The following is a 57,671-nucleotide window of genomic DNA, read 5'->3' as shown; positions in this document are numbered from 1 at the left end:
AGTACTTCTGAAGGGGGTATCTGAAAAGTAAAAAAAGAGTATATAAAATATTGCATTATGGATATAAAACTTGAAAAGAAACCCTGGTACATCCGTTACCGCTACTATCTGGCAGGAGGCGTTGCCTTCCTTGCCTTCCTGATTTATGTAGTCACTCTTTCGCTGGGTCCCAGCAAACTGCGTATCGAGCAAGACAACATACAGATAGCCGAAGTCAAGAACGGCAAATTTATGGAATATGTAGATGTGGAGGGAGTGATTCAGCCCATCCTTACCATCAAGGTCAATGCACGTGAAGCCGGAAGCGTGGAACGCATCATAGGAGAGGAGGGGAACCTGCTCCGGCAAGGAGATACCATCCTCGTCATGGAAAACCCCGACCTGCTGCGCAGTATCGAAGACCAGCGCGACGACTGGGAAAAGCAGCTTATCACCTACCGCGAAAAAGAAATTGAAATGGAGCAGAAAAGCCTGAACCTGCAACAACAAGCCCTGCAGACCGATTATGACCTCAACCGCCTGCGCAAGAGTTTTGCCCTTGACAAGGAGGAGTACCGCATGGGCATCAAGAGCAAGGCGCAGCTCGAAGTTTCCGAGGACGAATACAACTATAAAGTGAAAAATGCCCATCTTCAAAGGGAAAGCCTCCGTCATGACTCTGCCGTCACCGTCATCCGCAAAGACCTCATCAGGAACGACCGTGAACGGGAACGGAAGAAGTATGAACGCGCCTGCGAACGGCTCGGCAACCTGGTGGTGAAAGCTCCCGTCGCCGGCCAGCTCAGTTTTGTCAAGGTGACTCCGGGACAGCAGGTCGCTTCCGGTGAAAGCATTGCGGAAATCAAGGTGCTGGACCAATATAAAGTGCATACTTCCCTGAGCGAATACTACATCGACCGCATTATCACCGGATTGCCTGCCACCATCAATTATCAGGGAAGAAAATACCCGTTGCGCATCACGAAAGTGGTTCCCGAAGTCAAAGACCGCACGTTCGACGTAGACCTCGTCTTCACCGGTGACATGCCCGACAACGTACGTGTAGGCAAAAGCTTCCGGGTACAGATAGAACTCGGCCAGCCGGAGGAGGCGCTCGTCATTCCGCGCGGCAACTTCTACCAGAGTACCGGAGGACAATGGATTTACAAACTGAACGCCGCAAAGACAAAAGCCGTGCGCGTGCCGCTTGGCATCGGTCGCCAAAATCCGCAACAATACGAGATTACGGAAGGTTTGCAGCCCGGAGATTGGGTAATTACAACGGGATATGATACCTTTGGCGAGGCGGAAGAATTGATAATGAAATAAAACGACGCACTATGAGACAAATAATCTTAGCCGTCATTTCTTTGTTCGGCATCTTCTCCATATCTTCTTCCACCATCCGGCAAAGAAGGAAGGAGATAGCAGTACGCAAGATTATGGGAGCTAATGTCAATAAAATAATCGGCATGTTCTTCCGCGAATATTTATGGATGGCCTACATCGCAGCGATTGTGGCCTTTCCTTGCACATACGCGGTGATGCATCATTGGCTGGAACAATATGCCTACCACATATCTATTGGCATGGATTTATTCATTGTTTGGTTGGGAATTGTTATAATCATGGTGCTCTTCACGATATTGCAGCAAGTCGTTCAGGCAGCACGGCAGAATCCGGCGGAAGTAATCAAAAGCGAATAATACAATAATAAATACTATTATGATAAGACATTATATTAAAACAGCATTCAGAAACCTATTAAAGTACAAGGCACAGAATATCATCTCTATCATCGGACTGTCGGTAGGCATACTTTGTTTTAGTATCTGCCTATATTGCAGCCGCTATATAAATTCTACCAACAAGTGCTTTACCCACTGGGAACGCATTGCAGACATAAACCTATACACTCCAGCAGAAGAACCTTATTTCGGAACTCCCGCTACGTTGTTTGAGAGTCTGCGCCAATTGCAATTCCAAGAAGTAGAAGCATTTACTTTTGTTGCCTATCCCCACCCACGTAGCTACAATGTGGAAACTATCGACAAGGAAGAACTGCCTTACGAAGATTTATATGCTATGGAAGTAGATACAACCTACCATAGCGTGTTCACCCCGGAAGTATTACAAGGTTCATGGACTGTAGCATCGCAAACTCCCAATGCCGTGATACTGACCCGCTCTCTGGCACACAAAATATTTGGTCTCGGAGAGAATCCGATAGGAAAGCGAATGACCTTAGCACAACGGCTTTTCTCTTCACCTGACACCACACCACGAACAGGAGGTACCATCTATACCATACAAGCGATAATAGAAGATATTCCATTGAATACCAGCCTTAGCTTTCTCCAAAAGATTGATATGTTAATCTTGAACGACAGCGAAGGACTTATACAATTCGACGGACGAGACAGTATGACCGGTGGACTTACTTTTGCTCTTCTTCGTCCGGGCAAAACATCCGCGCAACTTGAAGCAAGTTTCCGTGCAATGGACTTGAAGCACACAATATTCAATGAGAAAAATACCGTATCAGCCTCGAATTTCGGAAAACTTTTTCGGGAGAAATCCGTTGCCCCTTACTTTGCCGGAATCACATTCATTGTCGGCCTTTTGATTCTACTGACTGGTCTACTCAACTTTTTTCATTTTTTGACGGGGAGTTATCTGAACCGTTCGCACGAGTTCGGCATTCGTAAAGTGAATGGAAGTAATGGCAACCAACTATTTTGGTTACTTTTTACCCAAGCCATTATCATTTCGTTCATAACCTTCTTATTGACTTTCTGTCTGATAGAAATATTTAACCCCTACCTTTCATTCTCTTTATTTGATTTCACATTAGTCATTGAACGGGACCTATTATTGATACAGACAACAGAATATATGGCAGGCATTATTTTACTATGCTTATTACTCTGCTTGTTTACCGTATGGAGGATGAAGCATGCCTCCATCCAGTCAAGTATTTACAAAAACAAATCCAAACGCCACAAACAGAAGATACGAAATTGTCTTTTGGGTATCCAGTTTTTCATCTGTTGGTTATTCATAGTCTTTACAGTCGCTTTATATTTGCAGGCTGACAAGACCGGTTCCACACTGTTCAACACACTGACAGAAAAAGAAAAGTCCGAAATCATCAGTATTCCTATGGATTACCGTTTTCTAAAAAATGACGAAAAGCTTGCTCTCATAGAGCGCATCAGTCAACATCCGGATATAAAAGATAAAATACTGACAGAAATTAATTATCTGAAAGGTATTTCGGGAACAAGCATGCAGACAGAAAAAGATAACCGGGAAAGTAGCCTTGAAGTCAATATAATGAATGTTCCTAATAACTTTTTCGAATTTATGAATATCCCTATTCTCTCCGGGCATGCCCTGAAGACAAATAGTGACATGGTAGCAGACCGTAAATTGGCAAAACGTATGAAGAAGGATTTACTGGGAACCACCTTGTACAATTATCAAGACAGCTACACGGTATGCGGCATTTGCTCCGATTTTGTAGCCGACACTTACAATCAGAGCCAGGGCTTCGTCTTTCTGCCTTGTGATTTCAAATATTATGTAGGTCATTGCTATTTGAAGTGTGTACCCGGAAAAGCAGAAGAAATAAAGACTTACGTTAAGAAAATGCTGGAAGAGAATCTTCCACCGAGTATACAATTACACATTTCGACCTTACTGGAAGACATTCACCAAGCACAAGCCATCGAGAACAACATGAAAGGGATAATCTTATTCTTCTCATTTGTCAGCCTTATAATCACTTTATTAGGTGTTTATTCGGCAATCACACTGGATACGGAACGCAGACAAAAGGAAGTGGCAATCCGTAAAGTAAATGGTGCGGGATTGAAACAGATTATCATATTGTTTGCCCGTACGTATATTTATCAGCTTGTACTCTCGGCAGCGCTAGCATTTCCTTTATGTTATGCCATACTGCAGTTATGGAAAAACATGTATATCGTATTCTTTAATGACGGCCCGCTATTTTGGATTTCAATCTTCATAATCGTAGCTGTCATTACTACTCTGACTATTATTTTCCGCATTCTGAAAATAGCAAGGACAAATCCGGCAGAAGTCATTAAAAACGAATAAGAAATGAAATATTTATAAACCATAAAAACCAAGCATTATGATTAAGACAGTAAATCTACAAAAGATTTTCAAGACCGAGGAAGTACAGACTCTGGCTTTGAACGACGTAAACATGGAAGTGAAAGAAGGGGAGTTTGTCGCTATCATGGGACCTTCGGGCTGCGGAAAATCCACCTTACTAAATATCCTCGGTCTGTTGGACAATCCTACATCCGGAGAATATTATTTGAATGGGACGGAAGTATCCAAATATACAGAAGCCCAACGTACCAACTTGCGCAAAGGAGTCATCGGCTTTGTATTCCAAAGCTTCAACCTGATTGATGAGCTGAATGTATACGAGAACATCGAACTGCCGCTACTCTACATGGGCATTCCTGCCGCCGAACGCAAGCGCCGGGTAGAAACCGCCATGGAACGTATGGCAATCATGCACCGCAGTAAGCATTTTCCGCAACAGTTGTCCGGCGGACAACAACAGCGTGTCGCTATCGCACGTGCAGTTGTATCAAATCCTAAGCTGATACTTGCCGATGAGCCTACCGGTAACCTCGATTCAAAGAATGGAAAAGAAGTGATGGAACTGCTGAGTGAGCTGAATAAAGAAGGTACCACAATTGTTATGGTGACACACTCACAGCATGATGCCGGTTTTGCCAAACGCATCATCAATCTGTTTGACGGACAAGTGGTGACAGAAGCCAATTTGTGATAACCCCTGTTTCATTTATGAGTTGACAATGTACGATTGATGCCACTTTTGAATTTACTAAGTGCCTGTCAGCAAAAGTGGGCGTTTGGCAATACAAATTTCGGTCGTACAACGTCAACCTATAGATTTCCCGAACCTTTTATATACATGATATGAATTCTTACCTTTCCTTAAAATTAGTCATAAGAAGCTGGAAACGCAATAAACTGTTTGTTGCCATTTCCCTTGTCAGTCTGGTCGTCGGTATTGCCTGCACCACTTTGTTGATGGCATTTGTGATACACGAATATAACGTTGAGAACAATAATCCCAACAAAAATCGTATTCTGCGTTTAGTCCAGACTCTACCTTTTGCCCAACAGGCAGTGGAAGGTACATTCATATACGGTGGAACTGTTCCTCAAATAGTATCTCAGTTTCCGGAAATAGAGTCTTACTTACGTACGCAAACATTCAAGAATGTAAGGGTAAAGATTGAAGGACAAGAATTTCAAAGCTGGAGCTTGGTAGCAGCAGATTCAACATTAACGGCTTTTTTCCCTTTCCATAATATAGTAGGGGATGTTCAAGACGCATTACTGAAACCAGGAGACATAGCTATAAGTGAACTGTTTGCCAAGAAATGTTTCGGTACAACAGATTGTATAGGAAAAAATGTAGATATACTATTGAGCGAAATAGGTATCAGACGCATCGTTGCCGTATTCAGCCAACCGGAGCAAAGCATGATGCAGACAGACATACTCCTACCATTGGAAGCTACCGAAAGCTCTGATTGTATGCTATTGCTGAAAGAAGGTACGGATATAAAGAAATTCCGCCAACGTTTCGGAGAAACAGAACTGCCCACTTTGTTGGGAAACGGACATCTTCGTACCCAAACATTGCAAGAATCTTATTTCGACGCTACGGTAAAAGACAGTAATCAAGTTATCAAACATCAGCAGAGCACCTTATTGGGTGTAGGGCTGTTGTCCGCATTACTGATTCTATTCATCGGTTGTTTCAACTTTATAAATCTGAGTTTCTCCCGTTTGTTGCGTCAAGTGCACATGCTTCACATTGAATCCATAATGGGAGCCACAAGATCACAAATGCGCCAACAACTGTTCTTGGATACTTTTCTGATGGTTCTTGTCGCTTTCCTTTTATCTTTATTGTTGATGAATGACTTATTGCCTGCATTTAATCATATGGTTTCTGCCAAACTGACAATGGAATATTTGTTCTCATGGCAAGTGTTCCCTCTTATCTTGTTGTTTATCATAATATTGTCTGTCATACCGGCAAGTTATATGGGTCATAGGTTGCATTCCATATCCGAAACTAATTACCGTCATTTCTTTACCGGACGCAAAAAACGTTTCATTGTGGCCTTATTGGTAACCATACAATTCATCATCTCCATTGGCTTGATGAGTACATTCATGATTATCCGTTCACAGATGTATCTGATTAAGCAGGAAGAAAAGCACTATGAGAATATTATTAATGTATATACAGATGCCAATGCACAACCGACGCTAAAGACCCGGATAGATGAGGTGAAGAATATAGAAGGGGTAGAAGCGGTAATAACCTCCAATACCGGAATATATCCGATGAGTTTAGGAATCCCGGGCAAGGATGATTCCGGTGACAATCTGCTCATGTTGGAATTATACGAGGATTGTCCGGAATTCCTAACAATGCATCATATTGAACTGCAAGACTCCCTGCAAATATTCCATCTAATGTCCCGTACTCCACAACCTGCACTAATCAATGAAACATTCGTGGATTTATTGGTGCCCGAAGGAGAAAATCCTATCGGACAGCCCATTTCCAAGTATGTACACGAAAGAGAAGAACTTACAAAAGGTACAATTATCGGTATAGTAAAGGATTTCAAAAAGTACTCCATGACAGACCAAGTGGCTCCCTTACGAATACTCCTTTATGATACTCCACAAGATAATTTCTCAACTCTAGTTATAAAGGTAAAAGCCGGATATAAAGATAAAGTCATTAATTGCCTAAGAGAATCATACGAAAAGAAAAATCCAGGCATTCCTTTGAAATATGATGATATGTATCAGAAATTTATGTCCTACAATCAGGACATAACACACTTCTCGCATATCTTATTCATGTACGCCTGTGTCAGTATATTCCTTACTCTTTTCGGATTATTTGGCATCACACATTATGCCGTCTCACAGCGTAAACGTGAAATAAGCATCCGTAAAATTCACGGTGCATCCGCCCGTCAGATTCTATGGCTTATCAATTATCCGTTCCTTAGCTATGTAGGCATCGCATTCGTCGTAGCCGTCCCTGTCATTTATCTCTTTATGACATATTGGCTACAGCAATTTGCATACCATGCCACTCCAAACGCCTTTCACTTTCTGCTACCCTTGCTTTTTACTATAGGCATCACCTGCTTTACGATATGCCTGAATGGATATCGGGTAGCTGTCACCTCATTTCATCCGCGCCGCAATAGCCAGTAATACCCCAAGCACCACACCCAATATCGCAGCAAACAGCACCCGCATTTCTCCTGGCAGGAGGAATGTAATGGTGTGTGCCGGATACCAGAAAAAGGGAATTGTTTTCTTGAAGACAAAATTCCATTGTGCATCCCAATTCAGATGCGTAATGATGCGGGTCATCGGGATAGGGGTGAGGAGGCTGCGAAGAGAGCCGCCCCAATCCAGAATATGTGTATCCGTAATCTTATGGAATGTCATGAATACCGGAGCAAATATAGTGTTCATGGCAACTGAAATAGCAAAAGCTATCCATAATTTATCAAAGCAAAACTCCCCGTTTATGATAGCAGCGGCATTTGCCATTCCCATATATTCCATAAATTGCGGTACACCTTTGGAGAAGATAATCATGGCCGCGTTGATTCCCATTCCCAACAGTCCCCACACTACGGCACGCGGCAGTACACCAAATCCTTTTCGGTTATAGACTCCGGCACTGATACGAAGCCCCAGCATCTCACCCAGTGTAGCAAGAATTCCGAATTTAATGAAACTCATTACCATTCCATGTGCAGCGTTGAAAGACTTATACCAATCGTAAACGGGTTCACTCACAAAGAATGGCAGGAATATTATCACCAGAACAAAAATAAAGAGGAAGTCTTGCTTTTTCATACAAAAGTCATGTTTTTCATAAATAATGTGGCAAACATACTAAAATTATTCTGATTTAAAAGCAAATAAGCAAATAAAAGGTGTTTTGCCAAACAGAACAAAGTGTTTCCCTTAACCGAACAGTCTGTTTCATTAAAGGGAACACTTTGTTTCCCTTAAAAGAACATTTCGTTTCATCATATAAAAACACTTTGTTTTCTGTAGCTAAAACAAAGTGTTCAGCACTGTGAACTAACGAATTATCCCTATCAGCTTCCCCAGAAGCCTATATCATAGTCTCGGCACAAAAAAAGTGGGATTCAGAGAAACCTCTGATCCCACTTCATCATAGTAAGCAACGGATAGTTATTTCTTATCTTTCATATATTCATCCGCTTTCTCCTTGGCACGTGCCACGCGCTTGGCTGTATCCGGATGAGAAGAGAACATCTTCTGGAACTTAGATTCCTTCGGTGCTTCCGCTGAAAGTTCAAGCAATTTGTTCAAAGCATTGTACATGGCATACGGATCGAGATTATTCTTGATGCAGAATTCAAAGCCATAATCATCCGCTTCTGTCTCCTGCTTCTGGGAGTATTGAGCACCTGCCAATGCCTCGGCCATGGCACCCAGTTCAGAATCACTCAATTTGGATACTGTAGAACTTGCCGCACCGGCAGCATTCTTCACAGCCGAACGGAGGTAAGCATTCTTCATCGCATCTTTGGAATCCGTATGGATGACGTGACCTATCTCATGACCGACAACTGCCATCACTTCATCATCCGTCATGATGTCCATCAGTCCGGCGCAGATGCGTACACTGCCATCACCACACGCAAAGGCATTCACATCTATTACCTCGTAAACACCGAAGTTCACCTTCAAGCCGTCCACTTCCTTGATATTTCCAGTCAGCTTCTCCAGACGCTTGCCGTAATCCGTATCGGGCTTTGTCAGCGGATTGTGTGTATCCATCCATTCCATATATTCCTTGCTCATCGCTGCAATGTCAGCATCGGACAATGAAATGGCCTTGACGGCATCTGTACCGGCTTGGACAACTTTGGTCACATTGATTTTCTTTCCACCAATTTTGAACTGCGCATAGGCAGTGGTGGTACAACTCATTCCGCATACTACAGCAGCAATGATGAAGAAGTTCTTTTTCATATACTTTACGATTTAATCTTAGCCCTATTCCGTTTCGTATTAAACAAAAAGCCGCCTAATCATTATTAAACGGCTTTCCTAATATCTGTTTGAATCAGTTTACTTGATAATATCCAGTGCCTTGAAGCATTTGGTCAACTTCTCTACAGCGTAATCCACTTGTTCTACGGTGTGGGTAGCCATCAACGCTACGCGCACCAGCGTATCTTGTGGGGCACACGCGGGCGGAATAACCGGGTTGATGAAGATACCTTCGTCAAAAGCCAGCTTCGTTACTATAAATGTCTTCTCTGTATCACGCACATAGAGAGGAATGATAGGAGATTCTGTCTCACCGATTTCGAAGCCTGCATCGCGGAACTTCTTCAAGGCATAGTTAGTGATGTCCCACAGACGTTGGATGCGTTCAGGTTCGGACTTGATGATGTGAAGCGCCTCGCGAGCTGCAGCCGTAGCAGCAGGTGTGCTACTTGCCTGGAATATATAGGAACGGGCATTGTGGCGCAGCCAATTGATTACCGCCTTGTCTCCGGCCACAAAACCGCCGATAGAAGCCAACGACTTGCTGAATGTACCCATAATCAGGTCTACATCTTCGGTAACACCGAAATGATCGCAAACGCCACGGCCTTGTTTTCCGAATACTCCCAAGCCGTGAGCTTCGTCCACGTAAATGCTGGCATTGTATTTCTTCTTCAGGCGGACAATCTCAGGCAGATTGGCCAAGTCACCTTCCATGGAAAATACTCCATCCACAACAATCAGCTTCACAGCATCCGGTTCGCATTTCTGGAGTTCTTTTTCCAAAGCCTCCATATCGTTATGCTTGTACTTCAACTGAGTGGCAAATGCAAGACGACGGCCATCTACAATGGAAGCGTGGTCACGGTCATCACAAATAATATAATCCCCACGGCCTACAACGGCAGGAATAATACCTTCGTTTACAGTAAATCCGGTAGAAAAACAGAGTGCTTCATCTTTTCCTACGAATTCAGCCAATTCCTTCTCTAGTTCAACATGTATATCGAGTGTTCCGTTCAGAAAGCGGGAACCTGCACAACCGGTGCCATATTTTTCTGTGGCAGCTATCGAGGCATCAATGATACGCTTGTCATATGTCAGTCCCATATATGCATTAGAGCCGAACATCAGAACCTTTTTACCATCCATCATTACCTCTGTATCCTGATGGCTGTTAATTGTGCGGAAATAAGGATATACGCCTTTTGCCATGAACTGTTGCGGCAGGTCGTATTTCGCAAATTTGTCTTGTAGTAAACCCATGAAATATCTTTTATATAATGAATATTTAATTCTATTAAATGCAAGTCTTAAAAAAACAGGGGGCAAAGATAGCAAAATATGTCGGTATATGTTCTATTTACATTAAAAAAACTACTTATACTTATTTTAAAAAGAATTATGTGGTTAATTTTTCAGATATTTATATTACTTTTGCCAGTTGGAAAACCTGCATAGCAACAACCTTTGCATGAACGAAAACAAGAAGAAAATAGCATTTATCATAAACCCCATATCCGGCACTCAAAGTAAGGAGCAGATACTGAAATGGCTCGATGAAAAGCTGGATAAGGAAAGGTATGCACAAGAAGTGATTTATACCGAACGGGCAGGCCATGCCGTAGAGATAGCGGCACAGAAAGCACAAGAAAACGCACATGCCGTCATCGCTATAGGAGGAGACGGTACCATCAATGAGATAGCCCGCTCACTGGTACATACAAAAACCGCTTTGGGCATCATTCCCTGCGGTTCCGGCAACGGACTTGCCCGCCACCTGCAGATTCCGATGGAGCCGAAAAAGGCCATCGACATCATCAATGACGGACTGATAGACATCATTGACTACGGAAAAATCAACGATGTGCCCTTCTTCTGTACCTGCGGCGTGGGATTCGACGCATTTGTAAGCCTGCAATTCTCCAAGGCGGGAAGGAGAGGGCCGCTCACTTATCTGGAAAAGACCCTGCTCGAAAGCCTAAAGTACCGTCCGGAAACCTATGAACTGGAAATGGACGGCAGTACCCTGCGATACAAAGCGTTCCTGATAGCCTGCGGAAACGCATCGCAGTATGGGAACAATGCGTATATTGCCCCACAAGCCACATTGAACGACGGACTGCTGGACGTCACCATACTTGAACCGTTCACCGTACTCGATGTACCGTCCCTCTCTTTCCAGCTCTTCAACAAGACCATCGACCAGAACAGCCGGATTAAGACGTTCCGCTGCCAAGCACTCCGCATTCACCGTTCTAAACCGGGAGTAGTCCACTTTGACGGCGACCCGATGATGATGGGAGAGAATGTAGATGTAAAGATTATGAAGAAAGGACTGCAGGTCATTGTCCCCCGGGATGCGGAAAAAGACACTTCGAACGTCTTGCAGCGAGCACAAGACTACATCAACGGACTGAAACAGATTAATGATGCTTTTGTGGAAGACATCGCCCATAAAAACAAAATGATACTGGATAAAGGCAAAAGGCAATTCAAGAAACTGACGAAAATGTGATGTTGTAAAAAGGCTGTATAAGGAGTTTCTGAAAATAACTTTCCCCTTTTGATGTGCCATATAATATGTTTTATGTATTTTTGCATGTTCAAAATAGTAAATAAGTAAAATCGTCAAACAGTAAATAAAAAGATGTATAGATCACACACCTGCGGAGAACTCCGTATCTCCGATGTTAACAAGCAAGTGACGCTGGCAGGTTGGGTACAGCGCAGCCGTAAGATGGGAGGCATGACTTTCATTGACCTCCGCGACCGTTACGGAATTACCCAATTAGTGTTCAACGAAGAGGTGAATGCCGAACTTTGCGAGCGTGCCAACCGCTTGGGCCGTGAATTCGTAATCCAGGTTAAAGGTACCGTCAACGAACGTTTCAGCAAAAACCAACATATCCCGACGGGAGATATTGAAATCATCGTATCGGAACTGGATGTTCTGAACTCATCGCTGACCCCTCCCTTCACCATCGAGGAAAATACGGACGGTGGCGACGATATCCGCATGAAGTACCGTTATCTGGACCTGCGCCGTGCCAACGTACGCAGCAATCTGGAGCTTCGTCATAAAATGACAATTGAAGTACGCAAATACCTGGACAGCCAGGGATTCATCGAAGTGGAAACTCCGATTCTGGTAGGCTCCACACCCGAAGGTGCACGCGATTTCGTCGTTCCTTCACGCATGAACCCGGGACAATTCTATGCCTTGCCTCAAAGCCCGCAGACACTGAAACAGTTGTTGATGGTTTCCGGTTTCGACCGTTACTTCCAGATAGCCAAATGCTTCCGTGACGAAGACCTGCGTGCCGACCGCCAGCCGGAATTCACACAGATTGACTGCGAAATGTCTTTTGTGGAGCAGGATGACGTCATCAACCTCTTCGAAGGCATGGCTAAATATCTGTTCAAGGAAATCCGTGGCGTAGAAATGAACGAGCCGTTCATGCGCATGCCATGGGCAGACGCCATGAAGTACTACGGCAGTGACAAGCCCGACCTCCGTTTCGGCATGAAGTTCGTGGAACTGATGGACATCATGAAGGGACACGGATTCCCGGTATTCGACAATGCAGCTTACATCGGCGGTATCTGCGCAGAAGGCGCTGCACACTATACACGCAAACAGCTGGATGCACTGACCGAATTCGTGAAAAGACCGCAAATCGGTGCCAAAGGTATGGTATACGCGCGTGTGGAGGCAGATGGTAACGTAAAATCAAGTGTCGACAAGTTCTATACGCAGGAAGTATTGCAGGAAATGAAGGCTGCTTTCAACGCCAAGCCGGGTGACCTGATTCTGATTCTGAGCGGTGACGATGCCATGAAGACCCGCAAGCAACTGAACGAGTTGCGCCTTGAAATGGGTAACCAACTGGGATTACGCGACAAGAACAAGTTCGTCTGCCTTTGGGTGGTTGACTTCCCGATGTTTGAGTGGAGCGATGAAGAAGGCCGCCTGATGGCTATGCACCACCCGTTCACTCATCCGAAAGACGAAGATATTCCTTTGCTGGATACAGACCCGGCAGCTGTCCGTGCAGATGCATACGATATGGTGTGCAACGGTATTGAAGTGGGTGGAGGTTCCATCCGTATCCACGATGCACAGTTGCAGGCCAAAATGTTCGAGATTCTCGGATTCACTCCGGAGAAGGCTCAGGAGCAGTTCGGCTTCCTGATGAATGCCTTCAAATACGGTGCACCTCCTCACGGTGGTCTGGCATACGGTCTGGACCGTTGGGTCAGCATCTTCGCAGGTCTCGACAGTATCCGCGACTGCATTGCATTCCCCAAAAACAACAGTGGACGCGATGTAATGCTGGATGCACCTTCAGTTATTGACCAGAAGCAGCTGGACGAACTGAATCTGATTGTTGAAGTGAAAGAGTAAAAGCAGGTACAGAGTAGGAGAGTGAAAGAGTCTGCACGCATTTTTCGTTTTGCGGTAATCGGCACGCTGAATGCCTTGATTATGGCTGTTACCGTTTGGGTAATGATGGACGAACTGGACATCAACTATATGCTCTCCAATGTAACCGCATATATACTTGCACAGATACACAACTTCATCTGGTGCAAGTACTGGATATTCCCTACAGAAAAAAAGAGCAACACTTGGCGACAAGTGCTGCTCTTTTCCATAGCTTTCGGAATGGCTTATGGAGCACAATTCCTTTTCCTCATCGGATTGGTAGAAGGACTGGACTGCAACGAGTACCTTGCCCAGTTCCTGGGATTATTCATCTACGGAAGTGTCAATTTCCTGATGAACAAACGGGTGACATTCCGTTAGTTCTCCCCCAGAAATCCCCGTCGTTATCAGTCAAGAAATCGTTTTGTCAATCCGGCATAGGCATCAATTCTGCGGTCGCGCAGGAAAGGCCACCAACGGCGTACATTCTCCGAACGTTCCAAGTCCACCTCTACAACAATATTTTCCGGTCGTTCGTTCCCTGCTTGGGCCAAGAATTCACCTTGCGGTCCGGCCACAAAACTATTTCCCCAAAACAAGATACCATTGGTCTGCATGGAAGGGTCCGGCTCGTGTCCCACGCGGTTCACTGAAACCACCGGCAAACCGTTGGCTACAGCATGTCCACGCTGGGAGATAATCCAAGCATTGAGCTGACGCGCCTTTTCATCATCCGTATCACTGCTTTCCCAACCGATAGCCGTAGGATATATCAGTATTTCAGCTCCCTTCAGTGCCATCAGACGTGCTGCTTCCGGATACCACTGGTCCCAGCATACCAATACCCCCAACTTACCCAAAGATGTCTGAATAGGTTCGAAGCCTATATCACCGGGAGTAAAATAGAATTTCTCATAATAGGCGGGATCATCAGGAATATGCATCTTCCGGTATTTCCCGGCAATGCTGCCGTCACGTTCAAAAACAACCGCTGTGTTATGATACAATCCGGGAGCGCGTTTCTCGAACAGAGAAGTGACCAGTACAATATCGTTGGCAGCAGCCAATTCGGAATAGAACCCCGTAGAAGGACCGGGAATCGGTTCTGCCAAGTCGAACAACTGCGTGTTTTCCGTCTGACAGAAATACAGAGAGTTATGCAGTTCCTGCAAAACGACCAATTGGGCTCCATGCGCCGCACATGCCTCTATGCTTTTGGCCAAATTCATTAAATTAGTCCTGAGGTCCTTCGTATTGGCCTGCTGGATAATACCTACTTTTATTTTCTTTGTCATCTTATTCTATAATTTATTGTTTTACTATGTAATCAACATTACTTCAACACCCCTACTGGATATTGCATGGTAACACAATGCAAAGAACCGTGTTGCTTAATCAAAGCACAGCAATCTATCCCGATAATTTCATAACCGGGAAAAGCCTCCTGCAACACTTTCCCCGCACGGGCATCATTCTCCGGCTGGCGATAGGTGGGGTAAAGCACTGCATCATTCAGAATCAAGAAATTAGCGTAAGTGGCAGGAAGCCGTTCCCCTTCCTCTTCTATCTTATCGGCCATGGGCAGAGCCAGCAAACGGTAAGGTTCCCCCTTTAACGTACGGAAAGTCTTTAGTTGCTCCTCCATGCGATGCAGTTCTTCGTAATGCTCATCATCCGCATCCTTGCATTGCACATAGGCTATTGTGTCGGCAGGGCAGAAACGGGCCAGCGTGTCTATATGGCTGTCTGTATCGTCACCTGCCAAATAACCGTGATCCAGCCAAAGGACACGTTGCAAGTGAAAGACGGAACGAAGATATTCCTCAATTTCCACTCGGTTCATCTGCCCGTTACGGTTAGGAGAAAGCAGGCATTCAGAAGTGGTAAGCAGCGTACCCATACCGTCACTTTCGATAGAACCGCCTTCAAGGACAAACCCCAAGCGATTTACATACTTTCCTTTCATCACTTCCGCCTCCACAGCACGACGCGTAATCAAATTATCCTTATCGGATGCAAACTTCAATCCCCATCCGTTGAACTTAAAGTCGAGCAGAGATACACCGTCAGCATCCAATAGGGTGATGGCTCCATGGTCGCGTGCCCAAGTATCATTCGTTTCGCACTTCAGGAAACGGACATTTTCCATATTCACCCTGCCGAAAATCTGTTTCTTCACCTCATCCGGTTCCGGAGTTACAATCAGCAATGACTCCCTCGCGGCTATTTCGCGGGCAATGGCTACAAAACATTCCTGCACTTCGTCCAACATATAGGCCCAGTCTGTATCTGCATGGGGCCATGTAAGCTGTATGCCGCTTTGCAAAGCCCATTCGGCAGGCAAGTGGGGAGCACGTGTCTCTACCTGAAAAATCATATTCTTGCCAAAACGCACCTGACAGTCCTTCTCTGCGGCACCCCCCAACGGAAGTCCTACAAAATATCCCATATTATTTATCTTTTCTAATTCGTTACTTTTTAAGTTAGCAGAGAGAGGGAGAATAAACCTTAGGTTTAGAATTGCCAAACCTCTACTTCAGACTTCTAAACCTCTACTCTATGATTACAAACCTCTACTCGTCAATTATCACTTATCTTCCTTCGGTTTCCGGTCGAAGAACGGATTCTTGGAGGATGCACTCACCGGAATGGCAAAAACAGTCTTGCATCCTTTCAGCCAATCCAAACGCTGGGCGGCAAGTCCGGCAGAAAACATGACACGGGTATCCACCCTCAAATCGGCAGCCATGGCACAAGCCGAGCCTATGGCTATCCCTACATCCACCGTATTCAAGGCACAAGGCACTCCCTCCGGACGGCCGGCACAAGTGGGAAAACCGCAGTGTCCGCAATTCAAACCTTGCGCCTGCTCGCGCGTACCTATTATAATTACACATTCAGCCTGCAAAATGTTGTCCGCATCACGGAGAAAGAACTTCATACCATGCTCTTCAACCATAGCGACCATCTTTTCAGACAGCTTCTTAATGTCTTCACCCGTAACCAGCGCAGCTTCAATCACATCAATACCTTTTCCTTTCGGTGCCGTGCGCGCAGCAGTCAGCATTTGCCTTGCCACATCAAGCACATGTTCGTGGCGGCAATCCCGTTCATTCTGTATCATAGTCTTTCTTTCCTGAATTAATTAGTGCGTCAAAGATAGCACAAATATTTTTTTGCACTATCTTTGCGATACAGAAAGATTAAAGGAACACCATGCTGCAAATAGAAAATGCCAGTATCGCCTACGGCAACGATATACTTTTCTCGGGTTTCAACCTGCAATTGGAAAGGGGAGAGATAGCCAGTATCTCCGGCCCTTCGGGATGCGGAAAGTCGTCACTGCTGAATGCCATACTCGGGTTTATCCCGTTAAAAGAAGGACGTATCGTATTAGACGGCATTCCGCTGGATAAAGGAAACGTCGACGTTGTCCGTAAGCAGACTGCATGGATTCCACAAGAACTGGCATTGCCGCTGGAGTGGGTAAAGGACATGGTACAGTTGCCCTTCGGTCTAAAGGCAAACCGGGGCACGCCTTTTTCTGAAACCCGCTTATTTGCATGTTTCGAGGATTTGGGTCTGGAGCGGGAGTTATATTACAAACGGGTAAACGAAATATCCGGAGGCCAACGCCAACGGATGATGATAGCCGTAGCCTCAATGATTGGCAAGCCACTGACCATTGTCGATGAGCCGACTTCCGCTCTCGACTCCGGTTCCGCGGAAAAAGTACTTTCTTTCTTCCGCAGGCAGACAGAAAAGGGAAATACCATACTGACCGTATCCCATGACAAAAGATTTGCCGACGGATGCGACCGACATATAATCATGAAATAACATACACACTATTGGGAACCATAGATATATCATACCTCAGCCTGGGCATCGGATTATTGCTATTATTAATACCGTTGTTTTACATATGGAAGTTCAAGACCGGACTGTTGCGCGCTACTGTGATAGGTACGGCACGCATGATTGTCCAGTTGTTCTTCATCGGCATATACTTGAACTACCTCTTCTTATGGGATAACCCGTGGATAAACTTTCTATGGGTAATTGTCATGATATTCGTAGCATCGCAGACGGCATTGGCACGAACGCAATTGAAGAGGAAGATTCTGTTCCTGCCCATATCCGCAGGTTTCTTATGCAGTGTAGTATGTGTAGGCTTGTACTTTATCGGAATAGTACTGAGAGTGGAAAACGTATTCAGCGCCCGGTATTTCATCCCTATTTTCGGCATACTGATGGGCAACATGCTATCCAGTAACGTCATAGCCCTCAATACCTATTATAGCGGATTGAAACGAGAACAACAGCTTTACCGATATCTTCTCGGCAATGGTGCTACAAGAGCAGAAGCACAGGCACCTTTCATCCGCCAAGCCATCATCAAATCCTTCAGTCCGCTGATTGCCAATATATCCGTGATGGGGCTGGTTGCTTTTCCGGGAACCATGATTGGCCAGATATTGGGTGGCAGCAGCCCGAATGTAGCCATCAAATATCAGATGATGATTATGGTCATCACCTTTACCGCCTCCATGCTGTCACTGATGATTACAATCTCTCTGGCTTCCTGCAAGTCGTTCGACGCCTACGGCAAGCTACTGCCGGTGATGGTGGAGAAGAAGGGAAAAAAGGAGCAAAAATAACCACATCATACCCGCAAAGAGTTCAATTGCATATAAATATACAGTCTACAAGACTTTTTTAAACTGGAATTCTTTTTAATCCACTGCTTTTTACTATATTTGCAACCAAATTTTCTGTTCACAATGAAAATTAAGGAATTAGTAAGCGCCCTTGAACGGTTCGCGCCTCTGCCATTGCAAGACGGATTTGATAATGCCGGCCTGCAAATCGGATTGACAGATGCGGAAGCAACAGGGGCTTTGTTGTGTCTTGACGTTACTGAAGCCGTACTGGATGAAGCCATTGCATTGGGATATAATGTGGTTATATCACATCACCCTCTCATTTTCAAAGGGTATAAGTCCATCACGGGCAGGGATTATGTGGAACGTTGTATCTTGAAAGCCATCAAGAATGACATCGTTGTTTATGCTGCGCACACTAACCTTGATAATGCGCCGGGAGGAGTGAACTTCAAGATTGCCGAGAAAATCGGTTTGAAGAATGTCCGTATTCTGGAAGCCAAAGAAAATGCGCTGGTGAAGCTGACCGCATTTGTACCGACCGCCCAAGCGGAAGACGTGAGAAAAGCCTTGTTCGACGCCGGATGCGGCAATATCGGCAACTATGATTCGTGCAGTTATAATCTGGAAGGCGAGGGGACATTCCGAGCCCGAAAAGGCGCCAATCCATACTGTGGAGCGATAGGGGAGCTGCATACCGAGCGTGAAGTACGTATTGAGACAATCATACCCGCCTACAAAAAAGCGGAGGCTGTCAAGGCACTGCTTGCGGCACACCCGTATGAAGAACCGGCCTATGATATTTATCCCTTGCAAAACTCATGGGTACAAGCCGGAGCTGGTGTCATTGGCGAACTGGAAGTACCGGAGACAGAACTTGAATTCCTGAAACGGATAAAGAAAACCTTCGAAGTAGGGTGTCTCAGACATAACAAACTCCTCGGACGGGAAATACAGACTGTTGCATTATGTGGCGGCGCCGGCGCTTTCCTAATGCCGCTTGCCATCCGCAACCGTGCAGATGTCTTTATCACCGGCGAGATAAAATACCATGACTATTTCGGACATGATACCGATATATTATTGGCTGAAATAGGGCATTATGAAAGTGAGCAATATACGAAAGAAATATTTTATACAATAATCCGGGATTTGTTTCCTCATTTTGAGGTCCAGATGACCAAGGTGAATACAAACCCCATAAAATACATGTAAGTAAAATGGCTAAAGAAGCAAAAAAAGATCCTCAGGAATTAACCGTAGAACAGAAGTTGAAAGCTTTGTTCCAATTGCAGACAATGCTGTCCAAAATCGATGAAATCAAGACGTTGAGAGGTGAACTTCCACTGGAAGTACAAGACTTGGAAGACGAAATAGCCGGTCTGAGTACCCGTATAGACAGAATCAAGGCAGAAGTATCCGAGTTGAAATCCTCCATCGCAGGAAAGAAAGTTGAAATTGAAACCGCAAAGGCTTCTGTAGCTAAATATAAAGACCAGCAGGACAACGTACGCAACAACCGCGAATATGACTTCTTGAGCAAGGAAATCGAATTCCAGACATTGGAAATCGAACTCTGCGAAAAGCGTATCAAGGAATTTGCCGCACAAGAGGAAGAAAAATCTCAGGAAGTAGCAGAAAGCACTGCTGCGCTGGAAGAAAGACAAAAAGACCTCGACGTAAAGAAGAGCGAACTGGACGAAATCATCTCCGAGACTAAGCAAGAGGAAGAGAAGCTGAGAGACAAGGCCAAAGAACTGGAAACAAAGATTGAACCCCGTCTGCTTCAGTCCTTCAAACGTATCCGTAAGAATTCACGCAATGGACTGGGTATCGTATACGTACAGCGTGATGCTTGCGGTGGTTGCTTCAACAAGATTCCGCCTCAGAGACAATTGGACATCCGCTCACGCAAGAAAATCATCGTTTGCGAATATTGTGGCCGTATCATGATTGACCCGGAACTGGCAGGTATAACTCCCGAACAGAAAGTGGAAGTTGTAAAGGAAAAGCCAGTAAGAGCCAAAAGAAAAATCGTACATATCGGCTCAGATAATTAAAAATAGAACATTTTTATATATAAAACGGCAATAGTCAAGACCTCTATTGCCGTTTTTTTGTTAAATAAGCTCATAAAGCTCTATAGTTAAAGAAAAAAGGTGTAGTTTTGTCAGATAGAAACAACAAATTTAAATTTAAAGACATGAAGCTAAACAAGTTATTCATACTTTATTCATTGCTGGGAATATTAATGACATCTTGCATACAAGATGAAGCACTCAATGCCGAAGCTGATATAGAGACATGCACAGTTCCCGGTGATATCTTAAATAGAGAACCGATCATTGAAAACGACAAAATTACCTTGATTGTAAAAAAGGGAACCGATGTCACAGCACTTGCTCCTAAATTTACCTTGACACCGGGTGCTACTATCACACCGGAAAGTGGAAGCACGCTCGACTTCTCGCAACCGCAATATTACGAGGTCACTTCCGAGGATCGCAAATGGAAAAAGCAATATAAGGTAGAGGTTTCTTTTTCCGGAGTCACCAATAGTACATATAGTTTTGAAAATGTGAAATTTAATAGTGGGGGAAAATATCAAATTTTTTATGAGACAGACCAACAAGGCGTCGAAACTATGACTTGGGCAAGCGGTAACCCTGGATTTGCATTGACTGGTGTACAAGGTGACCATAATATATATCCTACCTACCAGTATGCCCAAGGATACAAAGGTAAATGTCTAGGCCTGACTACTCGCAAAACGGGCTTTTTGGGCAACAGTGTCAATATGCCTATTGCCGCCGGTAATTTGTTCATCGGCACATTTGATGTGCTCAATGCATTACAAGATGCATTAAAAGCCACAAAATTCGGTTCCCAATTCGAGTATATCCCTACTCATTTACAAGGATATTATAAATACAAGTCCGGAGAGACATTCTATATACTTGATAAAAATTCTCCGGATAAGCTAAAACCCATACCCGGTAAAAAAGATATTTGTGACATTTATGCCGTATTTTATGAAAGTACGGATGATTTAAAGATTCTTGACGGAACCAATATTCTGGCAGATGATAACCCTAATATAATAGCTGTTGCCCGTATAGACAATGCTAAAGAAACTGACCAATGGTTAGAATTCTATCTACCATTTACCTTCCGCCCCGGGAAGTTTGTTGATCAAGGAAAACTGGAGGCAGGAAAGTACAATCTTGCAATCGTATTTTCTTCCAGTATCCGGGGAGATCATTTTGAAGGTGCTCCAGGTAGTACATTATATATAGATGAAGTTAAATTAGGCTACGATAAACCACAAGAAGAATGAAAAAGAACATATTAGCCATTGGTATATTTATACTGGCAAGTGTAACAACCGCGTTGTATGCTCAAGAAGATAGAAACCACGGGATTATCTGGTCATCTTTACGAGGACTAGAATATGAAATTAAAGCGGGATTCAATATAGGCGGCACTGCTCCTTTACCGCTTCCTGAAGAAATTCGCTCCATAAATGGTTACTCACCTAATGCCAATCTCTCTATAGAGGGAAATATCATCAAATGGCTGGGAAAAGACAATAAATGGGGAATTATTCTTGGTCTTCGGATGGAGAACAAAGGAATGGAAACCAAAGCACGTACTAAAAATTATAGTATGGAGATCATAGGTGACGGAGGCGAGAAACTGAAAGGAAACTGGACAGGTATGGTAAAAACCAAATTCCGCGGTTCCTATTTTTCCATTCCGTTGCTGGGAGCTTATAAATTAAGTCCGCGTGTGCGTTTAAGCGCAGGTCCTTACATTTCATTCATGACCAGTGGTGACTTCTCCGGTCATGTAAACGACGGTTATTTAAGAAAAGATAATCCTACCGGAGACAAAGTAAAATTTGAAGGTGAACAAATTGCTCCTTACGATTTTTCGGATGATTTACGCAAAATCCAATGGGGCGTGCAAGCCGGTGTAGACTGGCGTGCCTTCAAGCATCTGAATGTATTTGCCGACCTTACATGGGGATTGAATGATATTTTTAAGAAAGATTTCAATACCATTACCTTTGCCATGTATCCCATCTACTTGAATGTAGGATTCGGGTATGCTTTCTGATAATACTCAGTACACCTGATAAGATACTCATAAACAAATAAAGGTTTAGGTTGTTATCAATCCCATAAAAAGATAACCACCTAAACCTTTATTTATGAATATAAAAGCTTGGAGCACTGCGTTGCTCATATTATGCCTATGTCCTGCGGCTATGGCACAGAAAGCCAACCGCTATCTTGAGAAGCCACTCCCACAAGGCTGGGGAAGGGACGTCTCCCATACCATTCCCGGAGATGACAATCTGTTCAGCGGACAGATACCACCCGTTGACGACAAGTGGTGGAAAGCATTCGATGACCCGATGCTGGATTCATTGATTACGGTAGCCTCCACTCAAAACTATTCCGTACTTTCTGCCATGGACCGTATGGATATGGCCAAAGCCAACCTGCGGATAGAACGCGGCGGCTTTTTTCCTTCCATCTCATTGGACGGAGGATGGGCACGGCAGCAAAGCAGCGGCAATGTCAACGCACTTCCGCAATCCATTACCGGTGCATACAGCGCCTCGCTCAACGCCAGTTGGGAGCTGGACGTATTCGGAAGTATCCGCCAACGGGTAAAGGCACAGCGGGAAACCTTCATGGCAAGCAAGGAGGAATATACCTCCGTCATGGTATCCCTCTGTGCCCAGATAGCTTCCGCCTACATCGGACTCCGCGAACTGCAGCAAGAACTAAGTGTAGTGACCCACAATTGCCATACCCAGGCAGCCGTACTTAACATCACCGAAGTACGCTACAAAACCGGACTGGTGTCCAAACTGGACGTTTCACAAGCCAAATCCGTATATTACAGTACCAAAGCCTCCATCCCGCAACTGGAGGCAGGCATCAACCAATACATCACGACGCTCGCAATCTTACTCGGTACTTATCCCCAACATATCCGCCCCATACTGGAAAAACCGGGTAAACTGCCCGACTACATGGAACCTATAGGCATCGGCATTCCTGCCGACCTGCTGCTCCGCCGCCCCGATATACGGCAAGCCGAACGCCAAGTCAACGCACAAGCGGCAATGCTTGGCGCATCCCAAAGAGACTGGCTGCCGCAAGTGTTCCTGAAAGGTTCCATCGGCTATTCCTCCCATGACTTGAAGGACTTGACTAAACGGAACAGTATGACATTTGAAATTGCTCCAAGCATCAGCTGGACCTTATTCAGCGGTACCAAACTGGTGAACGCCACCCGTCTGGCACGTGCCCAGCTCGATGAATCCATTCACCAGTTCAACCAGACAGTGCTTACCGCCGTGCAGGAAACAGATAATGCCATGAACTCCTACCGCAACTCCATCCAACAGATTGTTGCCATGCGCGAAGTATGCAATCAGGGAGAAGAAACGCTAAAGCTCTCCCTCGATTTGTACAAACAAGGGCTTACTCCCTTCCAGAACGTACTGGACGCACTACGCTCACTCCTGACATACGAAAATCAACTGGTGCAGGCACAAGGCAGCTCCTTGCTGCATCTGATAGCCTTATACCAGGCATTGGGAGGCGGATATGAAATGAATCAGAAATAAGAATATAAACTAAACCGAACCGTATATGAAAAATCAAATGTACATCACCCTGCTCATCCTGCCATTGCTGGCAACGGGATGCGGGGGAAGGAAAGAAACGGCACAAACGATGCCCATTCCCGAGATAAGCGTGGCCCGTCCGACAGTGCAGAACATCACGCTGACAAAAGAATATCCGGGCTACCTGACTTCTGAAAAGACCGTAGACCTGGTAGGCAGAGTCAGCGGAACCTTACAGACCATCTCTTACGCTCCCGGCAGCCGGGTACGCCAGGGACAAGTGCTTTTTGTCATCGAACCGACAGTCTATCAAGACAATGTGCGGCAGGCAGAAGCAGAACTCAACACTGCCCGCGCCAACCTGGAATACGCCCAAAACAACTACACACGTATGCAGGAGGCCGTGAAAAGCGATGCTGTAAGCCGTATACAAGTGCTGCAAGCACAATCCAACGTGGCAACCTCGCAGGCTGCAGTGAGCAATGCGGAAGCAGCCCTGAACACGGCACGCACCAATCTGAGCTACTGCACCGTCCGTGCCCCCTTCGACGGCACTGTAAGCCGTAACCTGGTGGATGCCGGAAGCTATGTAGGCGGCAGCGTGCAGCCCGTCACACTGGCAACCATCTACAAGGACGACCATCTGTACACCTACTTCAACGTGGCAGACAACCAATGGCTCTCCATGCTGATGCAGCAAGGGGACAGCATTCCCCGGCAAGTAACCGTCAGCCTGGGCAAAGACGGGCTTCTCACTTATCCTGCACAACTGGATTATCTTTCGCCCAACGTAGACTTGAACACCGGAACTCTGAACATCCGCGCCCGTCTCGACAATCCTAAAGGACTTCTGAAAAGCGGCCTCTACGTCAGCATCATCTTGCCCTACGGAGAGCAACAGCAGGCCATCCTGCTGCCGGATGCCTCCATCGGCACCGACCAGCTGGGGAAATACATATACGTAGTCAACGATTCGAATATAGTGCGCTACCGCCATATAGAAACCGGACAACTGATAGGGGACAGCCTACGCCAGATAAGGGCAGGCATCACTCCCCGGGAACGCTACGTCACCAAAGCGCTGATGAAGGTAAGGGATGGAATGAAAGTACATCCCATCGACAACTAATATGAATTGATTAATACCAAAGCCTATGTTTTCAAAATTCTTCATAGACCGTCCTATCTTTGCTACCGTATTGGCGCTGCTCATCGTCGTAGCAGGACTGGTCACACTGGGTATCCTGCCCATTGCCCAATATCCGGACATCACACCACCCACCGTGCAGGTCAGTGCCGTATATCCCGGAGCCAATGCGCAGACGGTAGCACAAACCGTCGGCATTCCCATCGAGCAGCAAGTCAACGGAGTGGACGGAATGCTTTATATGTCCTCCAACTCCAGCTCATCGGGCGCTTACTCGCTTACCATTACTTTTGCCGTAGGCACGGACATTGATATGGCTACCGTACAAGTTCAGAACCGGGTCAGCGTGGCCCAGTCGTCACTGCCTACTCCCGTTGTGGTACAAGGTGTCACGGTGCAGAAACAGTCATCGAACATCGTGATGTTCCTCACGATGACGTCGGACAGCAAAGACTACGACGGACTTTACCTCAGCAACTATGCCAAGCTGAATCTTGTGGACCAACTGACGCGTGTGCCCGGTGTGGGTGCCGTCAATGTGATGGGAGCAGGGGACTACTCCATGCGTATCTGGCTCGACCCTGCCGCCATGCGCATCCGCTATCTTTCGCCGGCCGATGTATACCAAGCCATCCAATCACAGAATGTGGAAGTCAGCGCAGGTAACGTAGGGCAACCCATCGGCACAGACAATAAAAATGCCTATCAATACAGCCTGACCGTAAAAGGGCGCCTTACCTCACCCGAAGAGTTCGGCAACATCATCCTGCGTACCGAAGCCGGAGGGAAGATACTCCGTCTGCGCGACGTGGCGCACATCGACCTAGGCTCGGCCTCTTACAGCGTAGTATCCCAACTGGACGGGAAACCCACCGCTGCCATCGCTATCTATCAGCAACCTGGCAGCAACTCGCTGGACGTTTCCAAAGGAGTAAAGGCAAAAATGCAGGAACTCTCGCAGAATTTCCCTGCAGGCATACAATACAATGTAACCCTGGACACTACGGATGTCATTCATGCCTCCATAGACGAAGTGATGGTGACGTTCCTTGAAACGACCCTGCTGGTAGTCCTCGTCATCTTCCTATTTCTGCAGAACTGGCGGGCGGTCGTCATTCCTTGTATCACTATTCCGGTATCACTCATCGGCACACTGGCCGTCATGTCCTTGTTCGGCTTCTCCATCAATACGCTGACGCTGTTCGGGCTGATACTTGCCGTGGCCATCGTGGTGGATGATGCCATTGTGGTGGTGGAGAACTCCACGCGTCTGCTGGACACGGGGCGCTACACCTCCCGCCAGGCTGTGACCGAAGCGATGGGAGAGATTACCGGACCCATTGTCGGGGTAGTGCTGGTGCTGCTTGCCGTATTTATCCCGACAACACTCGTCAGCGGCATATCAGGACAACTGTATAAACAGTTTGCCTTGACCATTGCAGCCAGCACCGTACTTAGCGGATTCAACTCACTGACCCTTACTCCGGCACTCTGTGCCTTGATGCTACAACCTACCCGGCCTTCCAAAAATCCCCTATATCGGGGGTTCAACCATCTGTACGACAAGACACAAGGAGTCTACGACCGGATAGTGGAGTACCTGCTCCAACGCCCTGTCGCTTCCATCGTTTCATATGCGGTTTTCACATTGATTGCTGTCCTGCTGTTTGTCAAATGGCCGTCCACATTTGTTCCGGAAGAAGATGACGGCTATTTCCTCGCAGTGGTACAGCTTCCCCCTGCATCGAGCCTGGAGCGCACCCAAGCCGTAGGAAAGCAGATAAATAAGATTCTCGATTCTTACCCCGAAATAAAGGACTACATCGGCATATCCGGCTTCTCCGTGATGGGAGGTGGAGAGCAAAGCAATGCGGCCACTTACTTCATCGTACTGAAAAACTGGAATGAACGCAAGGGAAAGGAACATACGGCTGAAGCCGTAGTACAGCGCTTCAATATGGAAGTATATGGCATCCAGGAAGCGGAGATATTTGCCATGGTCCCGCCTGCCATCCCCGGACTGGGAGCTACCGGAGGCCTGCAACTCCAATTGGAAGACCGCCACAACCTCGGCGCCACCGAGATGCAGCGTGCTGTAGAGACCTTGATGGAGCATTACCGCAATTATCCGGCACTGGCATCGGTCAGCAGCCAGTACCAAGCCAATGTACCGCAATATTTTTTGAATATAGACCGCGACAAGGTACAGTTGATGGGTATCCCGCTGAACAGTGTATTCACCGCCTTGGGTTACTATATGGGGGAGGCCTACGTCAACGACTATGTACAGTTCGGACACATCTACCAAGTGAAATTGGGGGCGGGCGACCGTGCCCAGCGTGTCATCGACGATGTTCTGAAATTGAGCGTTCCCAATGCATCGGGAGAAATGGTACCTTTCTCTTCCTTCACCCGGGTGGAAGAGCAGTTAGGCATGGACCAGATAAATAGATATAACATGTACTCCACAGCAGCCGTGACTTGCAATGTGGCTCCGGGCAGCAGTTCGGGAGAGGGTATCCGGCAAATGGAAAGTCTAATCAAGGAGCATCTCGGAGACGAGTTCGGATATGAATGGACTTCGGTAGCCTATCAGGAGACGCAGGCGGGAACCACTACAACCGTCGTATTCGTCATGGCACTGTTGGTTGCCTTCCTTGTGCTTGCCGCACAATACGAAAGCTGGACCAGTCCGGTAGCCGCCGTAATGGGACTTCCGGTAGCGCTGCTCGGTGCCATGCTGGGATGCTATGTCATGGGGACTCCGGTCAGCATCTACACACAAATTGGAATCATTCTGCTTGTCGCCTTGTCTGCCAAAAACGGTATTCTGATTGTGGAGTTTGCACGTGACTTTCGTGCACAAGGCAATTCAATCCGCGATGCGGCATTCCAGGCCGGACATATCCGTCTGCGGCCTATTCTGATGACATCGCTTGCATTTGTATTCGGGGTTATGCCGCTGCTTTTTGCAACCGGAGCAGGGGCGGGAAGCCGTATTGCACTGGGAGCCGCTGTAGTGTTTGGTATGGCACTGAATACCTTGCTTGCCACGGTCTATATTCCTAATTTCTACGAATTGATGCAGAAGTTGCAGGAGAAGTTCAGTAAGAAACAATAGGGAGGATGAGCTACAAGTTATGGATTATGGGTTATAAGCTATCACACTTATAACCCATAATCCATAACTCATTTTAGCAACTTGCTGCTAAAAGTTGTATCTTTGCGTGCGAATTGCCTCTTAAAGAAATTGAAGTTATGAAAGCATATTTCATCGCCATACTTACCTTATTCACTTGTATAGCTACCGTCGTCCGGGCGCAGCAAATGTCTGAACTTGAAAACCAGATTGACAGTCTGCTCAATGGCAAGAAAGCCACCGTTGGTATAGCCGTATGGACAGACAAAGGAGACATGCTCCGGTATAACGACCATGTACACTTCCCCTTGCTCAGTGTATTCAAATTCCATGTGGCACTGGCCGTACTGGACAAGATGGATAAGCAAAGCATCAGCCTGGACAGCATTGTTTCCATAAAGGCATCCCAAATGCTGCCCAATATCTACAGCCCCCTGCGGAAGAAGTTTCCCGACCAGGATTTCACGATTACGCTTAGGGAGCTGATGCAATACAGCATTTCCCAAAGCGACAACAATGCCTGCGACATCTTGATAGAATATGCAGGAGGTATCAAACATATCAATGACTATATCCGCCGGTTGGGTATCGACTCCTTCAACCTCTCGGAAACAGAAGACGACATGCACTCCAGCTTCGAGGCTGTATACCGCAACTGGAGTACTCCTTCCGCTATGGCCCGGCTACTGAGAACAGCCGATGAAAAAGAGTTGTTCTCCAACAAGGAACTGAAAGACTTCTTGTGGCAGACCATGATAGATACTGAAACCGGCGCCAACAAATTGAAAGGTATGTTGCCAGCCCAAACCGTGGTAGGACACAAGACCGGTTCTTCCGACCGCAATGCCGACGGCATGAAAACTGCAGATAATGATGCCGGGCTCGTTATTCTTCCCGACGGTCGGAAATACTACATTGCCACCTTCATCATGGACTCATACGAGACGGATGAGGACAATGCAGACATCATCGCCCGCATATCACGCATGGTATATGATGCGATGAGATGAGAAAGGCAAGAAGGCTATCGGTAGCTCCTCCTATAAATCTTGATACTCAGGTATATCCTGCAGAAAAGTATAGCTGTTATGCTCGTAATCTATGCGGCAACAATAATGCTGAAGCCCGTTGCTGACAATCAGATAATCCACTTTCAGCACCATGTTGTAGCGGGTAATCTGGTCGAAAACCTTTTGGGTGATTTCTATTTCGGGCGCCTTGTATTCCACAATCATCCGGGCGGTGAGGTCACGCCGATAAAGCACCGTATCACAGCGTTTCTTTGTACCATTCAGCTGTACCTGCACTTCATTTGCCATAAGCGCCTGAGGATACCCCTTGTGAGCAAGAAGAAAGTGGACGAAGTGCTGCCGCACCCATTCTTCGGGCGTCAAAGCAACATAACGACGACGGATTACATCGAAAATAACATTTTTTCCATTCCTTGCGGCAATTTTAGCATCGAATGCTGGTAGGTTTAACGATAACATTTACTACATTTGTAAGTTAAATAATGGTTCCCGTCTTTCGGGAACACAAATTTAATGAAATCTTATGAAAACAAAAGAAGAAATCGTAGCCAATTGGCTGCCCCGTTACACAAAGCGTAACCTGGAGGATTTTGGAGAGTACATTCTGTTGACCAACTTCAACAAGTATGTAGAGATTTTCGCAGAAAAGTTCAATGTTCCCATTCTCGGTAAAGATGCCAATATGACATCTGCCAGCGCAGAAGGAATGACCATCATTAATTTCGGTATGGGAAGCCCTAATGCCGCCATTATCATGGACTTGCTGAGCGCCATCAAGCCCAAGGCATGTCTGTTCCTAGGCAAGTGTGGCGGCATAGACAAGAAAAATAGAATAGGGGACCTCATCCTCCCTATAGCCGCCATCCGCGGCGAAGGTACTTCCAACGACTACTTCCCGCCCGAAGTCCCGTCACTCCCGGCATTTATGCTGCAACGCGCCGTTTCTTCCGCCATCCGCGACTATGCCCGCGACTACTGGACCGGTACCGTATACACCACCAACCGCCGCATTTGGGAACATGACGAGGGGTTCAAGGAATATCTGAAGAAAACCCGTGCCATGGCTGTCGATATGGAAACGGCAACCTTATTCAGTTGTGGTTTTGCCAATCATATTCCTACGGGAGCCCTTCTGCTGGTTTCGGACCAACCGATGATTCCGGAAGGTGTAAAAACCGACAAGAGCGACAACATGGTTACCCAGAACTATGTAAATGAGCATGTTGAAATCGGAATTGCATCCCTGCGCATGATTATTGATGAGAAGAAAACCGTAAAACACTTGAAGTTCGACTGGTAATCCTCTTTACGGGACATACCCTCGTAACACTTACTTTATATGGCAAAACAAGAAACGACCTGTGATGATATTCTAAAAGAGTTGAGAGCCAAACAATACCGCCCCGTCTACTATCTCATGGGCGAGGAATCGTATTACATAGACCTCATCTCCGACTATATTGTAGACAATGTTCTCACTGACACCGAAAAGGAATTTAACCTGACCGTAGTCTACGGTGCAGATGTGGATATAGCCACTGTCATCAATGCGGCCAAGCGCTATCCGATGATGTCCGAACGCCAGGTCGTAGTCGTAAAGGAAGCGCAGGCCATCCGCAACATGGAAGAGCTTTCATACTACCTGCAAAAGCCGTTGAACTCCACCATTCTTGTTCTATGCCACAAACATGGGGTGCTGGACAGAAGAAAAAAGCTGGTGGCCGAAATAGAGAAGGTGGGGGTTCTATTTGAATCCAAGAAGGTAAAGGATGCCCAGTTACCGGCATTCATCACCTCATACATGAAGCGCAAAGGTGTAGATTTGGATCCCAAAGCTACCTCCATGCTTGCCGATTTCGTAGGTACGGACCTCAGCCGCCTTACGGGAGAACTGGAAAAACTGATTATAACTCTTCCAAAAGGTCAGACACGCGTCACCCCCGAACAGATAGAACGCAACATCGGAATCAGCAAAGATTATAATAACTTTGAACTTCGCAGTGCCATCGTAGAAAAAGACATACTAAAGGCCAATAAAATAATAAAATATTTTGAAGAAAATCCGAAAACGAATCCTATCCAGATGACTTTATCTTTACTTTTCGGCTTCTTCTCCAACTTAATGTTGGCTTACTATGCGCCCGAAAAGACGGAGCAGGGTATTGCCAGTTTCATAGGATTAAAGACTCCCTGGCAGTCGCGCGAATACCTAAGTGCCATGCGTCGTTACAGCGGAGTAAAGACCATGCAGATAATCGGGGAGATTCGATATGCAGATGCCAAATCCAAAGGAGTAGGAAATTCCTCCCTAAGCGATGGAGATATCCTCCGGGAATTGGTCTTTAAGATTCTACATTAACTTCCATACAGTATACTTTTCCATAAAAGGGAAAAAGCATAAAACAGACTGATTTGATATCATTATGTCATTTTTAGGGGGATTTATCCCCCTTTTTTCTATTTTACTCCTTAGCATAGACTATAAAATAGAAGATAATACTCATATTTACAGCAAATTACGTCCATTTATAAGCTCTGAGAATCGCGTTTTTATAACGAATCGACCAATTATACAGAAATAAAGCAAGGATTTAAGTCTTGAAGACTAGAAAATAAATAAAGCATCTTATTCTCTTATTTATGTCACATTTTTTCTCCTTTAGTAAAAAAGAAGAGATGGAGCAATTCAGCTTTAAATCGTCATATAAGAAATCTGCTACACTTTTCAAGAGTACAATAGTTGTAATACACAACTAGGATAATTGACTATTGTGAATTCAACACATTACATATATATCTATATGACGAGTGTATTATAACACATGTAATATTACATCTAAAAAACAAATGTAATAAGCGACATTCAACATCGTAAACTATTAGTTTACAAAAATGATAGAGTAGGGGTTAACCCATGTAGTTACAAGCAATAAATAGATGTATATAAATTATATACAATGATTAATCAAATTATTAGATTATATTTTATATAAAATAAACGACAAACAAATGTAATATAGTATTTATTATCAGAAATCACCAATATAATACACTAATAATTAGATAAATATGCCATTTTATTAAACTTAAAATAAATATCTATTTTACCCATGATTTGTATTATAGCATTTGTAATGATGAATATTGTAATAATAACATTTCATTTGTAAATCATAAAATATCACATTTTTAATTTGCTTTTGTGATGTCATTTTTTTACTTTTGTAATCCAATAAATAGCATGTACAATTGTAATAACACATAAACCATGAGTATAAAAGATAGGTTCAAAATGGTTATGGACCGGGAGAAACTGACAGCAGGAGCTTTTGCCGAGAGTATTGGCGTGGCCCAAGCCACCATTTCCCACATCTTGGGTCCGCGTAACAAATATCCAAGTACGGAAGTTATTCTCCGATTACATCAACGCTACAATGATATAAACTTGGAGTGGCTGCTTACCGGAAAAGGTAATATGAGTAATAATCCGGATTCACCCGAAAACGATGGATTCGACTATCCTTTATTCGCTGAGAATCCGGAAAACCTGACCAAAGGGCCGGATGAAACTGAAAATCGCAAGGAAATTGCATTAGAAACATCTCTAAAAGCACCTAAAGAGATTGTAAGACAAGAGATTATCTACAAAGAAAGACCTCCCAGAAAAATCACTGAAATAAGAATTTTCTTTGATGACAATACCTACGAGACTTTCAAACCGGAAAATTAAGGAATGAGAATGGAAATAGACTAACGCCCCAGCATAAAAAAGAAACGGGTTCGTTTTATTCTGCACTCGGTTTACACTATCTTTGCACCCGAAAGAAAAACATCCCTCTTTATAGATATGAAAAAGTATATTTTAGATCTGACAGTGACAGAGAACCTCCGCTTGCATGCCAACTATGTGTTGTTGAAGCTGACTTCTCCGTCCCCACTTCCGGAAATGCTTCCGGGACAATTTGCAGAGATTCGTGTGGACGGTTCGCCTGCCACTTTTTTGCGCCGCCCCATCTCCATCAATTATGTAGATAGACAACGGAACGAAGTATGGTTCTTAATCCAACTCGTAGGTGACGGAACCAAGCGATTAGGCGAAGCAAAAGCAGGCGACATAATCAATGTAGTGCTTCCGCTGGGAAACTGCTTCACAATGCCTGAAAAGCCCTCAGACAAGCTCTTATTGGTAGGTGGAGGTGTAGGTACAGCTCCTATGTTATATTTAGGCGAACAGCTCGCCAAGAGAGGCTGCAAGCCAACCTTCCTGCTGGGTGCCAGAAGTGACAAAGATTTGCTTCAATTGGAACAGTTTGCCGCCTATGGCGAGGTGTATACCACCACCGAAGATGGCAGCCACGGAGAGAAGGGATACGTAACGCAACACTCCATATTAAATAAGGTGTGCTTTGAGCAGATATATACTTGCGGCCCCAAACCGATGATGATGGCAGTAGCAAAGTATGCCAAAAGTAAAGGCATCAGTTGCGAAGTATCTCTGGAGAATATGATGGCGTGTGGCATAGGCGCTTGTCTATGCTGTGTGGAAAATACCACGGAAGGCCATTTGTGTGTATGTAAAGAAGGTCCGGTTTTTAATATAAACAAACTATTATGGCAGATTTAAATGTAAATATCGGTGAATTACAAATGAATAATCCGGTGATGACTGCGTCCGGAACATTCGGATATGGTGAAGAATTCGCCGATTTCATCGAACTATCGCGAATAGGTGGTATAATTGTAAAGGGAACTACCCTTCACAAACGTGAAGGCAATCCATATCCGCGCATGGCAGAGACTCCTTCGGGAATGTTAAACGCTGTGGGACTGCAAAATAAGGGTGTACATTACTTTGTTGAACACATCTATCCCCGCATCAAGGACATTCAGACCAACATGATTGTAAATGTTTCGGGTTCTGCCATCGAAGACTATGCCGAAACAGCCGCAATCATTAATGAACTTGACAAAATTCCTGCCATAGAGTTGAACATCTCTTGCCCCAATGTGAAGCAAGGAGGAATGGCATTCGGTGTTACCGCCAAAGGAGCAGAAGAAGTGGTGAAAGCCGTGCGCTCAGTTTACAAAAAGACACTTATCGTAAAGCTCTCACCGAACGTTACCGACATCACCGAAATAGCCCGCGCAGCCGAAAATGGCGGTGCAGACAGCGTTTCCCTTATCAATACCCTGCTAGGAATGGCTATAGACGCGGAACGCAGGCGTCCGATACTCTCCACTGTAACCGGTGGTATGTCTGGTGCAGCTGTGAAACCCATTGCCTTACGTATGGTATGGCAAGTGGCCAAGGCGGTAAAAATCCCCGTCATAGGCTTGGGAGGTATCATGAACTGGAAAGATGCTGTGGAATTCATGCTTGCAGGTGCCTCCGCCATCCAGATTGGTACGGCAAACTTCATTGATCCGGCGGTTACGGTGAAAGTGGTAGAAGGAATAAATGACTATCTCGACAGACACGGTTATCAGTCTGTAAAGGACATTATCGGTGCACTTGAGGTATAAAGAATAACAAGAGATTGCCATTCGCAATATATATTCACAAAAAAGGACATTCATTGACGAATGTCCTTTTTCTTTTTATTTACATCAGTAAACTTACTCTCCCAACAAATCTGGGCGCAGTCTACGGGTTCTTTCTAATGACTGTTGCAGCTCCCATTCCTTAATCTTGGCCTCATGTCCAGAAAGTAAAATATCCGGAACCTTCCATCCATTGTAATCAGCGGGACGCGTATAGACCGGTGCAGCCAGCAGATTGTCCTGAAAGGAATCTGAAAGTGCAGACTGCTCATCGGAAATCACTCCCGGAATGATACGGACGATGGCATCTGCCATGACAGCAGCCGCCAGTTCTCCGCCAGTCAACACATAGTCACCGATACTGATTTCCTTGGTGATGAGATGCTCGCGAATCCGGTAATCTATCCCTTTGAAATGCCCGCAGAGAATGATGAGATTCTGGGCAAGGGAAAGAGTATTTGCCATCGGCTGATTGAACTGCTCACCATCGGGGGTGGTAAAGATAACCTCGTCGTAATCCCGCTCAGCCTTCAAAGCGTTGATACACCGCTCTATCGGCTCTATTTTCATGACCATTCCGGCAAAGCCACCAAACGGATAATCGTCTACACGACGGTACTTATCTTCCGTATAATCACGAAGATTATGGATATGTATCTCTGCAAGCCCTTTATTTTGAGCACGTTTCATGATGGAGCAGTTGAAGAATCCCTCAATCATCTCCGGTAAAACTGTGATAATGTCAATGCGCATATAACTTTATTTTAGCTATTTCAAGCTGCAAAAGTACAAATATTCGGGGAGAAACCCGTATTTTTGCGTTCAAACAATCCGAAAACCCTATGACTGTAAAAGAAAAAATAGACCAGCTCCGTGCGGAATTACACCAGCACAACTACAATTATTATGTGCTGAATGCTCCTGAAATATCCGACAAGGAGTTTGACGACCTGATGCGCGAGCTACAAGATTTAGAGAAAGAACATCCTGAATACCAAGATGATAATTCGCCCACGATGCGCGTAGGAAGTGATTTAAATAAGAACTTCACACAAGTGGCACACAAATATCCCATGCTTTCATTGGGAAACACCTATTCCGAAAACGAAGTGACCGACTTTTACGAACGGGTAAAAAAAGCGTTGAACGAGGAGTTTGAAATCTGCTGCGAGCTGAAGTATGACGGTACTTCCATCTCACTGACTTACGAGGATGGCAAACTGGTGCGTGCCGTCACCCGTGGCGACGGCGAAAAGGGCGATGATGTGACGGACAATGTAAAGACAATCCGGACGATTCCGCTGGTCCTCCATGGGAATTATCCTAAGTCATTCGAAATCAGAGGGGAAATCCTGATGCCCTGGGTGGTTTTCGAAGAACTGAACCGGGAAAAGGAAGCACGTGAGGAACCGCTTTTCGCCAATCCGCGCAACGCTGCTTCCGGTACCTTGAAATTGCAGAATTCCGCCATCGTAGCATCCAGAAAGCTGGATGCTTATCTCTACTATCTATTGGGAGAAGAATTGCCCTGCGACGGCCATTACGAGAATCTGCAAGCCGCCGCCAGCTGGGGATTTAAAACATCAGAGCACACCAGAAAAGCCCACAGCCTGGAGGAAGTCTTCGAATACATCAATTATTGGGACACGGAGCGTAAGAACCTTCCGGTGGCTACTGATGGTATTGTACTAAAAGTCAACAGCTTGAGGCAGCAGAAGAATTTAGGATTCACAGCCAAGTCTCCCCGATGGGCCATCGCATATAAATTCCAGGCAGAACGGGCACTAACACGATTGAACAAGGTTACCTACCAGGTAGGACGCACCGGTGCAGTGACTCCGGTCGCCAACCTGGACCCCGTACAACTATCCGGCACCATTGTGAAACGTGCCTCCCTGCACAATGCAGATATTATCGAGGGGTTGGATCTGCATATAGGCGACATGGTGTATGTGGAAAAAGGCGGTGAAATCATCCCCAAAATAACCGGTGTCGATAAGGATGCCCGCAGTATGCTTATCGGTGAAAAAGTGAAATTCATCACCCATTGTCCCGAATGCGGCAGCAAACTGATACGTTTTGAAGGAGAAGCAGCCCACTATTGCCCCAATGAAACCGCTTGCCCTCCGCAGATTAAAGGGAAGATAGAGCATTTCATCAGCCGCAAAGCCATGAATATAGACGGACTGGGACCTGAAACTGTAGATATGTTCTACCGATTGGGACTGATAAAAGATACTGCAGATTTATACCGGCTCAAAACCGACGACATCAAGAACCTGGAACGGATGGGCGAAAAATCGGCAGAAAACATAGTCAACGGTATTGCGGCAAGTAAAGAAGTGCCATTCGAAAGAGTGCTCTTTGCACTGGGCATACGCTTCGTGGGAGAAACGGTTGCCAAGAAAATAGCCAAGTCCTTTACGGACATCGAAGAGCTGGAAAACGCGGACCTCGAAAAGCTGAAAAACATCGATGAAATCGGTGAAAAAATAGCGCAGAGCATTATAACTTACTTCTCCAATCCTGCCAACAGAGAGCTGGTGGAACGGCTGAAATCGAACGGTCTGCAACTCCACCGGACAGAAGAAGACCTCAGCGGATACACCGACAAACTGGCGGGCCAGTCCATCGTCATCAGCGGCGTATTCACCCACCACTCACGGGACGAATACAAAGAGATGATTGAAAAGAACGGGGGGAAAAACGTCGGAAGCATCTCCTCCAAAACCAGCTTTATCCTGGCCGGAGAAAATATGGGACCTGCCAAACTGGAGAAAGCGCAGAAACTGGGAGTAAAGATTATGAGCGAAGATGAGTTTTTGGCATTGCTATCCTAACAAATTTCCACAAAAAGCTTTTTTATGGCTTATATTTGTAGGGTAAATCGAAAAAATTCGTACTTTTGCGAGTCATTTAATTAGAGATTACTTTATAATACTCATGATACAGACAAGATTGAAAGGAATGGGGGTAGCGCTGATTACTCCATTTAAAGAGGATGAAAGCGTTGATTACGATGCGTTGATGCGTTTGGTAGACTATCAACTTCAAAACAATACCGACTTTTTATGTGTGCTCGGCACCACGGCAGAAACTCCGACTCTGACTGAAGAAGAGAAAAAGAAAATCAAGAAAATGGTCATCGAGCGAGTGAACGGAAGAATTCCTATCCTGCTGGGCGTAGGTGGAAACAACACCCGGGCCATAGTGGAAACACTGAAAAATGACGATTTCACCGGAGTAGATGCCATTCTATCCGTCGTTCCATATTACAACAAGCCATCGCAAGAAGGTATATATCAGCATTATAAGGCCATTTCTGAAGCAACGGATTTACCGATTGTGCTTTATAATGTCCCCGGTCGTACCGGCGTGAACATGAAGGCGGAAACAACCCTGCGCATTGCACGTGATTTCAAGAATGTGATAGCCGTCAAAGAAGCTTCGGGCGACATCACGCAGATGGACGACATCATCAAAAACAAACCGGCCAATTTCGACGTTATTTCGGGCGATGACGGCATCACCTTCCCTCTGATTACTTTGGGGGCCGTCGGCATCATCTCGGTCATTGGAAACGCGTTCCCGCGTGAGTTCAGCCGTATGGTACGTCTGGCACTGCAAGGGGACTATGCCAATGCATTGACCATTCACCACAAATTTGCCGAATTATTCAAGCTTCTGTTTGTAGACGGCAACCCTGCCGGAGTAAAAGCCATGCTGAACGCAATGGGAATGATTGAGAACAAGCTCCGCCTGCCATTGGTACCGACCAGAATCACCACCTTCGAAGCCATGCGCAAGATTCTGGATGAATTGAACATCAAATGCTAAGGTCTTATACCGCCCCTATAGGATATTAATTTCCAGTATACAACATATTAATATCAGCTATGCAAGGAGTTAATTTTGTGGAAACACGGAATTAACTCCTTCTTTTTTTCCTATGTGACTATATTTATCAGTACAATAATCCCAAAACAGTCTACTGATTACGTTATAAAGCAAAAAGACATCTGGTTAAATCGAGAAAAAGACGTCTCTAGCTCAATCAAGACAAGACTATTATTTCAGCTAATCTATTAGTTCACAATACTGAACAGTTTGTTTTACTTAGCAAAACACGCGCCAGTGCCATACAAGGGGAGAACATCAACTATATCCCATAGCTGTAAACACAAAGGATCTCCGCAAGTTTTCTTGCGGAGATCCTTTGTGATCGCGACAGGATTCAAACCTGTAACCGGCTGATCCGTAGTCAGCTACTCTATTCAGTTGAGCTACGCGACCCTTAAAAAAAATTATGAAAACTTGTGACCGCGACAGGATTCAAACCTGTAACCGGCTGATCCGTAGTCAGCTACTCTATTCAGTTGAGCTACGCGGCCTCTTTGTTTAACGGGTGCAAAGATACGTACTTTTTCCGAATTAGCAAACAATATACAAACTTTTTTTGAAGAAATTTATTCGACAAAGCGATAATTAAACAACTGCCAGCCGATTGTCATCCCCACATTCCACTCCCTTCTCGGTGAGCTATAATGATTTACATAAGCAGAAATGGCTCCGAAGGGCAAATGACAAATAACAGAAACTTCTCCCATATACTCAAAGCGAGAGAATGCTTTTCCATAATACGCTTTATTCAATGCATTCTTTTTTATCGGAAAAATCGGCGTAAAGCCATAAAATTCTGTCCGAAACTGGAACATATCATTCAAAACATATATCGGTTTGATGCCGGCAGCCACATATTGGTTGGCACGAAAAGCTTCATTGTACATCAGTTTACTATGTGGAGTCGGTGCAAATTCTCCTGCCTGCATCATAGTTGCCGTATAATTCTCAGAAAAATTTTTCGACGAATACAGTGCTTCTGCCATCCATCCCAAGGTGAACTTCGGTCCCATTGTGTGATATGCCTCCTTCATATAAGAAATTTGCAACCATGATTGCCGTTCTTGCGGGGAAGGACTGTACCCTTCTTGCGGATTCCCAGGTTCAAATCTTTCCCTCCCGGTAAAGACCTGGGCTATCAGCTTCTCCAAATAACCTTTTGTCGCGTATTGCCGCGTATTTAGGGTACTCCCATAGAAACCGATGGAACCTCCCAAAAGTTTGTATGTACTTCTGTCCGAACGGTCCTTATCGAAATCTATTACGCTGGATTGAAAATAGTTATCTTCCAGTTGGCCATACCCCAGACTGAACTCCGCACGCTTATTGGCCAGAAACGGCAAGGCAACCATCAACTTCACAAAGCGCTCATCTTTTGAATTGAATGAAGGCTTGTCATTCTTGGAAAACAACTTATCCTTCTTGTAGTAATCGAAGGTACTGATTGAAGCAATAAAACGAAAGGATGTAGGTATGCGGGTAGGCAAATCAATCTTACCCATCAACTGTGCATTATTATAAATCTTACCCAACTGACCGTCAAAAGTTATTTCCTTGGAATAATAATTCAAGTTCTGATATCCTACTCCCAAATAGATTTGGTTTGAGCTCGTGGTAGAGACACTGCCCCCCAGACGCACGGAAAAATTATCCTCCATCTTCACCTTCAAATGCAGCTGATATAAATCGGCTTCCGAATCATACACTGCGTGAGGAACTATTTCCGAAATCATATTATCTGCCAGCAAACGGAAATACCCGCGCTTCAAGTCTTCATAAGTAAAGACTTCATGCTCCTCATCATGGAATTCTTTTTTGATGTAGGCTTGCTGTTGGGCATTCGCCCCTTCAATAATAATATCCCGGAAACGGAATTGAGGTAGGTTACTCCGGAAGACAAGGCGCCTCAAACGCACATTATCAGCATTCACCCTACGGTGAACACGGCTTTTGATGGAATCCATCATATTAAGAGTACGGTTGTAGCCTATATCGTGCAATTCCTGCAGACGGTCAAAATCCAACAGGTTGACATCATCGTACTTGAAGGTCATGACTATACCCAATGAGTCCGGAATGGAATAATCGGTCTTCTGCATAATCATATTCTCCAATTGGCTCATCAGGTCATTCTCCTTCGGCTTACCGGGATTTGCCGCCACCACACTGCCAATAATGACATCCGGATGAAAATCTTCCCGCATCACATCCGTAGGGAAATTATTATAAATACCGCCATCATAAGCAAGTGTACTGTCTATTTCTATCGGTTTAAAGACAAATGGAAAGCTCATGGAAGCACGTACCGCATCCCCCAAATCCCCTTTACCCAATACCAATGGCTTTTTATTGTACACATCGGATGCTATACAGCGAAAGGGGACAAACAGTTTGTTGAAATTACCGCCACATGCAGCCGTAGCGCGTGCAAACAATTCCACAAATACCAGATTCATCTGTATGGGGTTGACCATGCTTGTGGGAAGTATCTGAGGCTTTATATGCAGCGAGTCTCTAAAAGCGAAACGGATATTGAAAAATTCCGGTGAAGGACGATTCTTTTTAAAATAATACTCGTATTTGGGCTCCACTTTACCCGAATACCAACGCTTAAAGTCGGGAGAGCGCAAGAGCGCCTCCATATCGTCCGGAGAATACCCCATAGCATACAGCGAACCGATGATAGCTCCCATAGAGGTTCCGGTTATATAATCAATGGGGATATTATTCTCTTCCAAAGCCCGGATAATGCCAATATGAGTCATGCCTTTTGCTCCACCGCCACTCAATACAAGCCCCACTTTCTGAGCTTGTAAAACAAAGGTACATAGAAGAAACGACAAAAACAATAAAACTCTTTTCATAACTATGCGATTCCGAGTAAGATAAATGTTCATTGCCCCAAATATAAACAATAGTTTCTAAAAATGCCGTATTCAACGGAGAAAATCACTTTATAATTGGTGAAAATGAATAAAAAAGGGTATTGCGACTCTGAAGAATCACAATACCCTTGCATATATTAAATGCAAATTTAAAGGGACTTATTTTATCAGGTCAATGCTTCTCTTGACAAAGTTGTTCAAAGCTTCACCTTTCAACATACCATTCTGCAACAGTGCCAAATCTATCAGCTGACGGACAACCTTATTCTTGGCTGCATAATCGGCAAAGACACCTTCTTTCTGCGTTTTCAGTTCATTCCACTTCTTATCCAGCTCACTTACCTTATCTTTTTCGGCAGTCGGTATATCCTCATCTTTCTTTCCTTCCTGCTTCTTTTTCAACTCATTACGTTGCTTGTTCACTTCATCCATCTCTGCCTGAACTGGAGCAACGGCAGCAGCACATTCCTTGTCCTCATCTGCCAGCACTTCCTTCACCAGCTTATGGTCTGAATTCAATACTAGGTTAAACATATCCGGCATTTCGCCATAGAAGCTCATTCCAGCCTGAATATTGGCCATTTCCTTCATACGGCGCATGTACTCGCTCTGAGTTATCATGATAGGAGTGGCGTTTTCGCCCAAAGCCTGCGCCGTGATGTTAAACTCCGTCTTATCCATCTTGGGCAACTGGCTCTTGAAGATGGAAGAAAGAACTTCCTGCTTGCCGGCTTCCAACGCTTCATTCTTCTTGTCTTCCTTGACAATCAGATTATCAATAATATCGCTGTCTACACGAGTGAAGCGAACCTTTTCGAACTTCTGTTCCAACATGCTCACCACCGCAATGTCCAGCTGTCCATCCATCAACAGCACATTGTATCCTTTATTCGTAGCGGCCTCTATATAGCTGTATTGTTCATCTTTATTGTTGGCATACAGATAAATCAGATTTCCATCCTTATCCGTCTGGTTATCTTTAATCAACGTCTTATACTCTTCGAAAGTATAATATTTGCTGTCTGTATCGGTGAAAAGGGCAAAATCCTTGGCTCTATCATAGAAATCTTCCTGCGTAAGCATTCCGTAGTTGATGAAGATTTTCAAGTCATTCCACTTTTCCTCAAACTGTTTACGGTCATTCTTGAAGATAGACTGCAAACGGTCTGACACCTTCTTCGTGATATATGTAGAAATCTTCTTCACGTTGGCATCGCTCTGCAGATAAGAACGGGAAACGTTCAATGGAATGTCCGGTGAATCGAGCACACCATGCAGCAGGGTCAAGAAATCAGGAACAATACCTTCCACCGAATCCGTTACATATACCTGGTTACAGTAGAGCTGAATCTTATTCTTGTTCAACTCAATGTTGCTTTTCACTTTAGGGAAGTACAGAATACCGGTAAGGTGGAACGGATAATCCACATTCAGATGAATCCAGAATAAAGGTTCGTCGGACATAGGATAAAGGTCACGGTAGAACTTCTTATAATCTTCATCTTTCAATTCGCTGGGTTTCAGCGTCCACAACGGGTTGGAATCATTGATGATATTATCCTCGGCAGTTTCAACCTGCTTGCCGTCTTTCCATTCTTTCTTCTTGCCGAATGCAACCGGAATAGGGAGGAAACTGCAATACTTCTTCAACAAAGAGGAGATGCGTGCTTCTTCAAGGAATTCCTTGCAGTCATCGTCTATGTAAAGAACGATATCCGTACCACGTTCTGCCTTATCAGTGTCTTCAATCGTAAACTCCGGACTGCCATCGCATGTCCACTTTACAGCCTGGGTGCCTTCCCGATAGGATTTAGTGATGATTTCGACTTTCTTGGCAACCATAAAAGCCGAATAGAAACCCAATCCGAAATGGCCGATGATGGCGTTGGCATCGTTTTTATATTTCTCAAGGAAGTCATTGGCGCCAGAGAAAGCTATCTGGTTAATATACTTGTCTATTTCTTCAGCCGTAAGACCTATACCATGGTCGGACACTGTAATGGTATCTTTTCCCAGCGAAACACGTACGGTTAAATCGCCAACTTCACCCTTGAACTCACCGATAGAGGAGAGTGTTTTCAGCTTCTGTGTAGCATCAACCGCGTTAGAAACCAACTCACGGAGAAAAATTTCATGATCACTATACAAGAACTTTTTAATGACGGGGAAGATATTCTCAGTAGTTACCCCAATATTACCTTTTTGCATACTACATTTATATTTTTTAGATTTATATTTTTAATTATTCCGGCAGATATAGCACAAAAAAAATGCCAGCCCATAAGGACTGACATTTTGACGGTTTTTATAAAGAACAGCTTATGCCTTCTTGATGCTCAACTCGTCTTTTTCTTTGTCTACTGATACGTTTACCGTATCACCCGGCTGTAACTCCGCCGCCACTATCAGCTCGGAAAGTCCATCCTCCAAGTGGTTCTGAATAGCACGCTTCAATGGACGCGCACCAAACTGTACATCGTACCCTTTCGAAGCAAGGAATGTCTTTGCATCATCCTCCACAACCAGCTTGTAACCAATTGCTTCAACCCGTTCGTACAAGCCTTTCAGCTCAATGTCCACAATCTTTGTGATGGCCTCCAAGGAGAGCTGGTCGAAAGTAATGATTTCATCCAAACGATTCAAAAATTCAGGAGCAAAGGTCTTGTTCAGAGCCTTTTGTATCACGCTGCGTGAATGTTCATTGTCATCCGTGCGGTTTTGCGCCGTAAAACCTACGCCACGGCCAAATTCCTTCAACTGTCGCGTACCGATATTGGAGGTCATAATGATAACCGTATTCTTGAAATCAATGGTTCTGCCATAATTGTCAGTCAAACGACCTTCATCCAGTACCTGAAGCAAGATGTTGAACACATCCGGATGAGCTTTCTCAATCTCATCCAGCAAGACAATGGAATACGGCTTGCGACGAACCTTTTCAGTCAACTGGCCGCCTTCCTCATAGCCCACATATCCCGGAGCGGCACCAATCATACGAGATACGGTGTATTTCTCCATATACTCGCTCATATCGATACGTATCAAGGCATCGGCAGAGCCAAACATATATTTTGCCAATTGCTTTGCCAAATGCGTCTTACCCACACCAGTAGGGCCAAGGAACATAAAGGTTCCGATGGGATGGTTCGGGTCTTTCAACCCTACACGGCTACGCAAGATTGCTTTGGTAAGTTTCTCTATCGCAGCATCTTGAGCTATCACCTTCGCCTGTAGTTCTTCCTTCATTCCGGCCAGTTTAAGTCCTTCTGCCTGCGCCATGCGCTGTACGGGTACACCGGACATCATCGAAATAACATTGGCTATTTCCTCTTCGCCTACCGTTTGGCGGTCATCCTTCAAACGGGCTTCCCACTCGACCTTCATCTCCTCCAAGCGGACAGAAAGTTCCTTCTCACGGTCACGGTAGCTGGCAGCCAGCTCAAAATTCTGTGATTTTACAGCTTCAGCCTTCAAGCCACGTGCCTCTTCAATCAGCTTTTCCTGCTCCTCAATTTCTTTCGGAACATTAATATTCGTCAAATGCACACGCGAACCCGCTTCGTCCAAAGCATCAATAGCTTTATCCGGAAAGTTGCGGTCGGTTATATAGCGTGCTGACAACTTGACACATGCTTCCAGGGCTTCATCCGTGTAGCTCACGTTATGATGGTCTTCATACTTCTCCTTGATATTCTTCAATATCTGAAGCGTTTCTTCAGCTGTGGTAGGCTCTACAATTACCTTTTGGAAACGACGTTCCAAAGCACCGTCTTTCTCGATATTCTTTCTGTATTCATCGAGAGTGGTAGCTCCAATACACTGGATTTCACCACGCGCCAAAGCCGGTTTCAACATATTGGCAGCATCCATGGAACCGGCAGCAGCACCGGCACCTACAATTGTATGGATTTCATCGATGAAAAGGATGACATTCGGATTTTTCTGCAACTCGTTGATAATGGAGCGGATACGTTCCTCAAACTGACCACGGTATTTTGTTCCCGCCACCACAGAGGCCATATCAAGCATCACCACGCGCTTCTCAAACAAGATGCGCGAAACTTTCTTTTGCACAATACGCAATGCCAAACCCTCTACGATGGCAGATTTTCCTACGCCCGGTTCACCGATAAGCACCGGATTGTTCTTCTTGCGGCGGCTCAAGATTTGCGCCAGACGTTCAATCTCGCGTTCGCGACCCACAACCGGGTCCAGCTTGCCTTCTTCGGCAGCCCGGGTCATGTCTACGCCGAAATTGTCCAGCACGGGGGTATCATTGGACGGCTTTCTGGATGCAGTCTGTGCAGCCGAAGCCGAACCAGCCCCTCCAGTACGGGAGGAGCGAGACATACTCATGTCTTCTTCATCCTCTTCATCATCCTCAGCGAATCCCATTCCCGCATTCGGATTGGTCGATTTCATCGAAAGCTGTTCAAATACAGCCTGATAATCCACCCGGTGTTCTTCCAAAACAGTTGCAGCAAGATTGTCTCCGTCTTTCAAGATAGCCAGCAATACATGTTCCGTATCGGCAGTTGCACTTTTCAGCAAACGCGCTTCAAGCATACACATCTTCAATATCTTAGCCGTCATCGGGGACAAGGGCACTTCAGCGTCCGGCAAGAGAGTATCGTCCTCGGCATCTTTCAGGAAACCCTCCAGGCGACTTTTTACTCGTTTTAAATCTATATCAAGTTTCAACAATATTTCAATAGCTTTTCCTCCGCCATCACGCAACATGCCGAGCAGAAGGTGTTCCGGACCAATATAACGATTTCTCAATCGATTGGCTTCTTCCTTGCTATAAGTAATTATGTCTGAAACTCTTTGTGAAAATTGATTGTTCATATTTTATAATTCTCCTCAATTAAAAAGGTTATCCACGACAAAGATACGCATTTATTAATTCAACGTATCATATTTAACTGATTTAATAGTATACAAATCCCGTGCCACAAATTTCAAATCTGTTTTTCCATTTTATACCTTATATATTAATGGCAACTTGGGGAGGAAAGGAGGGAGTACTTCTATATTTATGCCGCAGGCAACAAAGTTTATGGAGGAAAACTTTTGTATATCGTAAAAAAGCAGTACTTTAGCGTGGTTTTTCACGAACCCGAAAATGTATAATTAATAATCTTTTTAAATGCTTGAACAAGACAGAATTATAAAGATTAACATCGAGGAGGAAATGAAGTCATCGTACATTGACTACTCTATGTCGGTCATTGTCTCACGTGCCCTTCCGGATGTTAGAGATGGTTTTAAACCCGTTCACCGAAGAATTCTTTTCGGAATGATGGGATTGGGAAATACCTCCGACAAACCTTATAAAAAATCAGCCAGAGTTGTAGGTGAAGTATTAGGTAAATATCACCCTCATGGCAACTCGTCCGTTTACGGAGCTCTTGTACGTATGGCTCAGCCTTGGGCAATGCGTTACATGTTGGTAGACGGACAAGGTAATTACGGTTCAGTAGACGGTGACAGCGCTGCTGCCATGCGTTATACCGAGTGCCGTTTGCGAAAAATTGGTGAAGACATGATGACAGACCTTGAAAAAGAGACTGTTGACATGCAGAACAATTTCGATGACTCTTTGCAAGAGCCTACCGTCATGCCGGCCCGTATTCCAAATCTTTTGGTAAATGGTGCATCTGGTATTGCTGTAGGTATGGCTACCAATATGCCGACTCATAATCTATCTGAGGTTATTGACGCTTGTATTGCATACATCGAAAATAATGACATCGATATAGAAGAGTTGATGACGTATGTTAAAGCTCCCGACTTCCCGACCGGAGGCTATATATACGGTATGAACGGTGTTCGCGAAGCCTATCTCACGGGACGCGGACGTGTCATAATGCGTGCTAGAGCCGAAATTGAGACTGGTTCGACGCACGATAAAATCGTTGTGACAGAAATTCCCTATGGCGTCAACAAAGCTGAATTGATTAAGAATATAGCCGATTTGGCCAACGAAAAGAAAATTGAAGGTATTGCCAATGCTAATGACGAATCCGACCGTGAAGGTATGCGTATCGTTATTGATGTAAAACGTGATGCAAATGCCAGCGTTGTACTCAACAAGCTCTACAAGATGACAATGCTGCAGACATCTTTTGGTGTGAACAATGTTGCATTGGTACATGGCCGTCCACGTCTGTTGAATCTAAAAGATTTGATAAAATACTTCGTTGAGCACAGACGCGACGTAGTCATCCGCCGTACTCAGTACGATTTGCGCAAGGCCAAAGAACGTGCACATATTCTGGAAGGATTAATCATTGCATCTGATAATATCGACGAAGTAATTAAGATTATCCGTGCTGCTAAAACACCGAATGATGCGATATCTGGTTTGATGGAGCGATTCCAACTCAGTGAAATTCAGTCACGTGCTATTGTTGAAATGCGTTTGCGCCAGCTCACAGGCCTGATGCAAGACCAACTGCACGCCGAATATGAGGAAATTCAGAAGCAGATTGCTTATTTGGAAGAGATCCTTGTCAATGACGAACTCTGCCGCAAAGTCATTAAAGATGAACTGATTGAAGTAAAAGAGAAGTATGGTGACGAACGTCGCTCAGAAATCGTCTACTCATCAGAAGAATTCAATCCGGAAGACTTCTATGCAGATGATGAAATGATTATCACCATCTCACACATGGGATACATCAAGCGTACACCGCTGAGCGAATTCCGTGCGCAAAACCGTGGTGGGGTAGGCTCCAAAGGTACCGAAACCCGCGATGCAGACTTTGTAGAGCATATTTATCCTGCAACCATGCATAATACCATGATGTTCTTTACACAGAAAGGTAAATGTTACTGGCTGAAGGTATACGAAATCCCTGAAGGTACTAAGAATTCGAAAGGTCGCGCCATCCAGAATTTGTTGAATATCGACTCTGACGATGCTGTAAACGCCTATTTGCGCGTGAAGAACCTGAACGACCAAGAGTTTATCAACAGCCATTATGTATTGTTCTGTACCAAAAATGGTGTCATTAAGAAAACATTGCTTGAGCAGTATTCACGCCCTCGCCAAAATGGTGTAAATGCTATCACTATCCGTGAAGACGACCGTGTAATCGAAGTGCGTATGACAAACGGCGACAATGAAATCATCATTGCCAACCGTAACGGACGTGCCATTCGTTTCCATGAAAGTGCTGTGCGTGTTATGGGACGTACTGCCACCGGTGTACGTGGCATGACATTGGATGAGGACGGTCAAGACGAAGTAGTAGGTATGATATGCATCAAAGATCCTGAGGCGGAAACAATTATGGTTGTATCGGAACAAGGATATGGCAAACGTTCGGATATTGAAGATTATCGCAAAACCAATCGTGGAGGTAAAGGTGTGAAAACAATGAATATCACCGATAAAACGGGTAAATTAGTAACGATCAAGTCTGTTACAGATGAAAATGACTTGATGATTATTAATAAATCCGGTATTACCATCCGTCTGAAAGTTGCCGATGTTCGTATCATGGGACGTGCTACACAAGGTGTACGCCTAATCAACCTTGAGAAACGTAATGACGAAATTGGCTCTGTATGTAAAGTCACTTCAGAAAATGAAGAGGAACTTATAGAGGAGGGGGAAGAAAATACCCTTGAAAGCCCTCAGAACGAGGTAAACAGTGAAAATGAAGAATAGACATAATATTAATTTAAATTTTCTACAATCATGAAAAGAGTATTATTTTCAATGGTTTTACTACTTGCCGCAAGTTTTACTTTCGCCCAAGAAAAGAACGTAAAAGAGGCTAAAAGTATTGCTAACGGAGTAAATCCTGACTTTGCCAAAGCAGAGGAACTGATAAATCAAGCTTTAACTAATCCCGAAACAAAGGACAATGCCGAAACGTGGGATGTAGCAGGTCTTATCCAAAGAAAAAGAAGTGAGAAAGAAATGGAAAATGCCTATCTGAGAAAACCTTATGACACTCTTCAGGTATATAATAGTGCATTAAACATGTGTAAATTCTACTTCAAATGTGACGAATTAGCACAAATTCCCAATGAAAAGGGCAAAATCAAGAATAAATATAGAAAATCTAATTCTGCTACAATTTTAGCAGAACGCGGTAATCTGATCAATGGCGGCATCCAATTCTTTAATTTGGCCTCACAAAAAGAAGGCGATGCAGCCAAGGAAGACAATAAAAAAGCGTTGGATTTCTTTGCAACCTACATTGATATTGCTATCAACCCGATGTTTGAAAAGGAAAATCTGTTACAAACAGATACTGTATTACCTCAAATAGCATATTATGCAAGTTTAGCAGCTGCTAAGATGGAAGATTATCCTAGTATTTTGAAGTATGCTCCTTATGCACAAGACGATAAAGAAGTTGGGAAATACGCTATGGAATTTATCTCTACTGCATTGAAAGCCGAAGGTGATACTGTTAAATGGATTGCTTCTTTGAAAGAAGGTATCCAGAAATATCCTGAACATTCATTCTTCTTCGGTCATTTGATTGATTATTATAGCAATAACAACAAATATGACGAGGCTATGCAGTTTGCTGATGATATGTTGGCTAAAGATCCTAACAATACATTCTATTTGTATGTAAAAGGCTACCTTTATCACAATATGAAGGACTATGATAAAGCTATTGAATTCTATAAGAAAACTATAGAAGTAGATCCTAATTATGCAGAAGCATACTCTAATTTAGGTTTAATTTACTGCTTACAAGCACAAGATTTCTCAGAAAAAGCAACTACAGATATTAATGATCCTAAGTATAAAGAAGACCAAGCTACTCTGAAGACTTTCTATGAAAAGGCAAAACCTTATTATGAAAAGGCAAGAGAACTGAAACCTGATCAAAAAGATTTATGGTTAAATGGTCTATATAGAGTGTATTATAATTTGCAGATGGGCCCTGAATTCGAAGAAATTGAAAAGTTGATGTAATACTTTCTTTCAGAATAATAAAAGCCTAATTAAATTATTAATTAGGCTTTTATTATTCTGAAAGAAAGTAAAGAATATTATTTCTTAAGTGAGAGAGAAGAAGAACTAAAATTAGATTAAATTATCCCGGCATTATATTAAACATAATCCTGATATTGATCAAACTATTTCGGTCTTCCGTAAATTACCAACAATGGTGTATCAGAATGGAAAATCATCTTTCTGGCAATACCAGGATTAAATAAGCGCGAAAATATATTTCTTTTATAAGAAGTTAATGTCATAATATCAATATGATTACTCTTGATATAACTGTCTAAACTACTAAGCAGATTATCATTCTTTACCACATCATAGTGTATTTCCAATTGTGGATATTGTTTTTGAAAATATTCCTTAATACCAGCCAGTTTTATTTCATTCCATGTATTCTGAACATCAGAAAGATGTATCAGAGACACTGAAAACTTAAATGATTTCAGATTATTTATTAGCGAATCAAAAGCTATTAAATCACGTTGATCAAAATTAGTAATAAATGCAATACGCTTAGCCTCAGAAAATTGCTTGAATGGAGTATTTTCAGGAATGGCCAATACCGGTACACGGCTACGTTCAATCACTTCAGCTGTTACACTGCCAATCAAATCAATATCCTTCTGATTTCTACCACGAGTTCCCATTATGATAATGCGTGGCCGATATTCCTTGGTATAGCGGAGTACCTCTTCTTCAGGAATACCTTCACGCAAAACACAAGTATATTTAATATCTGGAAACTCGCCGGAAGCTACCTTCTCTTTTACTTTATCAGATAATTCATTCAAATCAGCATGAACTTTTTGTAAGATACTCCTTACATTCTCCTCATCACTTAGCTGATAGTTAAATACATCTCCGTATGGCAAAGAAGTTGCATATATAGGAGTAAAATAAACATGTAGCAAAACAACTTCTGCACCTATATTCTGAGCGAAATTGAAACCGAACTCGCAAGCCTTCAAAGAATAATTGGAAAAATCCACTGGAATTAGCACTTTATTACTAATCTTCTCCAGTTTAGGTGACTTCCCCCCCACTACCTCTTCAGATAACCATGCAGAACTTTCAGTAATTTTCAGAGCATGGGGTAAGTCACTCTCCTTAATACGCACACGTACACCAGAAGAAACAACTGGTTGTATCTGGTTTACATTGTGGATATAAGTCTCAATACCTTCATTTTCAAGAACATTCTTCAATATTTGAGCTTTCGCGTACGTTAAGATTGCCAAAGTAACTAATTTATCTTCCATATATCATTGATTTTGAGATTAAAACAAATAAGAAATCCCAATTGTTGTCAGCAATTGGGATTCTTCTAACTTTCTCTTCTTAAGCTCGAACAGCTTCTTCAGTCTTACCTGCCATTTCATCTAAAATTTTTAAAGCTCGCTCTAAAACAGTAGTATCATCAATCATAACCAATCCACCATCTGGTCCAGGTTCCAAGTGAATCCCAACACTTTTCCCCTCCTTAAAATTGTGTCCACCGAAAAAATTTCTTACAGTGTCAACATTCAGTCCAAGTTCATCGGCTATTCTATGCATACTACCACTAGGCAATGAGTCTTTAATCTTACGTAATTCATTAAATGTTATTGTTCTCATATTCATAAATTTAATGGTTAATACTCTGTATTTTTTATTATCACGCTATAAACTTAAGGAAAAAAAAGGATAAAACAAACTATTTCTTTATCTTTTTTCAAAAAGAATATTGCCTCTCCAAAAAATAATCATTTTTTAAGTATACACATTACTGTCCCATTAAAATCTAAAAGAGTTCTTTGAAATATTTGAAATTTAGTTAGTTACAGCTATTCTCCGAGCGAACGGACTTGAATTTGTAGCTTTGCATCAGATTAATCCGATGGCATATGTTCCAAGACAAATACGTTTTCGCTCAATTGGCTTCATTTCTGAATCGAAGTAAGTTTAACCGCATAGTCACCAAGTATGATGGCGATAAATATGTGAAGCACTTCACCTGCTGGAATCAACTACTTGCTTTGATATTTGGCCAACTTTCTAATCGTGAAAGTCTGCGAGATTTGATAGTTGCTCTTGAAGCTCATCATTCCAAATGTTATCATTTAGGAATGGGTAAAAATGTATCAAAGTCATCGCTGGCAAGAGCAAATCAAGATAGAGACTATCACATCTTTGAAGAATATGCTTACTACCTAGTTAGCGAAGCACGACAAAAGTGTGCTAATCATATTTTCAAACTTGGCGGTAACGTTTATGCTTTCGATTCGACAACTATTGACCTGTGCCTTTCAGTCTTTTGGTGGGCAAAATTCCGCAAAAAGAAAGGTGGTACTAAAGTGCATACATTATATGATGTGGAAACACAGATTCCTGCATTCTTTCATATCACGGAAGCATCCGTACACGATTCTAAAGTCATGATTGAAATTCCTTATGAACCAAGCTCTTATTACATCTTTGACCGCGGTTATAGCAACTTCAAAATGCTGTATAAAATTCATCAAATTGAAGCCTACTTTGTTGTCAGAGCAAAAAAGAATCTCGGGTACAAATCCATCCAATGGAAACGTAGGCTGCCTAAGAATGTGCTTTCAGACGCGAGTGTACTTCTGACAGGATTCTATCCTAAACAATATTACCCAGAGCCACTTAGGCTGGTTAAATATTGGGATGAAGAACAAGAACGAGAATTTATATTCATAACCAATGCGATGCATATATCTGCGCTTCAAGTTGCTGAACTTTATAAAAATCGCTGGCAGGTAGAGCTGTTTTTCAAATGGCTCAAGCAGCACCTTAAAATCAAAAGATTTTGGGGAACTACAGAGAATGCTGTTCGAATACAGATATATGCTGCTATATGCGCTTACTGTTTGGTGGCAATCATTCAACACGATATGCAACTGGACAGAAGTACATATGAAGTGTTACAAATACTGAGCATCTCATTGACTGATAAGACTTATCTGAGAGACCTCTTTAATAAAACTAAATTTCAAAATGACAAAGAACGATTCGGACCAAATGGGCCAAGTTTGTTTAATTTTTAATTCGTCCCAATTTTAATGGGACACTAATGAAGTATACAGAATTATAAATACGAAGAAAAAGCTCCTAAAAACATACAGAAACAGCTCGTATAAAGCAGAATTATCGGGCTTATACGAGCTGTTTTTAGAATATAGGGAAAATTTAAATACCTTCTATGGCGGAAGCTGGAACCCACCCTACTTTACCGCCTTCCAAACGAATTTCTTTCCATTCACGCATAGAGTTGTCTTTTATTTCAACTTTACGTCCCTCATGAAGAATGAACAGACTTGTACCACTTTCACTGGGAGTACTACGCACTGTGACACTAGGTGCTAACACTATAGCTTCACTACGTTCCATCAGTTCGCCTTTCTGCTGAGCAGCAAACACATTACTCAATATAACAAGAGCCAGGAATACTATTCCTGCAATAAATCCCACTTTCTTCCCCATAATCTGTTTTGAAAAGAAAAAGAGATAGAATGAAACGAGTAATAGTACAAAGAACACAATCCCCAACTTAGCCCATGCATCTACGCTAAGACAATTAATCAACGATTTAGTCCAAGATACAAAGAAAACCTCAGGAACTGGGATTACCTTATCGATTGTCTTAGAACGTGCTATTTCCAAATTTGCACGAATATCAGCATTACCAGGTTCCAACAACAAGGCACGCTCATAATTCAATATAGCTTTTGCTATATCATCTGCCTTATAATAACTGTTGCCAAGATTATAATAGACCTCTGCAGCCTCTCCCTTCTTTAACAGATTCTCATATATTTGAATGGCAGAAGCATAATCATTCCGTATATAGGCGCTGTCACCTTCAGCCTTTGTCACATTGCTTTCTTGTCTTGCAGCAGAGAATTCCGCATGTGAACCGACGGATGTAGAGTCACTACCAGTCTGTAATGTATCTACAGATGCAGGATTCTGCCCATAGGCAGTAATTGCCATCACTAGACTAAGAGTAAAAAACAATATTCTATTCATTACCATTTCCTCCTGATTAATGTTTTATCGAGTTTTCCATTTTGCTGATAACTTCCAAAGAAGCTGAATATACCTTATCCATAGCCTGGTTATCATCACCCGGAGCAAAGCGGGCAAACTCACAGTTGTTCAATGCATCGAGGAATTCCTTTATCAACGCATCATTCACACCATAATTACGAAGTTCCTCTTCGATATTATCCTTAGACAAACGGGATACCGGAATGTTCAGTTTATCACTGATATACCCCCAAAGAGCCTTCAAAACCTCATCATAAAATGCGTCTTTCTTATTCTCGGCCAATAATTTACCAGCTTGTTTCATACGTTTCACCGCCACTTTATTGGCTTTCTTAGTACGCATCTTTGCTACATTTGTATTGGCTGCTATTTGCTTACGATAGATGATAAAGAATGTAATGAATGCAATACCCGGTATCAAATAAAGCAACCAATACGTCAACGAACCGAAGAAGAAATCACCTTTGGGAGACAAAGTGACATTATTCTGCTTGATAAAACGAATATCCTCGTTTAATACTTTCAAGTCTTCCTTGCTTGTAAAGTTTGCAATGGTCTGAGCTGCATTACCTGCTCCCTTTTCCACATGCAATTCATACTCTTCCGTAGTCAGCGTTTTATACGAACGGGAATTAATATCAAAATAACTGAACTTTACGGCAGGAATCTTATAAGTTCCCGCATTACGGGGAATTGCCAGATACTCAATGACCTTACTACCGGAGAGGCCCGAATTTGTCAGACGGAATTTATTGTCCACCTTCGGATCATATACCTCAAAATCCTCGGGGAATTTGACTTCCGGATTAGAAAGCAACTTCAGATTGCCGGTACCAGAGATGACAAGTTTGACAGTAACGGCATCATTGGTCTTGACATTTGTACTATTGATAGAAGAAGTTATATTGAACTCTCCCACTCCTCCAGAAAAATCAGCTGGCTTACCTACTGGCAAGGGTTTTACGTCAATCGTCAATTGCGGAGTCAAAATTGTCTTTTTAACTTCTACGTAATTGCTTCCTCCATTGAAAAATGCCTCGAACGGATCAGCAACTTGTGTAGCCTTTGCAATGGAAGCGTCAAAGCGTGCAGCATCAATCGTCAACTTACCGGCTTGTTGTGGGAACAACACAAACTGACGATAGATTGTAGACTGATAATTTCTACCTTTATAATGCTCCAATCCCCATCTTCTGTCATTAGGAAGTTCCACTTCCTGAGAATGGAATCCTTTGAAGTCGGGCAACTTCACATTGTCAAACATACGCAAGTCCACCAAGGTATATATCTTATATGTCAATAGGAATGCTTCTTGTTCATACACCGTCGTCTTACTGGCAGTAGCTGTAATAAACAAATCACTATTCGATACAGATGTCCCGGAAGAAGCGCGGCTGGCAGTGCCACTGCTCTGTCCGCCACCATTTCCTGAGGATGCTCCATTGGTAGCCTGATCTGCCGGAAGAACCCTTACTCGTACAGAATTAGAAACCATTTGGTTACCATCAGCAGTGATAGTGGCTCCTGGAATGGTAAAATCACCTTCTGCAGTCGCCATTAAAATATAAGTGAATGTAATACTGCTGGTTGAAGTCGTCTGCCCATTAATCATCTGCACGCTACTCTGTTGCGAGCGGCTGGGCCCCATCAACACATCAAATCCCTTCATAGAAGGAGCACGAAAATCCCTTACCTTTTGTGTAGTCACCGTATACGACAGTCTGAACTGGTCTCCTACCGCCACAGCGTCAGGAGCAGACGCAGTAAACGATACCTTGCCATCGGCAAAGGCATTCATACTGGCTGCAATCAGTGCTATCCATAAGAAAACTATTTTTCTCATATATTATTCCTATTATGTTTGTTACCAATCTTTTTCCAGACGACCTCCTTGAAGTACCTGCTGCTTTTTCACTTTATCCTGCACATCCTTCTCGTCTTGCATGACAGAGTTCAACAGCTGTTCGGCATTTTCCTTAGACATCTCATTATCTTTCTTTTCCGGCTGAGAAGGTTGTTGTTGTTGCTGGTCTTGATTCTGTTGCTGGTCTTTCTGCTGATCCTGCTGTTTATCCTGCTCCTTCTGTTGGTCCTGTTTATCCTGATCTTGATTCTGATCCTGGTTCTGCTGCTGGTCTTGCAACTGTTTCTGTGCCAAAGCAAGGTTATAGCGCGTTTCATCATCTTTCGGATTATTGCGTAACGACTCCTTATAGGCTTCTACCGCCTTTGCATAATCCTTCTGAGAATGAAAGATGACTCCCATATTATGATAAATCTGTGCCAAGTTCGATTTGTCCTTTTCTATCTTGGTAGCTCCCACATATTGCTCCATCGCTTCCTGCAGCTTGTTCTGCTGGGTCAATGTATTTCCCAAGTTGAACATGGAAACCGTTGACTTCGGGTTTACCTCCAAAGCCTTCCGATAGTTCACTTCTGCATCCACATATACGCTATCCTTAAAAAAACGGTTTCCCTTACGGATATAATCGCGTTCCGCCTTCTGTGCAGAAGCTGAAACTGCCACTAACAGCAGCAAAACTATTCCAATATATTTTTTCTGTAACATACGCATCATTTCTTATTAGAGAATAAATGAATGTTGCGGAACAGAGGATTCTTGCGCTCCAATATCAACATCTCAGCCAGTAACAACAGCAGAATAATCCATGCCACTGCCTGAAACTGTTCATTGAATTCCGTGTACACCTGTGTTTCCACATCTGCCTTTGCCATCTTGTTGATTTCCTGACTAATCGCTTTCTGTGCACCGTTGGTATTGTCTACGCGCACATAAATACCATTTCCTGCCTGAGCAATTTCCTGACACATCTGCTCATTCAAGCGAGTAACGATTACATTACCTTCACGGTCACGACGATAATCATTAGTACCCTCTATTGGAATGGGGGCACCCTCGGGCATACCTACCCCTAATACATTGACCTGGATACCTTTCTCTGCAACAGCCTTAGCAGCTTCTACGGCACCACCTTCATGGTTTTCACCGTCGGTGATGACAATAACAGTACGTCCCACTCCTTCTTGAGGTGTAAAACTCCGGGCAGCCAGATTTATTGCAGCTCCAATTGCCGTACCTTGCTTGGAAAT

Annotated in this window: 45 protein-coding genes and 2 tRNA genes (1 of these 47 cut by a window edge); 28 read left to right on the top strand and 19 right to left on the bottom strand. The window is 44.0% G+C overall.

Features of this window, described 5'->3' with window-relative positions:
- Positions 1 to 57 precede the first annotated feature (57 nt).
- The 5 genes from DWY57_RS08120 to DWY57_RS08100 all read left to right on the top strand — a co-directional run bounded on the left by DWY57_RS08120 (position 58) and on the right by DWY57_RS08100 (position 7,311).
- On the top strand, positions 58 to 1,308 hold the full coding sequence (locus DWY57_RS08120; RefSeq protein WP_117599706.1) for an HlyD family efflux transporter periplasmic adaptor subunit: 1,251 nt from the start codon (positions 58 to 60) through the stop codon (positions 1,306 to 1,308).
- Positions 1,309 to 1,319: 11 nt separating this feature from the next.
- Complete coding sequence (locus tag DWY57_RS08115; RefSeq protein WP_117599707.1) at positions 1,320 to 1,685, top strand: FtsX-like permease family protein; 366 nt, start codon at positions 1,320 to 1,322, stop codon at positions 1,683 to 1,685.
- Positions 1,686 to 1,704: 19 nt separating this feature from the next.
- Positions 1,705 to 4,104 (top strand): ABC transporter permease, encoded by a 2,400-nt coding sequence (locus tag DWY57_RS08110; RefSeq protein ID WP_117599708.1) that lies wholly within the window; start codon positions 1,705 to 1,707, stop codon positions 4,102 to 4,104.
- Between the two features lie 37 nt (positions 4,105 to 4,141).
- Complete coding sequence (locus tag DWY57_RS08105) at positions 4,142 to 4,816, top strand: ABC transporter ATP-binding protein (protein ID WP_117599709.1); 675 nt, start codon at positions 4,142 to 4,144, stop codon at positions 4,814 to 4,816.
- 152 nt (positions 4,817 to 4,968) lie between these two features.
- Entirely contained in the window at positions 4,969 to 7,311 is a 2,343-nt protein-coding gene (locus DWY57_RS08100; protein ID WP_117599710.1) for an ABC transporter permease, read from the top strand.
- Here the strand turns inward: DWY57_RS08100 and DWY57_RS08095 are convergent.
- From DWY57_RS08095 to DWY57_RS08085, 3 genes are all read right to left on the bottom strand, one after another.
- Entirely contained in the window at positions 7,282 to 7,968 is a 687-nt protein-coding gene (locus tag DWY57_RS08095) for a hypothetical protein (RefSeq protein ID WP_117599711.1), read from the bottom strand. The genes DWY57_RS08100 and DWY57_RS08095 overlap by 30 nt on opposite strands.
- 345 nt (positions 7,969 to 8,313) lie before the next feature.
- Complete coding sequence (locus DWY57_RS08090) at positions 8,314 to 9,120, bottom strand: M48 family metallopeptidase (RefSeq protein WP_022402411.1); 807 nt, start codon at positions 9,118 to 9,120, stop codon at positions 8,314 to 8,316.
- 99 nt (positions 9,121 to 9,219) lie between these two features.
- Positions 9,220 to 10,407: an aminotransferase class I/II-fold pyridoxal phosphate-dependent enzyme gene (locus DWY57_RS08085; RefSeq protein ID WP_022402410.1), complete on the bottom strand. Its 1,188-nt coding sequence runs from the start codon at positions 10,405 to 10,407 to the stop codon at positions 9,220 to 9,222.
- A 208-nt stretch (positions 10,408 to 10,615) separates the two neighbouring features.
- Here DWY57_RS08085 and DWY57_RS08075 point away from each other — a divergent pair, with 208 nt between their 5' ends.
- The 3 genes from DWY57_RS08075 (at position 10,616) to DWY57_RS08065 (ending at position 13,951) form a co-directional block, all read left to right on the top strand.
- Positions 10,616 to 11,659 carry a diacylglycerol kinase family protein gene (locus DWY57_RS08075; RefSeq protein WP_117599712.1) on the top strand — a complete coding sequence of 348 codons (1,044 nt, stop codon included), beginning with the start codon at positions 10,616 to 10,618 and terminating at the stop codon, positions 11,657 to 11,659.
- 132 nt (positions 11,660 to 11,791) lie between these two features.
- Complete coding sequence (aspS, locus tag DWY57_RS08070; RefSeq protein WP_117599713.1) at positions 11,792 to 13,549, top strand: aspartate--tRNA ligase; 1,758 nt, start codon at positions 11,792 to 11,794, stop codon at positions 13,547 to 13,549.
- A gap of 21 nt (positions 13,550 to 13,570) precedes the next feature.
- A complete protein-coding gene (locus tag DWY57_RS08065; protein WP_005827823.1) occupies positions 13,571 to 13,951 on the top strand; it encodes a GtrA family protein in 381 nt (126 codons plus the stop codon).
- Between the two features lie 26 nt (positions 13,952 to 13,977).
- Here DWY57_RS08065 and DWY57_RS08060 read toward each other — a convergent pair whose 3' ends face one another.
- The 3 genes from DWY57_RS08060 to DWY57_RS08050 all read right to left on the bottom strand — a co-directional run bounded on the left by DWY57_RS08060 (position 13,978) and on the right by DWY57_RS08050 (position 16,694).
- Positions 13,978 to 14,865 (bottom strand): carbon-nitrogen hydrolase, encoded by an 888-nt coding sequence (locus DWY57_RS08060; protein WP_117599714.1) that lies wholly within the window; start codon positions 14,863 to 14,865, stop codon positions 13,978 to 13,980.
- A gap of 38 nt (positions 14,866 to 14,903) precedes the next feature.
- Entirely contained in the window at positions 14,904 to 16,019 is a 1,116-nt protein-coding gene (locus DWY57_RS08055) for an agmatine deiminase family protein (RefSeq protein ID WP_117599715.1), read from the bottom strand.
- Between the two features lie 138 nt (positions 16,020 to 16,157).
- Entirely contained in the window at positions 16,158 to 16,694 is a 537-nt protein-coding gene (locus tag DWY57_RS08050; protein WP_117599716.1) for a DUF2148 domain-containing protein, read from the bottom strand.
- A gap of 92 nt (positions 16,695 to 16,786) precedes the next feature.
- Here DWY57_RS08050 and DWY57_RS08045 point away from each other — a divergent pair, with 92 nt between their 5' ends.
- From DWY57_RS08045 to DWY57_RS08000, 10 genes are all read left to right on the top strand, one after another.
- Positions 16,787 to 17,410, top strand: a complete 624-nt coding sequence (locus DWY57_RS08045; protein ID WP_117599717.1) for an ABC transporter ATP-binding protein — start codon at positions 16,787 to 16,789, stop codon at positions 17,408 to 17,410.
- A gap of 11 nt (positions 17,411 to 17,421) precedes the next feature.
- Positions 17,422 to 18,231 (top strand): ABC transporter permease, encoded by an 810-nt coding sequence (locus DWY57_RS08040; RefSeq protein ID WP_117599751.1) that lies wholly within the window; start codon positions 17,422 to 17,424, stop codon positions 18,229 to 18,231.
- 123 nt (positions 18,232 to 18,354) lie between these two features.
- On the top strand, positions 18,355 to 19,449 hold the full coding sequence (locus DWY57_RS08035; protein ID WP_117599718.1) for a Nif3-like dinuclear metal center hexameric protein: 1,095 nt from the start codon (positions 18,355 to 18,357) through the stop codon (positions 19,447 to 19,449).
- Between the two features lie 5 nt (positions 19,450 to 19,454).
- A complete protein-coding gene (locus DWY57_RS08030; RefSeq protein ID WP_025836049.1) occupies positions 19,455 to 20,294 on the top strand; it encodes a C4-type zinc ribbon domain-containing protein in 840 nt (279 codons plus the stop codon).
- A 143-nt stretch (positions 20,295 to 20,437) separates the two neighbouring features.
- Positions 20,438 to 21,571 carry a PCMD domain-containing protein gene (locus DWY57_RS08025; RefSeq protein ID WP_119961593.1) on the top strand — a complete coding sequence of 378 codons (1,134 nt, stop codon included), beginning with the start codon at positions 20,438 to 20,440 and terminating at the stop codon, positions 21,569 to 21,571.
- A complete protein-coding gene (locus DWY57_RS08020) occupies positions 21,568 to 22,353 on the top strand; it encodes a porin family protein (RefSeq protein ID WP_119961555.1) in 786 nt (261 codons plus the stop codon). The genes DWY57_RS08025 and DWY57_RS08020 overlap by 4 nt, the downstream gene beginning before the upstream one ends.
- 94 nt (positions 22,354 to 22,447) lie before the next feature.
- A complete protein-coding gene (locus tag DWY57_RS08015) occupies positions 22,448 to 23,881 on the top strand; it encodes an efflux transporter outer membrane subunit (RefSeq protein WP_119961554.1) in 1,434 nt (477 codons plus the stop codon).
- 25 nt (positions 23,882 to 23,906) lie between these two features.
- The gene (locus tag DWY57_RS08010; RefSeq protein WP_119961553.1) at positions 23,907 to 25,010 is read left to right on the top strand and encodes an efflux RND transporter periplasmic adaptor subunit; all 1,104 of its coding nucleotides are present in this window, start codon (positions 23,907 to 23,909) and stop codon (positions 25,008 to 25,010) included.
- Positions 25,011 to 25,035: 25 nt separating this feature from the next.
- Positions 25,036 to 28,149, top strand: a complete 3,114-nt coding sequence (locus DWY57_RS08005; protein ID WP_118274942.1) for a multidrug efflux RND transporter permease subunit — start codon at positions 25,036 to 25,038, stop codon at positions 28,147 to 28,149.
- A gap of 137 nt (positions 28,150 to 28,286) precedes the next feature.
- Entirely contained in the window at positions 28,287 to 29,177 is an 891-nt protein-coding gene (locus DWY57_RS08000) for a CblA family class A beta-lactamase (RefSeq protein WP_119961552.1), read from the top strand.
- 30 nt (positions 29,178 to 29,207) lie between these two features.
- Here DWY57_RS08000 and DWY57_RS07995 read toward each other — a convergent pair whose 3' ends face one another.
- The gene (locus DWY57_RS07995) at positions 29,208 to 29,657 is read right to left on the bottom strand and encodes a type I restriction enzyme HsdR N-terminal domain-containing protein (protein ID WP_117601662.1); all 450 of its coding nucleotides are present in this window, start codon (positions 29,655 to 29,657) and stop codon (positions 29,208 to 29,210) included.
- Positions 29,658 to 29,721: 64 nt separating this feature from the next.
- Between DWY57_RS07995 and DWY57_RS07990 the strand changes: the two genes are divergently transcribed.
- The 5 genes from DWY57_RS07990 to DWY57_RS07970 all read left to right on the top strand — a co-directional run bounded on the left by DWY57_RS07990 (position 29,722) and on the right by DWY57_RS07970 (position 34,721).
- Positions 29,722 to 30,498 (top strand): AMP nucleosidase, encoded by a 777-nt coding sequence (locus DWY57_RS07990; RefSeq protein ID WP_117601663.1) that lies wholly within the window; start codon positions 29,722 to 29,724, stop codon positions 30,496 to 30,498.
- A gap of 39 nt (positions 30,499 to 30,537) precedes the next feature.
- A complete protein-coding gene (gene holA / locus DWY57_RS07985) occupies positions 30,538 to 31,557 on the top strand; it encodes a DNA polymerase III subunit delta (protein ID WP_117601664.1) in 1,020 nt (339 codons plus the stop codon).
- Positions 31,558 to 32,466: 909 nt separating this feature from the next.
- Entirely contained in the window at positions 32,467 to 32,928 is a 462-nt protein-coding gene (locus tag DWY57_RS07980; protein WP_117601665.1) for a helix-turn-helix transcriptional regulator, read from the top strand.
- 117 nt (positions 32,929 to 33,045) lie between these two features.
- Entirely contained in the window at positions 33,046 to 33,822 is a 777-nt protein-coding gene (locus tag DWY57_RS07975; protein WP_117601666.1) for a dihydroorotate dehydrogenase electron transfer subunit, read from the top strand.
- Positions 33,810 to 34,721 carry a dihydroorotate dehydrogenase gene (locus DWY57_RS07970; protein ID WP_117601667.1) on the top strand — a complete coding sequence of 304 codons (912 nt, stop codon included), beginning with the start codon at positions 33,810 to 33,812 and terminating at the stop codon, positions 34,719 to 34,721. The genes DWY57_RS07975 and DWY57_RS07970 overlap by 13 nt, the downstream gene beginning before the upstream one ends.
- A 93-nt stretch (positions 34,722 to 34,814) precedes the next feature.
- Here DWY57_RS07970 and trmD read toward each other — a convergent pair whose 3' ends face one another.
- Entirely contained in the window at positions 34,815 to 35,492 is a 678-nt protein-coding gene (trmD, locus tag DWY57_RS07965; protein WP_005837186.1) for a tRNA (guanosine(37)-N1)-methyltransferase TrmD, read from the bottom strand.
- 89 nt (positions 35,493 to 35,581) lie between these two features.
- Here trmD and ligA point away from each other — a divergent pair, with 89 nt between their 5' ends.
- The gene (gene ligA, locus DWY57_RS07960; RefSeq protein WP_119961551.1) at positions 35,582 to 37,579 is read left to right on the top strand and encodes an NAD-dependent DNA ligase LigA; all 1,998 of its coding nucleotides are present in this window, start codon (positions 35,582 to 35,584) and stop codon (positions 37,577 to 37,579) included.
- A 103-nt stretch (positions 37,580 to 37,682) separates the two neighbouring features.
- Entirely contained in the window at positions 37,683 to 38,576 is an 894-nt protein-coding gene (dapA, locus tag DWY57_RS07955) for a 4-hydroxy-tetrahydrodipicolinate synthase (RefSeq protein ID WP_087332404.1), read from the top strand.
- 382 nt (positions 38,577 to 38,958) lie between these two features.
- Here the strand turns inward: dapA and DWY57_RS07950 are convergent.
- From DWY57_RS07950 to DWY57_RS07930, 5 genes are all read right to left on the bottom strand, one after another.
- Positions 38,959 to 39,032, bottom strand: a tRNA-Arg gene (locus DWY57_RS07950).
- A 24-nt stretch (positions 39,033 to 39,056) separates the two neighbouring features.
- A tRNA-Arg gene (locus tag DWY57_RS07945) sits at positions 39,057 to 39,130 on the bottom strand.
- Positions 39,131 to 39,205: 75 nt separating this feature from the next.
- Complete coding sequence (locus tag DWY57_RS07940; RefSeq protein WP_117601669.1) at positions 39,206 to 41,503, bottom strand: patatin-like phospholipase family protein; 2,298 nt, start codon at positions 41,501 to 41,503, stop codon at positions 39,206 to 39,208.
- A gap of 180 nt (positions 41,504 to 41,683) precedes the next feature.
- The gene (gene htpG / locus DWY57_RS07935; protein WP_117964562.1) at positions 41,684 to 43,732 is read right to left on the bottom strand and encodes a molecular chaperone HtpG; all 2,049 of its coding nucleotides are present in this window, start codon (positions 43,730 to 43,732) and stop codon (positions 41,684 to 41,686) included.
- 111 nt (positions 43,733 to 43,843) lie between these two features.
- Positions 43,844 to 46,372: an ATP-dependent Clp protease ATP-binding subunit gene (locus tag DWY57_RS07930; RefSeq protein ID WP_119961550.1), complete on the bottom strand. Its 2,529-nt coding sequence runs from the start codon at positions 46,370 to 46,372 to the stop codon at positions 43,844 to 43,846.
- 301 nt (positions 46,373 to 46,673) lie between these two features.
- Between DWY57_RS07930 and gyrA the strand changes: the two genes are divergently transcribed.
- Together gyrA and DWY57_RS07920 are read left to right on the top strand one after the other, a co-directional pair.
- Positions 46,674 to 49,202 carry a DNA gyrase subunit A gene (gene gyrA, locus DWY57_RS07925; protein ID WP_119961549.1) on the top strand — a complete coding sequence of 843 codons (2,529 nt, stop codon included), beginning with the start codon at positions 46,674 to 46,676 and terminating at the stop codon, positions 49,200 to 49,202.
- A gap of 30 nt (positions 49,203 to 49,232) precedes the next feature.
- Entirely contained in the window at positions 49,233 to 50,474 is a 1,242-nt protein-coding gene (locus DWY57_RS07920; protein ID WP_117601672.1) for a tetratricopeptide repeat protein, read from the top strand.
- 164 nt (positions 50,475 to 50,638) lie between these two features.
- Here the strand turns inward: DWY57_RS07920 and DWY57_RS07915 are convergent, their stop codons facing one another.
- Positions 50,639 to 51,769, bottom strand: a complete 1,131-nt coding sequence (locus DWY57_RS07915) for a universal stress protein (RefSeq protein WP_119961548.1) — start codon at positions 51,767 to 51,769, stop codon at positions 50,639 to 50,641.
- A gap of 79 nt (positions 51,770 to 51,848) precedes the next feature.
- Positions 51,849 to 52,124: a DNA-binding protein gene (locus DWY57_RS07910; protein WP_085929906.1), complete on the bottom strand. Its 276-nt coding sequence runs from the start codon at positions 52,122 to 52,124 to the stop codon at positions 51,849 to 51,851.
- 269 nt (positions 52,125 to 52,393) lie between these two features.
- Here DWY57_RS07910 and DWY57_RS07905 point away from each other — a divergent pair, with 269 nt between their 5' ends.
- Positions 52,394 to 53,557 (top strand): IS4 family transposase, encoded by a 1,164-nt coding sequence (locus DWY57_RS07905; RefSeq protein WP_119961547.1) that lies wholly within the window; start codon positions 52,394 to 52,396, stop codon positions 53,555 to 53,557.
- A gap of 142 nt (positions 53,558 to 53,699) precedes the next feature.
- Here the strand turns inward: DWY57_RS07905 and DWY57_RS07900 are convergent, their stop codons facing one another.
- The 4 genes in view from DWY57_RS07900 to DWY57_RS07885 are tightly spaced (at most 21 nt apart) and all read right to left on the bottom strand, a layout consistent with a single transcriptional unit that may run on beyond the window.
- On the bottom strand, positions 53,700 to 54,545 hold the full coding sequence (locus DWY57_RS07900) for a tetratricopeptide repeat protein (RefSeq protein WP_119961546.1): 846 nt from the start codon (positions 54,543 to 54,545) through the stop codon (positions 53,700 to 53,702).
- Positions 54,546 to 54,555: 10 nt separating this feature from the next.
- Positions 54,556 to 56,403, bottom strand: a complete 1,848-nt coding sequence (locus DWY57_RS07895) for a BatD family protein (protein ID WP_119961545.1) — start codon at positions 56,401 to 56,403, stop codon at positions 54,556 to 54,558.
- Between the two features lie 21 nt (positions 56,404 to 56,424).
- The gene (locus tag DWY57_RS07890) at positions 56,425 to 57,138 is read right to left on the bottom strand and encodes a tetratricopeptide repeat protein (protein WP_087333147.1); all 714 of its coding nucleotides are present in this window, start codon (positions 57,136 to 57,138) and stop codon (positions 56,425 to 56,427) included.
- A protein-coding gene (locus DWY57_RS07885) for a VWA domain-containing protein (protein ID WP_119961544.1) crosses the window boundary here: on the bottom strand, positions 57,135 to 57,671 show its 3' portion. The gene runs 492 nt beyond the window's last position; only the last 537 of its 1,029 coding nucleotides appear in the window; its start codon lies beyond the right edge, outside the window; it ends in the stop codon at positions 57,135 to 57,137. The genes DWY57_RS07890 and DWY57_RS07885 overlap by 4 nt, the downstream gene beginning before the upstream one ends.

The organism is Bacteroides sp. AF25-5LB, assembly GCF_003602965.1.
Lineage (GTDB): Bacteria > Bacteroidota > Bacteroidia > Bacteroidales > Bacteroidaceae > Bacteroides > Bacteroides uniformis.
This window is presented reverse-complemented; position numbering and strand designations above follow the sequence as displayed.

Bases quoted from the DNA above. Each gene is read 5' to 3' on its own strand.
- holA (WP_117601664.1), top strand. From the start codon at position 30,538: ATGGCAAAACAAGAAACGACCTGTGATGATATTCTAAAAGAGTTGAGA.
- DWY57_RS08015 (WP_119961554.1), top strand. From the start codon at position 22,448: ATGAATATAAAAGCTTGGAGCACTGCGTTGCTCATATTATGCCTATGT.
- DWY57_RS07915 (WP_119961548.1), bottom strand. From the start codon at position 51,769: ATGGAAGATAAATTAGTTACTTTGGCAATCTTAACGTACGCGAAAGCT.
- DWY57_RS08120 (WP_117599706.1), top strand. From the start codon at position 58: ATGGATATAAAACTTGAAAAGAAACCCTGGTACATCCGTTACCGCTAC.
- DWY57_RS08095 (WP_117599711.1), bottom strand. From the start codon at position 7,968: ATGAAAAAGCAAGACTTCCTCTTTATTTTTGTTCTGGTGATAATATTC.
- DWY57_RS07980 (WP_117601665.1), top strand. From the start codon at position 32,467: ATGAGTATAAAAGATAGGTTCAAAATGGTTATGGACCGGGAGAAACTG.
- DWY57_RS08045 (WP_117599717.1), top strand. From the start codon at position 16,787: ATGCTGCAAATAGAAAATGCCAGTATCGCCTACGGCAACGATATACTT.
- DWY57_RS08030 (WP_025836049.1), top strand. From the start codon at position 19,455: ATGGCTAAAGAAGCAAAAAAAGATCCTCAGGAATTAACCGTAGAACAG.
- trmD (WP_005837186.1), bottom strand. From the start codon at position 35,492: ATGCGCATTGACATTATCACAGTTTTACCGGAGATGATTGAGGGATTC.
- DWY57_RS07995 (WP_117601662.1), bottom strand. From the start codon at position 29,657: ATGTTATCGTTAAACCTACCAGCATTCGATGCTAAAATTGCCGCAAGG.
- DWY57_RS07920 (WP_117601672.1), top strand. From the start codon at position 49,233: ATGAAAAGAGTATTATTTTCAATGGTTTTACTACTTGCCGCAAGTTTT.
- DWY57_RS08110 (WP_117599708.1), top strand. From the start codon at position 1,705: ATGATAAGACATTATATTAAAACAGCATTCAGAAACCTATTAAAGTAC.
- DWY57_RS07940 (WP_117601669.1), bottom strand. From the start codon at position 41,503: ATGAAAAGAGTTTTATTGTTTTTGTCGTTTCTTCTATGTACCTTTGTT.
- DWY57_RS07910 (WP_085929906.1), bottom strand. From the start codon at position 52,124: ATGAGAACAATAACATTTAATGAATTACGTAAGATTAAAGACTCATTG.
- DWY57_RS08055 (WP_117599715.1), bottom strand. From the start codon at position 16,019: ATGGGATATTTTGTAGGACTTCCGTTGGGGGGTGCCGCAGAGAAGGAC.
- DWY57_RS08100 (WP_117599710.1), top strand. From the start codon at position 4,969: ATGAATTCTTACCTTTCCTTAAAATTAGTCATAAGAAGCTGGAAACGC.
- DWY57_RS08000 (WP_119961552.1), top strand. From the start codon at position 28,287: ATGAAAGCATATTTCATCGCCATACTTACCTTATTCACTTGTATAGCT.
- DWY57_RS07990 (WP_117601663.1), top strand. From the start codon at position 29,722: ATGAAAACAAAAGAAGAAATCGTAGCCAATTGGCTGCCCCGTTACACA.
- DWY57_RS08020 (WP_119961555.1), top strand. From the start codon at position 21,568: ATGAAAAAGAACATATTAGCCATTGGTATATTTATACTGGCAAGTGTA.
- DWY57_RS08115 (WP_117599707.1), top strand. From the start codon at position 1,320: ATGAGACAAATAATCTTAGCCGTCATTTCTTTGTTCGGCATCTTCTCC.
- DWY57_RS08035 (WP_117599718.1), top strand. From the start codon at position 18,355: ATGAAAATTAAGGAATTAGTAAGCGCCCTTGAACGGTTCGCGCCTCTG.
- DWY57_RS08105 (WP_117599709.1), top strand. From the start codon at position 4,142: ATGATTAAGACAGTAAATCTACAAAAGATTTTCAAGACCGAGGAAGTA.
- DWY57_RS08090 (WP_022402411.1), bottom strand. From the start codon at position 9,120: ATGAAAAAGAACTTCTTCATCATTGCTGCTGTAGTATGCGGAATGAGT.
- DWY57_RS08050 (WP_117599716.1), bottom strand. From the start codon at position 16,694: ATGATACAGAATGAACGGGATTGCCGCCACGAACATGTGCTTGATGTG.
- aspS (WP_117599713.1), top strand. From the start codon at position 11,792: ATGTATAGATCACACACCTGCGGAGAACTCCGTATCTCCGATGTTAAC.
- DWY57_RS07895 (WP_119961545.1), bottom strand. From the start codon at position 56,403: ATGAGAAAAATAGTTTTCTTATGGATAGCACTGATTGCAGCCAGTATG.
- gyrA (WP_119961549.1), top strand. From the start codon at position 46,674: ATGCTTGAACAAGACAGAATTATAAAGATTAACATCGAGGAGGAAATG.
- ligA (WP_119961551.1), top strand. From the start codon at position 35,582: ATGACTGTAAAAGAAAAAATAGACCAGCTCCGTGCGGAATTACACCAG.
- DWY57_RS08025 (WP_119961593.1), top strand. From the start codon at position 20,438: ATGAAGCTAAACAAGTTATTCATACTTTATTCATTGCTGGGAATATTA.
- DWY57_RS07905 (WP_119961547.1), top strand. From the start codon at position 52,394: ATGTTCCAAGACAAATACGTTTTCGCTCAATTGGCTTCATTTCTGAAT.
- htpG (WP_117964562.1), bottom strand. From the start codon at position 43,732: ATGCAAAAAGGTAATATTGGGGTAACTACTGAGAATATCTTCCCCGTC.
- DWY57_RS08075 (WP_117599712.1), top strand. From the start codon at position 10,616: ATGAACGAAAACAAGAAGAAAATAGCATTTATCATAAACCCCATATCC.
- DWY57_RS08010 (WP_119961553.1), top strand. From the start codon at position 23,907: ATGAAAAATCAAATGTACATCACCCTGCTCATCCTGCCATTGCTGGCA.
- DWY57_RS08060 (WP_117599714.1), bottom strand. From the start codon at position 14,865: ATGACAAAGAAAATAAAAGTAGGTATTATCCAGCAGGCCAATACGAAG.
- DWY57_RS08005 (WP_118274942.1), top strand. From the start codon at position 25,036: ATGTTTTCAAAATTCTTCATAGACCGTCCTATCTTTGCTACCGTATTG.
- DWY57_RS07930 (WP_119961550.1), bottom strand. From the start codon at position 46,372: ATGAACAATCAATTTTCACAAAGAGTTTCAGACATAATTACTTATAGC.
- DWY57_RS08085 (WP_022402410.1), bottom strand. From the start codon at position 10,407: ATGGGTTTACTACAAGACAAATTTGCGAAATACGACCTGCCGCAACAG.
- DWY57_RS07970 (WP_117601667.1), top strand. From the start codon at position 33,810: ATGGCAGATTTAAATGTAAATATCGGTGAATTACAAATGAATAATCCG.
- dapA (WP_087332404.1), top strand. From the start codon at position 37,683: ATGATACAGACAAGATTGAAAGGAATGGGGGTAGCGCTGATTACTCCA.
- DWY57_RS07900 (WP_119961546.1), bottom strand. From the start codon at position 54,545: ATGGTAATGAATAGAATATTGTTTTTTACTCTTAGTCTAGTGATGGCA.
- DWY57_RS07890 (WP_087333147.1), bottom strand. From the start codon at position 57,138: ATGATGCGTATGTTACAGAAAAAATATATTGGAATAGTTTTGCTGCTG.
- DWY57_RS07975 (WP_117601666.1), top strand. From the start codon at position 33,046: ATGAAAAAGTATATTTTAGATCTGACAGTGACAGAGAACCTCCGCTTG.